The 57,671-nt window shown below is 72.1% G+C and carries 46 protein-coding genes and 1 tRNA gene (2 of these 47 cut by a window edge); 40 read left to right on the forward strand and 7 right to left on the reverse strand.

Annotated features, from left to right (window positions below; genetic code table 11):
* On the reverse strand, nucleotides 1-888 hold the 5' portion of the coding sequence (gene radA, locus Q9250_RS02335; protein ID WP_306232967.1) for a DNA repair protein RadA. 471 nt of this gene lie to the left of the window's left edge; the window shows 888 of its 1,359 coding nt (coding positions 1-888); the start codon lies at nucleotides 886-888; its stop codon lies beyond the left edge, outside the window.
* A 122-nt stretch (nucleotides 889-1,010) separates the two neighbouring features.
* Here radA and Q9250_RS02340 point away from each other — a divergent pair, with 122 nt between their 5' ends.
* The 3 genes from Q9250_RS02340 (at nucleotide 1,011) to Q9250_RS02350 (ending at nucleotide 2,020) form a co-directional block, all read left to right on the forward strand.
* On the forward strand, nucleotides 1,011-1,379 hold the full coding sequence (locus Q9250_RS02340; protein ID WP_306232968.1) for a VOC family protein: 369 nt from the start codon (nucleotides 1,011-1,013) through the stop codon (nucleotides 1,377-1,379).
* Nucleotides 1,376-1,918: a GNAT family N-acetyltransferase gene (locus Q9250_RS02345; RefSeq protein ID WP_306232969.1), complete on the forward strand. Its 543-nt coding sequence runs from the start codon at nucleotides 1,376-1,378 to the stop codon at nucleotides 1,916-1,918. Before Q9250_RS02340 ends, Q9250_RS02345 begins: the two co-directional genes overlap by 4 nt.
* A gap of 11 nt (nucleotides 1,919-1,929) precedes the next feature.
* A tRNA-Ser gene (locus tag Q9250_RS02350) sits at nucleotides 1,930-2,020 on the forward strand.
* A 98-nt stretch (nucleotides 2,021-2,118) separates the two neighbouring features.
* Here the strand turns inward: Q9250_RS02350 and Q9250_RS02355 are convergent.
* Together Q9250_RS02355 and Q9250_RS02360 are read right to left on the reverse strand one after the other, a co-directional pair.
* Complete coding sequence (locus Q9250_RS02355; protein ID WP_306232970.1) at nucleotides 2,119-2,805, reverse strand: LysR family transcriptional regulator substrate-binding protein; 687 nt, start codon at nucleotides 2,803-2,805, stop codon at nucleotides 2,119-2,121.
* A complete protein-coding gene (locus Q9250_RS02360; protein WP_306232971.1) occupies nucleotides 2,806-3,435 on the reverse strand; it encodes an alpha/beta hydrolase in 630 nt (209 codons plus the stop codon).
* Between the two features lie 78 nt (nucleotides 3,436-3,513).
* Between Q9250_RS02360 and Q9250_RS02365 the strand changes: the two genes are divergently transcribed.
* The 5 genes from Q9250_RS02365 to Q9250_RS02385 all read left to right on the forward strand — a co-directional run bounded on the left by Q9250_RS02365 (nucleotide 3,514) and on the right by Q9250_RS02385 (nucleotide 8,521).
* Nucleotides 3,514-4,761 (forward strand): hypothetical protein, encoded by a 1,248-nt coding sequence (locus Q9250_RS02365; protein ID WP_306232972.1) that lies wholly within the window; start codon nucleotides 3,514-3,516, stop codon nucleotides 4,759-4,761.
* A gap of 82 nt (nucleotides 4,762-4,843) precedes the next feature.
* The gene (locus Q9250_RS02370) at nucleotides 4,844-5,383 is read left to right on the forward strand and encodes an NUDIX hydrolase family protein (protein WP_306232973.1); all 540 of its coding nucleotides are present in this window, start codon (nucleotides 4,844-4,846) and stop codon (nucleotides 5,381-5,383) included.
* Between the two features lie 76 nt (nucleotides 5,384-5,459).
* Nucleotides 5,460-5,915, forward strand: coding sequence for a hypothetical protein (locus tag Q9250_RS02375; RefSeq protein ID WP_306232974.1), 456 nt, complete (start codon nucleotides 5,460-5,462; stop codon nucleotides 5,913-5,915).
* Nucleotides 5,912-6,970, forward strand: coding sequence for an L-glyceraldehyde 3-phosphate reductase (gene mgrA / locus Q9250_RS02380; RefSeq protein WP_306232975.1), 1,059 nt, complete (start codon nucleotides 5,912-5,914; stop codon nucleotides 6,968-6,970). The genes Q9250_RS02375 and mgrA overlap by 4 nt, the downstream gene beginning before the upstream one ends.
* 66 nt (nucleotides 6,971-7,036) lie before the next feature.
* Nucleotides 7,037-8,521, forward strand: a complete 1,485-nt coding sequence (locus tag Q9250_RS02385) for an MFS transporter (protein ID WP_306232976.1) — start codon at nucleotides 7,037-7,039, stop codon at nucleotides 8,519-8,521.
* Between the two features lie 58 nt (nucleotides 8,522-8,579).
* Here Q9250_RS02385 and Q9250_RS02390 read toward each other — a convergent pair whose 3' ends face one another.
* A complete protein-coding gene (locus tag Q9250_RS02390) occupies nucleotides 8,580-9,038 on the reverse strand; it encodes a SprT-like domain-containing protein (protein ID WP_306232977.1) in 459 nt (152 codons plus the stop codon).
* Between the two features lie 95 nt (nucleotides 9,039-9,133).
* A complete protein-coding gene (locus tag Q9250_RS02395; RefSeq protein WP_306232978.1) occupies nucleotides 9,134-9,706 on the reverse strand; it encodes a hypothetical protein in 573 nt (190 codons plus the stop codon).
* Between the two features lie 163 nt (nucleotides 9,707-9,869).
* On the opposite strand from Q9250_RS02395, the gene Q9250_RS02400 reads away from it, so the two are divergent.
* Nucleotides 9,870-10,037 (forward strand): hypothetical protein, encoded by a 168-nt coding sequence (locus Q9250_RS02400; protein ID WP_306232979.1) that lies wholly within the window; start codon nucleotides 9,870-9,872, stop codon nucleotides 10,035-10,037.
* Between the two features lie 30 nt (nucleotides 10,038-10,067).
* On the opposite strand, the gene Q9250_RS02405 is transcribed toward Q9250_RS02400, so the two are convergent.
* Complete coding sequence (locus Q9250_RS02405) at nucleotides 10,068-10,907, reverse strand: spermidine synthase (RefSeq protein WP_422665064.1); 840 nt, start codon at nucleotides 10,905-10,907, stop codon at nucleotides 10,068-10,070.
* A 269-nt stretch (nucleotides 10,908-11,176) separates the two neighbouring features.
* Between Q9250_RS02405 and rpoB the strand changes: the two genes are divergently transcribed.
* From rpoB to Q9250_RS02550, 29 genes are all read left to right on the forward strand, one after another.
* Nucleotides 11,177-14,647 carry a DNA-directed RNA polymerase subunit beta gene (rpoB, locus tag Q9250_RS02410; protein WP_306232981.1) on the forward strand — a complete coding sequence of 1,157 codons (3,471 nt, stop codon included), beginning with the start codon at nucleotides 11,177-11,179 and terminating at the stop codon, nucleotides 14,645-14,647.
* Between the two features lie 43 nt (nucleotides 14,648-14,690).
* Entirely contained in the window at nucleotides 14,691-18,575 is a 3,885-nt protein-coding gene (gene rpoC, locus Q9250_RS02415; protein WP_306232982.1) for a DNA-directed RNA polymerase subunit beta', read from the forward strand.
* Between the two features lie 157 nt (nucleotides 18,576-18,732).
* Nucleotides 18,733-20,250 (forward strand): SLC5/6 family protein, encoded by a 1,518-nt coding sequence (locus Q9250_RS02420; RefSeq protein ID WP_306232983.1) that lies wholly within the window; start codon nucleotides 18,733-18,735, stop codon nucleotides 20,248-20,250.
* A gap of 164 nt (nucleotides 20,251-20,414) precedes the next feature.
* Nucleotides 20,415-26,540, forward strand: coding sequence for an Ig-like domain-containing protein (locus Q9250_RS02425; RefSeq protein WP_306232984.1), 6,126 nt, complete (start codon nucleotides 20,415-20,417; stop codon nucleotides 26,538-26,540).
* Nucleotides 26,541-26,553: 13 nt separating this feature from the next.
* The gene (locus Q9250_RS02430; RefSeq protein WP_306232985.1) at nucleotides 26,554-27,534 is read left to right on the forward strand and encodes an AAA family ATPase; all 981 of its coding nucleotides are present in this window, start codon (nucleotides 26,554-26,556) and stop codon (nucleotides 27,532-27,534) included.
* Nucleotides 27,531-28,913, forward strand: a complete 1,383-nt coding sequence (locus Q9250_RS02435) for a DUF58 domain-containing protein (protein WP_306232986.1) — start codon at nucleotides 27,531-27,533, stop codon at nucleotides 28,911-28,913. The genes Q9250_RS02430 and Q9250_RS02435 overlap by 4 nt, the downstream gene beginning before the upstream one ends.
* Nucleotides 28,910-31,219, forward strand: coding sequence for a transglutaminase TgpA family protein (locus Q9250_RS02440; RefSeq protein WP_306232987.1), 2,310 nt, complete (start codon nucleotides 28,910-28,912; stop codon nucleotides 31,217-31,219). The genes Q9250_RS02435 and Q9250_RS02440 overlap by 4 nt, the downstream gene beginning before the upstream one ends.
* Nucleotides 31,216-32,799 (forward strand): RDD family protein, encoded by a 1,584-nt coding sequence (locus Q9250_RS02445; protein ID WP_306232988.1) that lies wholly within the window; start codon nucleotides 31,216-31,218, stop codon nucleotides 32,797-32,799. Before Q9250_RS02440 ends, Q9250_RS02445 begins: the two co-directional genes overlap by 4 nt.
* Nucleotides 32,796-33,623 carry a PP2C family protein-serine/threonine phosphatase gene (locus Q9250_RS02450; RefSeq protein WP_306232989.1) on the forward strand — a complete coding sequence of 276 codons (828 nt, stop codon included), beginning with the start codon at nucleotides 32,796-32,798 and terminating at the stop codon, nucleotides 33,621-33,623. The genes Q9250_RS02445 and Q9250_RS02450 overlap by 4 nt, the downstream gene beginning before the upstream one ends.
* On the forward strand, nucleotides 33,620-35,032 hold the full coding sequence (locus Q9250_RS02455; protein WP_306232990.1) for an FHA domain-containing protein: 1,413 nt from the start codon (nucleotides 33,620-33,622) through the stop codon (nucleotides 35,030-35,032). The genes Q9250_RS02450 and Q9250_RS02455 overlap by 4 nt, the downstream gene beginning before the upstream one ends.
* Nucleotides 35,029-36,522 carry a serine/threonine-protein kinase gene (locus Q9250_RS02460; RefSeq protein WP_306232991.1) on the forward strand — a complete coding sequence of 498 codons (1,494 nt, stop codon included), beginning with the start codon at nucleotides 35,029-35,031 and terminating at the stop codon, nucleotides 36,520-36,522. Before Q9250_RS02455 ends, Q9250_RS02460 begins: the two co-directional genes overlap by 4 nt.
* 4 nt (nucleotides 36,523-36,526) lie before the next feature.
* Nucleotides 36,527-37,246, forward strand: coding sequence for an FHA domain-containing protein (locus Q9250_RS02465; RefSeq protein WP_306233883.1), 720 nt, complete (start codon nucleotides 36,527-36,529; stop codon nucleotides 37,244-37,246).
* Nucleotides 37,247-37,264: 18 nt separating this feature from the next.
* Nucleotides 37,265-41,884, forward strand: coding sequence for an FtsK/SpoIIIE domain-containing protein (locus Q9250_RS02470; protein WP_306232992.1), 4,620 nt, complete (start codon nucleotides 37,265-37,267; stop codon nucleotides 41,882-41,884).
* Complete coding sequence (locus Q9250_RS02475; RefSeq protein ID WP_306232993.1) at nucleotides 41,881-42,642, forward strand: hypothetical protein; 762 nt, start codon at nucleotides 41,881-41,883, stop codon at nucleotides 42,640-42,642. The genes Q9250_RS02470 and Q9250_RS02475 overlap by 4 nt, the downstream gene beginning before the upstream one ends.
* A gap of 127 nt (nucleotides 42,643-42,769) precedes the next feature.
* On the forward strand, nucleotides 42,770-43,057 hold the full coding sequence (locus Q9250_RS02480; RefSeq protein ID WP_306232994.1) for a WXG100 family type VII secretion target: 288 nt from the start codon (nucleotides 42,770-42,772) through the stop codon (nucleotides 43,055-43,057).
* A 181-nt stretch (nucleotides 43,058-43,238) separates the two neighbouring features.
* Nucleotides 43,239-43,547 carry a hypothetical protein gene (locus tag Q9250_RS02485; protein WP_306232995.1) on the forward strand — a complete coding sequence of 103 codons (309 nt, stop codon included), beginning with the start codon at nucleotides 43,239-43,241 and terminating at the stop codon, nucleotides 43,545-43,547.
* A 25-nt stretch (nucleotides 43,548-43,572) separates the two neighbouring features.
* Nucleotides 43,573-44,790, forward strand: a complete 1,218-nt coding sequence (locus tag Q9250_RS02490) for a hypothetical protein (RefSeq protein WP_306232996.1) — start codon at nucleotides 43,573-43,575, stop codon at nucleotides 44,788-44,790.
* Nucleotides 44,791-44,828: 38 nt separating this feature from the next.
* Entirely contained in the window at nucleotides 44,829-45,494 is a 666-nt protein-coding gene (locus Q9250_RS02495; protein ID WP_306232997.1) for a hypothetical protein, read from the forward strand.
* Complete coding sequence (locus Q9250_RS02500) at nucleotides 45,491-46,117, forward strand: hypothetical protein (RefSeq protein ID WP_306232998.1); 627 nt, start codon at nucleotides 45,491-45,493, stop codon at nucleotides 46,115-46,117. Before Q9250_RS02495 ends, Q9250_RS02500 begins: the two co-directional genes overlap by 4 nt.
* Before the next feature lie 281 nt (nucleotides 46,118-46,398).
* Nucleotides 46,399-46,773: a 30S ribosomal protein S12 gene (rpsL, locus tag Q9250_RS02505; protein WP_021010916.1), complete on the forward strand. Its 375-nt coding sequence runs from the start codon at nucleotides 46,399-46,401 to the stop codon at nucleotides 46,771-46,773.
* On the forward strand, nucleotides 46,773-47,243 hold the full coding sequence (gene rpsG, locus Q9250_RS02510; RefSeq protein ID WP_306232999.1) for a 30S ribosomal protein S7: 471 nt from the start codon (nucleotides 46,773-46,775) through the stop codon (nucleotides 47,241-47,243). Before rpsL ends, rpsG begins: the two co-directional genes overlap by 1 nt.
* Before the next feature lie 84 nt (nucleotides 47,244-47,327).
* On the forward strand, nucleotides 47,328-49,442 hold the full coding sequence (fusA, locus tag Q9250_RS02515; RefSeq protein WP_306233000.1) for an elongation factor G: 2,115 nt from the start codon (nucleotides 47,328-47,330) through the stop codon (nucleotides 49,440-49,442).
* 146 nt (nucleotides 49,443-49,588) lie between these two features.
* Complete coding sequence (tuf, locus tag Q9250_RS02520; RefSeq protein WP_306233001.1) at nucleotides 49,589-50,782, forward strand: elongation factor Tu; 1,194 nt, start codon at nucleotides 49,589-49,591, stop codon at nucleotides 50,780-50,782.
* Nucleotides 50,783-50,895: 113 nt separating this feature from the next.
* Complete coding sequence (locus tag Q9250_RS02525) at nucleotides 50,896-51,663, forward strand: hypothetical protein (protein ID WP_306233002.1); 768 nt, start codon at nucleotides 50,896-50,898, stop codon at nucleotides 51,661-51,663.
* A 38-nt stretch (nucleotides 51,664-51,701) separates the two neighbouring features.
* Nucleotides 51,702-52,133 carry a DUF1801 domain-containing protein gene (locus tag Q9250_RS02530; protein ID WP_306233003.1) on the forward strand — a complete coding sequence of 144 codons (432 nt, stop codon included), beginning with the start codon at nucleotides 51,702-51,704 and terminating at the stop codon, nucleotides 52,131-52,133.
* A complete protein-coding gene (locus Q9250_RS02535; protein WP_306233004.1) occupies nucleotides 52,126-52,356 on the forward strand; it encodes an SCO4848 family membrane protein in 231 nt (76 codons plus the stop codon). Before Q9250_RS02530 ends, Q9250_RS02535 begins: the two co-directional genes overlap by 8 nt.
* A 118-nt stretch (nucleotides 52,357-52,474) precedes the next feature.
* Complete coding sequence (locus tag Q9250_RS02540; RefSeq protein ID WP_306233005.1) at nucleotides 52,475-53,038, forward strand: hypothetical protein; 564 nt, start codon at nucleotides 52,475-52,477, stop codon at nucleotides 53,036-53,038.
* 130 nt (nucleotides 53,039-53,168) lie between these two features.
* On the forward strand, nucleotides 53,169-53,708 hold the full coding sequence (locus Q9250_RS02545) for an OsmC family protein (RefSeq protein ID WP_306233006.1): 540 nt from the start codon (nucleotides 53,169-53,171) through the stop codon (nucleotides 53,706-53,708).
* Between the two features lie 86 nt (nucleotides 53,709-53,794).
* A complete protein-coding gene (locus Q9250_RS02550) occupies nucleotides 53,795-54,151 on the forward strand; it encodes a hypothetical protein (RefSeq protein WP_306233007.1) in 357 nt (118 codons plus the stop codon).
* A gap of 3 nt (nucleotides 54,152-54,154) precedes the next feature.
* Here the strand turns inward: Q9250_RS02550 and Q9250_RS02555 are convergent, their stop codons facing one another.
* Nucleotides 54,155-54,916, reverse strand: a complete 762-nt coding sequence (locus Q9250_RS02555; protein ID WP_306233008.1) for an IclR family transcriptional regulator — start codon at nucleotides 54,914-54,916, stop codon at nucleotides 54,155-54,157.
* Between the two features lie 88 nt (nucleotides 54,917-55,004).
* Between Q9250_RS02555 and hutH the strand changes: the two genes are divergently transcribed.
* A complete protein-coding gene (gene hutH / locus Q9250_RS02560) occupies nucleotides 55,005-56,603 on the forward strand; it encodes a histidine ammonia-lyase (protein ID WP_306233009.1) in 1,599 nt (532 codons plus the stop codon).
* 141 nt (nucleotides 56,604-56,744) lie between these two features.
* Nucleotides 56,745-57,671: the 5' portion of a urocanate hydratase gene (gene hutU, locus Q9250_RS02565; RefSeq protein WP_306233010.1), read on the forward strand. 732 nt of this gene lie beyond the right edge of the window; the window shows 927 of its 1,659 coding nt (coding positions 1-927); the start codon lies at nucleotides 56,745-56,747; its stop codon lies off the right edge, out of view.

A 57,671-nucleotide genomic window follows, 5' to 3' on the forward strand; every position in this document is an offset into this window, starting at 1 on the left:
CTCGAGCGCGACCGTCACGCAGGTGCCCGCGAGCGGGGTGGGCGAGCGCGACAGGAACAGCCCTGACGGGTCGGGCACCTCGAGGATGCCGTCGCCGGTCATCTCGAAGCAGCCCACCTCGTCGGTCGGCCCGAAGCGGTTCTTCGAGGTGCGCACGAAGCGCAGCGCCGTCTGGCGGTCGCCGTCGAAGTGCGCGACCACGTCGACGAGGTGCTCGAGCACGCGCGGCCCCGCGACCGAGCCGTCCTTCGTGACGTGCCCGACCAGCAGCAGCGGCACATCCGCCTCCTTCGCCGCGCGCGTGAGCGCCGACGCGACGTCGCGCACCTGGCTCGGTCCGCCGGCGAGCGACTCGTTCTCGGCATTCGCGACGGTCTGCACCGAGTCGACGATCACGAGCTCGGGCTGGGTGTCGCGCATCTGGCCGAGGATCGTCGCGAGGTCGGTCTCGCTCGCGAGGTACAGCTGCGGCTCGAGCGCGTTCGTGCGCTCGGCGCGCAGCCGCACCTGCGCGAGCGACTCCTCGCCCGAGACGTAGAGCACGCGCCGGCCGGCGGCCGCTGCCCGAGCGGCCACCGCCAGCAGCAGCGTCGACTTGCCGACGCCGGGCTCGCCCGAGCAGAGCACCACGGCGCCGGGCACGATGCCGCCGCCCAGCACCCGGTCGAACTCGCCGATGCCGGTCGGCCAGCGGGGCGCGTCGGCCGTCTGCAGCTCGGTGATGGGGCGGGCGCCGCGACCGGCGGGCACCGCGGCGGGCGCCACGCGCCGCGGGGCGACTCCGGCCTCCCCGACCGTGCCCCACTGCTGGCACTCGCCGCAGCGGCCGACCCACTTCAGGGTGGTCCACCCGCACTCGGAGCAGCGGAAGGCGGGAGTCTTGGGCATGCGATCGACGCTACCGCCCGCCGCCCACGCGGCCGGGGCGGCGCTCCACAGCGGGCAGCCGCTGAGCGGTTCCTGACCCGGATTCCGAGCCGGACGTCGGCGGCACCGGTTACGCTCCGATCATGCTCACCGTCGGCTCCGTCGTGATCCGCTGCTCCGACCTCGAGCGCCAGCTGCTGTTCTGGAGCGCTGCGCTCGACTACGAGCCGCGCCTGCCGCTCGATGACGACTTCGCGCTGCTGCGCCCGCGCTCCGGCGCCGGGCCCAACGTGTCGCTCGATGCCGTGCCCTCCGAGCGGGTGCTGCCGCCACGCATCCACCTCGACCTCTACGCCGACGACCAGCCGGCAGAGGTCGACCGCCTCGAGTCGCTCGGCGCGCAGCGCGTGCACTGGCCGAAGCGCCCGGCCGACGCCGACTACGTGATCATGGAGGACCCGGAGGGCAACCGCTTCTGCGTGATCGACGCCGCCCCGGGGGAGGCCGCATGACCGCGCACATCCGAGACGCGCGCATCGACGACGCCGCCGGCATCGCGCGCGTGCGGGTCGAGACGTGGCGCGCCGCCTACGCCGGCCTCGTGCCGCAGGAGGTGCTCGACCGCCTCGACGTCGAGCGCGAGACGGCGCACCGGATGGAGCGGTGGGACGAGTACCACGCGGATGCCGGCAGTCACGATCTGGTCGCGGTGGCCGACGGCGAGGTGGTCGGCTGGGCGTTCGCGGGCAGGGCGCGCGACCGGCTCGAGGGCGTGACGGGCGAGCTCTACGCCATCTACGCGCACGCCGAGCGGTGGTCGCGCGGCGTCGGCAACGCGATGCTGACCGAGGTCGAGCGGCGACTGGCCGGAGACGGGCACGCGCGCGCCTACCTCTGGGTGCTCGCGGGCAATGCGCGCGCCGCGGCCTTCTACGAGACCCACGGCTGGCACCTCGACGGCGGCGAGAAGGTCGAGGAGGGCCTCCACGAGCTGCGGCGCGTCAGGCACCTCGACGGGCCGCGCGTTGCTCACGGTCGAGCGGATGTGTAAGATATCCCCTTGGTGACGTGTCCGAGCGGCCGAAGGTGCGACTCTCGAAAAGTCGTGTGGAGTAACCCTCCACCGTGGGTTCAAATCCCACCGTCACCGCCACATCGCCGAAGCCCCGCCTCCTCGAGAGCGCGGGGCTTCTGCGTGCCCGGGGGATGCGCCGCCCGGGCCTCCGTGGCCCCCTCGCGCGAGCCCGCGGCTCAGCGCCGCTTGCCGGGCCCGGGCCTGCCGGAGCGGCCAGGCCCGCCGGGGCGGCGCGGACGGTTCGGGGTGGGCTTCGGCTTCGGCTTCGAAGGGCGCGGCTTGGCGCCGGTCGCCGCGTTGCCGGGCTCGACGCGATGCTCGCGGTCGCCGCGCGACGAATCGGCGCGCCGGCCGCGGGCGATGCCCACCAGCTCCTGGTGCAGGGCCGAGTCGGCCGTCTCGAGCCAGACGAGCGCGATCGTGGTCGGCGGCAGGTCGGTGACCACCCGGTGCCGGGTCTCCGGGCCGCCCAATGCCCGCGCGACCGCCATCGGCACGATCGCGAGGCCCGCGCCGGTCGCGACGGTCTCGAGCAGCTGCGCGCTCGTCATGTCGCCGCGCTCGAGCATCGGCTCGCCCGCGAGATCGGCGAGCGTGACCGTCTCGAACGCGACGATCGGGTGCCCCTTGGCCGAGACCACCACCGGCAGCTCCTCGTAGAGCGCCACCGTGTGCAGCCCCGCGTCGTCGATGGGGAGGCGAGCCAGGACGGCGTCGACGCGTCCCTCACGAAGCGCACCCGACGCATCCGCCTCGTCGATCGCGACCAGCGAGATCGGCACCTCGGGCAGCCGCTGCGCCCACACGCGCAGCCACTTGGCGGGCGTGACGCCGGGCACGCCGCCGAGCCGGAAGGGCTCCACCTAGACGCGCTCGAGGAACGCGACGATGTCGGCCAGCTCCTCGGCCACGATCGAGTGGGCGCGGTGATAGGTGCGCCGGTCGACGGCGAAGTGCTCGTCGAGCCAGGGCGCCGAGCGCTCGATCTTGTCGGGGTTGATGACCTCGTCGAGGTCGCCGATGGTCGTCAGCATCGGCAGCCGGGGCTGCCGCGCGGCCAGGGTCGCATCGCCGGCGAGCTCGCCGTTGTAGGCGAACGACGCGATGTGCACGACCGAGGCGAAGCGCTCGGGCGCGATGCGTGCCAGCTGCACCGCCATCGCGCCGCCCTGCGAGAAGCCGAGCAGGTGCACGCGGTCGAAGTCGTGCTCGAGCCCGTCGAGCCACGCGAGGATCGCCGCGGCGGACTCGTCGATCTGCGTGTGGTCGTCGCTGTCGCCCGGCATGAAGTCGAACCACGCGAAGCCGCCGCCGAAGGGGATGGGGCCGCGCAGCGAGGCGACGGTCATCGCGGGCGGCAGGTGCGGCGCGAGCCCGAACAGGTCGCCCTCGTGCGAGCCGATGCCGTGCATGACGACGAGCAGGTCGTCGGACCCGCCCTGGTCGGGTGTGCCGGGGCGCCAGAGCACCGCATCCGCGTCGATCTCGAGCATGCGAGCACCTCTCTGCGAGCGCCTCCGGGCGAGCGCTGTCACTGGATCACCGTAGCCTTGGAGCATGGGGTGCGACAGGTGACGAGCACGTCTGCGACCACGAAGATCGTGCCGCGCGCAGGGGCGACCCGCGCCTGGGCCGGCGGCTCGGCACCGCGCCGCCGGCCCAGCCGCGGCAAGCCCATCGGCCGCGTCGTCTCGCTCGACGCCGCGCGCGGGCTGCTCGTGCTCGCGACCGTCGCCTGGCTCGCCGCGCCGCGCCGACCCATCCCGGCCTCCGAGCCCTGGGGCGCCATCGGCATCGACGCGTTCGCCATGCCCGCGTTCGCGCTCATCGCGGGCTGCGCGTTCGCCATGGCGCAGCACCGCTCCTGGACGAGCGGCGGCCGCGTCGCCGCCCGCACCCTGCTGCTGCTCGCCCTCGGGCTGCTGCTCGCGGCCCTCGTCGCGCTCATCGTCGGGGCCGCCGTCGGCATCCCGTTCGACCCCGCCGCCGGCACGTTCGGTGGGCTCGAGCGGCTGCGGGTCGCGGGCCCCCTGCTGCAGCTCGCGGTGGCGATCGCGGTGCTCGGCTTCCTCGGGCTGCTCGCGGGCAGCTTCGCCGGCTGGGCCTTCGCGGTCGCGCTCGCGACGCTGCTCGGCTCGGCGGTGCTGTGGATGTCGGCCGCGTCGTGCGGCTCGCTGAGCGACGTGTGCAGCCCGGCGACCTTCGTCGTCGGCGGGGTGGCGGATGCCCTGGGCCAGCCCGCAGACCCCCTCGTCGTGCAGGCGGTCACGACCGTCGTCGCCGGCTTCGGCCTGGCGCTGCCCGCAGCCGCCGGCGCGGCGCTCGTGCACGCCTTCCTGCGTGCCCGCAGCGTGACCGGCCACCAGCGCGGCCGCGTGATCGGCTTCGGCCTGCTCGCCGCCGCCGTGTTCGGGCTGCTCGGCGTGATCGCCTACTTCACGCCGACGATGTGGGGGCAGCCGGCGCTCGAGCCGACGACGGCGCTGTGGACGCCGCCGCTCACCCTCGCGGTCGCGACGCTCGCCAGCCTGCTCGCGACCGTGATGCATCCGGTCATCGACACCGACCTGCGCGGCGGCACCTCGGCCGTGGGGGCGCTCGCCCAGCCGTTCGCCGCGGTCGGGCGCATCAGCCTGCTCGCCGTCGCGACCACGCTCGCCGTGCGCACCCTGCTCGAGGCGATGCCCGACCAGGATCCGGTCGGCTGGTTCGCCGCGCTCGGCGACATCCCCTCGGTGGTGCTCGGGCTGCTGGTGGTCGCGGCCTGGCTCGCGCTCGCGCTGTGGGCCGAGCGGCGCGGTCGGCGCCTGCGCCCCTAGCGCCTGCCTGTCGATGGCGGACCGATGCGGGGCGCCACGCGGTCGTCGGCGAATGCCAGGTCGAGGCGGCACAATGGGCCCCATGGCCGTGCGCACTCCCGATCCCAACCCAGGCTGGCTGAGCGACGACGATCTGCAGCACGCTCGCGAACGGCTGCCGATCCTCTACGTCGAGGCGATCCCCGTGCGGCTCGACGGCATGGGCCAGGTCACCGAGGTCGGCCTGCTGCTGCGCATGAACGAGCAGTCCGAGATCACCCGCACCGTCGTCTCGGGCCGCGTGATGCGCGGCGAGCGGGTGCGCGACGCCCTCTACCGGCACCTCGAGAAGGATCTCGGGCCGATGGCCTTCCCCCAGCTGCCGGCGAGCCCCGCGCCGTTCCACATCGCCGAGTACTTCCCGCTCATCGGCGACGGCCTCTACTCCGACGACCGGCAGCACGCGGTCTCGCTCTGCTACATCGTGCCGGTCACCGGCACCTGCGACCCGCGGCAGGACGCCCTCGAGCTCACCTGGCTCTCGCCCGAGTCGGCCGCGTCCGAGTTCATCGCCAGCGAAATGGAGGGCGGCCGCGGCTCCCTGCTGCGCGCTGCCCTCGCCCACTGCGGCGCGCTGCGCTGAGCCGGCGGCCGCGGTGCGTGCGGGGCGGCTCGGCGCGCGAGCGGATGCGCTCGGTCGCCATCCGTAGGCTGGTGGCATGAGCGCTCAGTACCAGGTGACCCTCGAGTGGGGCGTCGCGGGCCTGCAGGCCTCCGCCGCCGACGTGATCGTGCTGGCCGACGCCGACCGCGGCCCGGAGTCGGCCGAGCTGCAAGATTGTGCCCCGCGCACGACGCTTGTGCTCGACGCGACGCTCGCCAACGCATCCGACATCGCCCGTGCGGCGCTCGACGAGCAGGTGCGCCTGGGCGTGCGCGCGTCGATCGCGATCGTCGCCGCCGGCGACCGCTGGGGCGACGGGACGCTGCGCCCGAACGCCGCCGACCTGCTCGTCGCCGGTCGCGTGGTCGACGAGCTGGCCGAGCTCGGCATCGACTTCCACAGCCCCGCGTGCGCCGCGGCCTGCGCGGCATCGGTCGCGCTGCGGGGCGCCACCACCACCCTCGTCGCCGCGGAGTCCGCGGTGCGGCAGCAGACAGGAGCATCCCGATGAGCTGGAGCGCAGACCCCGCCCGCTACGACAGCGCGCGACCCGACGCCATGCAGTACCGCCGCGCCGGCCGATCGGGCCTGCGGCTGCCGGCGCTGACGCTGGGCCTGTGGCACAACTTCGGCGACGACGTGCCGCTCGACCGCCAGCGGAGCCTGCTGACGACCGCGTTCGACCGCGGCATCACGCACTTCGACCTGGCCAACAACTACGGTCCGCCGTTCGGCGCCGCCGAGCAGAACTTCGGCCGGGTGATGGCGAGCGACCTGCGCGCGCACCGCGACGAGATCCTCGTCTCGACCAAGGCCGGCTGGGACATGTGGCCCGGCCCCTACGGCTTCGGCGGCAGCCGCAAGTACCTGGTCGCGAGCCTCGACCAGTCGCTCGAGCGGATGGGCCTCGACTACGTCGACATCTTCTACCACCACCGTCCCGACCCCGACACGCCGCTCGAGGAGACCATGGGCGCCCTCGACCACATCGTGCGCACCGGCCGCGCGCTGTACGTGGGCGTCTCGAGCTACACCGCCGACGAGGCGCGGCAGGCCCACGCGATCCTCGCGTCGCTCGGCACGCCGCTGACGATCCACCAGCCGTCGTACTCGATGCTCAACCGCTGGATCGAGACGGATGGGCTGCTCGACGCCGCGGGCGAGCTCGGCTTCGGGGTCATCGGGTTCACGGCGCTGGCGCAGGGGCTGCTGACCGGCAAGTACCTCGACGGGGTGCCGGCCGACTCGCGCGCCGGTCGCGGCAGCGAGCGCAAGCCGCTCGACCCCCGCGTCTCGTCCGAGGCGGCCGAGCGCATCCGCGGCCTCGCCGCGATCGCCGAGCAGCGCGGGCAGACGCTCGCGCAGCTGGCGCTCGCGTGGGCGCTGCGCGACGAGCGGGTCACGTCGCTCACGATCGGCGCCTCGCGCGTCGAGCAGCTCGAGCAGAACCTCGGCGCGCTCGCGGGGCTGCGCTTCGGCGACGACGAGCTGGCCGCGATCGACGAGCTCGCCCGCGACGAGCCCGGCGTCGACCTGTGGGCGGAGGCGCGCGACTCGCGCGGCTGACGCTCCCCGCGCGCGCGGCGCGACTCGCCCCTCGCGCGTGCGGGCGGCCGCGATTACCGTGGGCGCATGGTCGCGACGCCGCAGCGCACCGGCAAGACGCAGCGCACCGCCACGGAGCGCACGTTCCTGCACGTGCTCGCGAACACGGCGCTGGCCAACCTCACGACCGCCTTCGTCTGGTTCGCGCTCACCTTCTGGGTCTACCTCGAGACGAAGAGCGTGCTCGCCACCGGCGTGGTCGGCGGCGCCTACATGCTGTTCGTCGCGTTCGGCAGCATGCTCTTCGGCTCGATCGTCGACCACCACCGCAAGCTGCGGGTGATGCTGCTGTCGGGCACGGTCACGCTCATCGCCTTCGCCGTCGCGGGCGTCATGTACCTGCTGCTGCCCGAGCCGGTGCTGCTCGACCTGACGGCGCCGTGGCTGTGGCTGTTCATGGCGATCATCCTCGGCGGCTCGGTCGTCGAGCACATGCGCAACATCGCGCTGTCGACGACGGTGACGATCCTCGTGCCCGACGAGCGGCATGCGAACGCCAACGGCATGGTCGGCACGGTGCAGGGCATCGCGATGATCGTGACGAGCGTCTTCTCCGGCCTCTCGATCGGCTTCCTCGGCATGGGCTGGACGATCGCGATCGGCATCGTCTTCCTCGCCCTCAGCCTCGCCCACCTGATGACGCTGCGCATCCCGGAGGACGTGGTGGTCGTCGACCCCGACGACACCGCCCGCGGCATCGACCTGCGCGGCTCGATCCGCGCGGTGCTGGCGATCGGCGGCCTGTTCGCGCTGATCATCTTCTCGACCTTCAACAACCTCATCGGCGGCGTCTACATGGCGCTGATGGATCCCTACGGCCTCGAGCTGTTCTCGGTGCAGATGTGGGGCGTCGTCTTCGGCGTCGCCTCGATCGGCTTCATCATCGGCGGCCTCGTCATCGCCCGGTTCGGCCTCGGCCGGCGCCCGATCCGCACCCTGCTGCTGGTCGTGATCGCGATGGGCGTGCTCGGGGCGCTGTTCACCATCCGCGAGTCGTGGCTGCTGTACGCGGCCGGCATCTTCCTGTACATGGCGATCATCCCGGCAGCGGAGGCGGCCGAGCAGACGATCATCCAGCGCGTCGTGCCGCTGCCGCGGCAGGGCCGGGTGTTCGGCTTCGCGATGGCGTTCGAGTCGGCGGCCGCGCCCATCACGGCGTTCCTCATCGCGCCGATCGCCGAGTTCGTCATCATCCCGTGGTCGCGCTCGCCCGAGGGCGGGGCGGCGCTCGAGCCGCTGCTCGGCACCGGCGTCGCCCGCGGCATCGCGCTCGTCTTCCTGATCTCGGGCATCGTCATGGTGATCGCCGGGGCGCTCGCGTTCCTGACGAAGTCGTACCACCGCATCAGCGACTCCTATGAGGCGTCGGCCCCGCAGGGCGAGGGCTCGCCGAGCAGCGCTCCCACCCCGGCGGTGCGAGGCGGCATGGCGGATGCGTCTGCTCCGGCCCCGGCGGATCAGTTGTCGAGGGGCGCGGTGAGCGAGGGCGGCAGCGCGGCCGACCCCAGGTAGGCCGATCGCATCGCGGCCGGCGCCGCGCCGCCTGCCGCCGCTGCGCCGCGTGCTGCGGTCACGCCGCCTGCTGCCGCCGCTGCCAGCGGATCTCGACGACGCGACGGGTCGACCGGGTGCACGGCTTGCACGCGTAGCGCCCGCGCGGGGCGCGGAACCGCACGTGCTCGTGCCCGCCGGGGCACAGCCCCACCCAGCCGGCCCGCTCGGCGGCGATCTCGCCCTGGTGCGTGCGCCCGCCGACGTAGCCCAGCTCGCGCGCGGTGCGCCGCCACTCGGGCCCGTGCCCCGCGGCGGCGCCGGCCATCGCGTGCGCGACCTCGTGCAGCAGCGTCTGGTGCACCTCGTCGTCGTCCCAGCGGGCGGCGAGGTGCTTCGAGACCGTGATGCGCCGCGTCGTGTAGTTCGTCAGGCCCGCGCGCTTCGCGGCTCGGTCGAAGCCGAAGCTCCAGGTGTCGTCGAGGTGCAGCCTGATGAGGGCCTCGGCCCACACCCGCACCCGTTCCAGCTCAGCCACCTGTCACCTCCACGACGGGAGCGAGCATGCCAGCAGCGGGCGGCGCGACGCGAACCGGCGGCGACGGCCTGTGGAGAGCATCGGCGCGCAGCGCGTCAGCGCCCGCCCCAGATGGGGTGCTGGGCGCGCGGCAGGTCCTGCTCGGCCCGCACCGCCTCGGTCTGGGCGCGGTCGGTGGCGACGAGCAGCGCGATCTCGGCCGCCTCGAGCTGCTCGGCGGGCAGGGTCGCCTCGCGGCACAGCTCGACCGCGACGGTGAAGTCGACGCATGCCTCATGCCAGTGCGCGAGCGCGAAGTGCACGGTGCCGCGCTGCTGCAGCGCGTGCGCCCACAGCTCGACCCAGTCGTTCGAGCGCGCCTCGGCGATGATCGCGGTGCACTCGCGCAGCGCCGTCTGCAGGTCGCCGCGCGTCTGCACGACCGCCGCGCGCAGCAGCCGCGCCTCGGCCACCCGGTCGCGGGAGCCCGAGGTGCGGGCCATCGCCACGGCCTCGCCGGCGACGGCCAGCGCCTCGTCGAGGCGGCCGATGCTCTCGAGCAGCCAGGCACGCTCCGAGACGGCGGCGAGCGAGCGCTCCTTGCCGAGCTCGCGCAGCCTGCGGGCCGCCGCCGCGACGTCGACGGCGTTGCGCAGCGCGGTCTGGTCGTAGCCGATCGACTCGCTCATCCACCCATGGTGGCGCACGTCGGCGCGTTCAGCGGGAGCACGCGCCGAGCCTGTGCACGAAGAGCGCCCTCGACCGGCCGCGGCGAGCCCCGCCGTCGATCCCGTCCACCAAATCCGACCCGGTGCACCGGGTCGGATTCGGTGCAAGGGGTCCGGTCACTGCGTGCGCCGTGTCGCCTTCGTGGAGCAGCGGGCAGGGTTCGGCCCCGGCACGCGCGCGAAAGCCGCCGGGCCGCCCGTCAGCGCCGACACCCGCATGGGCGCCGTCGAGCTGCTCGCCGACCCGTGGGGCACCGTCGTCGAGCTGCGCGTGGGCGCACCCGTGCAGTAGGCCGGCCGTCGGCCGGCGCGGAGGCCAGCGCTACCCGAACACGCCCTTGCCGGGCGCGGGGCTCGGCGTCGCGTCGGCGTCGCGGGCGGGCGAGGCGCCGCCCAGGAATCGCCGCAGCTCGGCGCCCGCCACCACCTTGCCCGGCAGCGGGTCTCGTCGCAGCGCGCGACCCAGCTCTTCGAGGTCGGGCAGCGCAGCGCCCGCGATCGCCACGACGTTGCCGAAGCGGCGGCCCTTCAGCATGCCGGGGTCGGCCAGTGCGGCGGCCTCGGCGTGCACCTCGAGCAGGGCGGCGAGCTGCCGTTTCGCGAAGGCGAGCGTGCGGTCGTCGGCGATGTTCACGACGACCACGCCCGTCGGGGCGAGCAGCTCGCGCACGAGCGCGTGGAACTCCACCGTCGTCACGTGCGCCGGCGTCTGGGAGCCGGAGAACACATCCACGATCACCACGTCGACGCGGCCGCGAAGGCCCGCCGGCAGGCGCGAGAGCTGCTCCCGGGCGTCGCCGTAGCGCACGCGCACGCTCGCACCGCGGGGGAGCGGCGCCACCTCGCGCACCAGCTCGACCAGCAGCGGCTCGAGCTCGATCACCTGCTGGCGCGACCCCGGCCGCGTGCGGTCGACGTAGCGGGGGAGCGTGAGCGCGCCGGCGCCGAGGTGCACCGCGGTCAGCGGCCCCGGCGGCAGCGCGTCGACGACGTGGCCGATCTGCTGCACGTACTCGTAGACGAGCAGCTCGGGGCGGTCGGGGTCGACGTGCGACTGCGGCGTGCCGTCGACCACCAGCTGCCACCCGCCGGACCCTGAGAAGCGCATCTCGGCATGCAGGCCGCTGGAGAGGCGGCGGCTGGGGGTGGTCACGCCGGACATTCTCCCGCGCGCCGGTCGGGGGATGGTGCACGATGGGCGCCCGCTACCATCCGGTCCCGAGCGGAGTCCAGGCGACACGCCGAATCGACTGGACACGGGGTGATCTGCACCGTAGTGTTGGTCCTTGCGCTCAAAGACATCCCCTCTGCCTTCATATTGCGGTCGGCGCGCGCCCGTTCAACCGGGCGCATCAGGGTGTTGACGAGTCTCTCACCGACGACACGATCCCGGGAAGACCCGCAACCTCTCCCGGCACGGAGGTATCTGCCTTGGCTGAACTGAGCCCCAAGACCGGTCGGAACGCAAGCCGACTGAGCTTCGCGCGAATCTCGGACACCCTGACCGTCCCCGACCTGCTGGCACTGCAGACCGAGAGCTTCGAATGGCTCATCGGTGACGATGCCTGGAAGGCGCGCCTCGAGCTCGCCACCGCCGAGGGGCGCGACGACGTCCCCGCGCACTCGGGCCTCGAGGAGATCTTCGAGGAGATCTCCCCCATCGAGGACCTGGGCGAGAAGATGCAGCTCTCCTTCTCGGAGCCGGTGCTCGACGTGCCGAAGTACACGATCGACGAGTGCAAGGAGCGTGGCAAGACCTACGCCGCGCCGCTGTACGTCTCGGCCGAGTTCATGAACCACGAGACGGGCGAGATCAAGTCGCAGACCGTCTTCATGGGCGACTTCCCGCTCATGACCCAGAAGGGCACGTTCATCGTGAACGGCACCGAGCGCGTCGTCGTCTCGCAGCTCGTGCGCAGCCCCGGTGTCTACTTCGAGCGCACTCCCGAGAAGAACTCCGACAAGGACGTCTTCTCGGCTCGTGTCATCCCCAGCCGCGGTGCATGGCTCGAGTTCGAGATCGACAAGCGCGACGCCGTCGGCGTGCGCATCGACCGCAAGCGCAAGCAGTCGGTCACCGTCTTCCTGAAGGCGCTCGGCCTGACGGCAGAGGACATCGCCAAGGAGTTCGCCGGCTACGAGTCGATCCTCGCGACGCTCGAGAAGGACGCGCCCCTGTCGAAGGAGGACGCCCTCCGCGACATCTACCGCAAGCTGCGTCCGGGCGAGCAGGTGGCCGCCGAGGCCGCCCGTGCGCTGCTCGACAACTTCTACTTCAACCCGAAGCGCTACGACCTCGCCAAGGTCGGCCGCTACAAGATCAACCGCAAGCTGGGCATCGACGCCGGCATGCGCGACTCCGTGCTGTCGGTCGACGACATCGTGGCGACGATCAAGTACCTGGTCGCGCTGCACGCCGGCGAGGCGACCCTGCCGGGCGTCCGCAAGGGCGAGCCGGTCGACATCCGCCTCGACACCGACGACATCGACCACTTCGGCAACCGTCGCATCCGCGCCGTCGGCGAGCTCATCCAGAACCAGGTCCGCACGGGCCTGGCCCGCATGGAGCGCGTCGTCCGCGAGCGCATGTCGACGCAGGACATCGAGGCGATCACGCCCCAGACGCTCATCAACGTGCGTCCGGTCTCCGCTGCGATCAAGGAGTTCTTCGGCACCTCGCAGCTGTCGCAGTTCATGGATCAGAACAACCCGCTCGCGGGCCTGACCCACAAGCGCCGCCTGTCGGCGCTGGGCCCGGGTGGTCTGAGCCGCGAGCGCGCCGGCGTCGAGGTCCGCGACGTCCACCCCTCGCACTACGGCCGCATGTGCCCGATCGAGACCCCTGAGGGCCCGAACATCGGCCTGATCGGCTCGCTCGCGACCTTCGCGCGCATCAACTCGTTCGGCTTCATCGAGACGCCGTACCGCCGCGTCGTCGACGGCCTCGTCACCGAGCGCGTCGACTACCTCACCGCGTCGGAGGAGGACGAGTTCGTCGTCGCCTACGCGAACAACCGCCTCGACGCGAAGCAGCACTTCGTCGAGGAGCGCGTCGTCGCCCGTCGCAAGGGCGAGGAGGTCGAGCTCGTCGACCGCAACATCGTCGACTACATGGACATCTCGCCGCGCCAGATGGTCTCGGTCGCGACCAGCCTCATCCCGTTCCTCGAGCACGACGACGCCAACCGCGCCCTCATGGGTGCGAACATGCAGCGTCAGGCCGTGCCGCTGGTGCGCTCCGAGGCGCCCTACGTCGGCACCGGCATGGAGGGCTTCGCCGCCATCGACTCCGGCGACGTCATCACCGCCACCGACGCGGGCGTCATCACCGAGGTCTCCGCAGACATGGTCTCGGTGCAGCTCGACGCCGGCGGCACGCAGCAGTACTTCCTGCGCAAGTTCGACCGCTCCAACCAGGGCACGTCGTACAACCACCGCGTGATCGTCTCCGCAGGCGACCGCGTCGAGGTCGGCGAGGTCATCGCCGACGGCCCCGCGACCGACCAGGGCGAGCTCGCGCTCGGCAAGAACCTGCTCGTCGCGTTCATGCCGTGGGAGGGCCACAACTACGAGGACGCCATGATCCTCAGCCAGAACCTCGTGAAGGACGACGTGCTCTCGTCGATCCACATCGAGGAGTACGAGGTCGACGCCCGCGACACGAAGCTCGGCAAGGAGGAGATCACCCGTGACCTCCCCAACGTCGGCCCCGACCTGCTGGCCGACCTCGACGAGCGCGGCATCATCCGCATCGGCGCCGAGGTCGTGCCCGGCGACATCCTCGTCGGCAAGGTCACGCCGAAGGGCGAGACCGAGCTGAGCGCCGAGGAGCGCCTGCTGCGCGCGATCTTCAACGAGAAGAGCCGCGAGGTGCGCGACACGTCGCTCAAGGTGCCTCACGGCGAGCAGGGCACGGTCATCTCCGTCAAGCAGTTCCGTGCTGAGGACGGCGACGACGAGCTCGGCTCGGGCGTGCACGAGAAGGTCGTGGTCTACATCGCGCAGAAGCGCAAGATCACCGAGGGCGACAAGCTCGCCGGCCGTCACGGCAACAAGGGCGTCATCGCGAAGATCCTGCCCGAGGAGGACATGCCCTTCCTCGAGGACGGCACCCCGGTCGACATCGTGCTGAACCCGCTCGGCATCCCGAAGCGCATGAACTTCGGCCAGGTGCTCGAGACGCACCTCGGCTGGATCGCGAAGACGGGCTGGAAGGTCGAGGGCAACCCCGAGTGGGCGGTCGACCTCGACGCGCGCACGCTCGAGGCGCCCGCGAACACCAAGGTGGCGACGCCGGTGTTCGACGGCGCGACCGAGGAGTCGATCATCGGCCTCCTCGACGCGACGCTCCCGACGCGCGACGGCAAGCGACTGGTCGACGGCTCGGGCAAGGCCTCGCTGTTCGACGGCCGCTCCGGCGAGCCGTACCCGTACCCGATCTCGGTCGGCTACATGTACATCCTCAAGCTGCACCACCTGGTCGACGACAAGATCCACGCGCGCTCGACCGGGCCGTACTCGATGATCACGCAGCAGCCCCTGGGCGGCAAGGCCCAGTTCGGCGGCCAGCGGTTCGGCGAGATGGAGGTCTGGGCGCTCGAGGCGTACGGCGCCGCCTACACGCTGCAGGAGCTCCTCACCATCAAGTCCGACGACATCGTCGGTCGCGTGAAGGTCTACGAGGCGATCGTCAAGGGCGAGAACATCCAGGAGCCCGGCATCCCCGAGTCCTTCAAGGTGCTCATGAAGGAGATGCAGTCGCTCTGCCTGAACGTCGAGGTGCTGAACGCAGCCGGCGACGTCGTCACGCTGCGCGATGACGAGGACGAGGCTCTCCGCACCGCCGAGGAGCTCGGCATCAACATCTCCCGGCCGGAGATGTCGTCGATCGACGACATCTGATCCAGCAGCCGCAGACAGAACTTCGAAACAAGAGGGAAATGCATTGATCGACGCAACCACGTTCGATGAGCTGCGGATCGGCCTGGCAACGGCCGACGACATCCGGGGCTGGTCCTATGGCGAAGTGAAGAAGCCGGAGACCATCAACTACCGCACGCTCAAGCCGGAGAAGGACGGCCTGTTCGGCGAGCAGATCTTCGGCCCGAGCCGCGACTGGGAGTGCGCCTGCGGCAAGTACAAGCGCGTGCGCTTCAAGGGCATCGTCTGCGAGCGCTGCGGTGTCGAGGTCACGAAGTCGTCGGTGCGCCGTGAGCGCATGGGCCACATCGAGCTCGCCGCCCCCGTCACGCACATCTGGTACTTCAAGGGCGTGCCCAGCCGTCTCGGCTACCTGCTCGACATGGCGCCGAAGGACCTCGAGAAGGTCATCTACTTCGCCGCATACATGATCATCCGGGTCGACACCGACGCCCGTCACGAGCGCCTGCCCCAGCTGGAGCAGGAGCTGCGCCTCAAGGTCAACGAGATCGAGAAGCGCCGCGACGCCGACATCGCCGAGCGCCTCGCGCAGCTGGAGACCGACGTCGCCCAGCTCGAGGAGGAGGGCGCGAAGGCCGACCAGAAGCGCAAGGTCCGCGACGCGGGCGAGCGCGAGATGGCGCAGCTGCGCAAGATCGCCGACGACCAGATCGCCCAGATGGAGCGGGTCTTCGACGACTTCCGCACGCTCAAGGTCGGCGACCTGAAGGCTGAGGACGCCGCGTACCACGACCTCGTCGACCTGTACGGCGAGTTCTTCGACGGCCACATGGGTGCCGAGGCCATCAAGCTGCGCCTGCTCGCCTTCGACCTCGTCACCGAGGCGGCCGACCTGCACCAGCAGATCGCCGAGGGCAAGGGCCAGCGCAAGATCCGTGCGATCAAGCGCCTGAAGGTCGTCAACTCCTTCCTGCAGACGGGCAACAGCCCGGCCGCGATGGTGCTCGACGTGGTGCCGGTCATCCCGCCGGAGCTGCGCCCGATGGTGCAGCTCGACGGTGGCCGCTTCGCGACCAGCGACCTGAACGACCTCTACCGCCGCGTCATCAACCGCAACAACCGACTCCGCCGCCTGCTCGACCTCGGTGCTCCCGAGATCATCGTGAACAACGAGAAGCGCATGCTGCAGGAGGCGGTCGACGCCCTGTTCGACAACGGCCGTCGTGGCCGTCCCGTCACGGGCACCGGCAACCGCGCGCTGAAGTCGCTCTCCGACATGCTGAAGGGCAAGCAGGGCCGGTTCCGCCAGAACCTGCTCGGCAAGCGCGTCGACTACTCGGGCCGCTCGGTCATCGTGGTCGGCCCGCAGCTGCAGCTGCACCAGTGCGGCCTGCCGAAGCAGATGGCGCTCGAGCTGTTCAAGCCGTTCGTCATCAAGCGCCTGATCGACCTGGGCCACTCGCAGAACATCAAGCACGCCAAGCGCATGGTCGAGCGCTCGAAGCCCCAGGTGTGGGACGTCCTCGAAGAGGTCATCCGCGAGCGCCCGGTGCTGCTCAACCGAGCGCCCACGCTGCACCGCCTCGGCATCCAGGCCTTCGAGCCGCTGCTCGTCGAGGGCAAGGCCATCCAGCTGCACCCGCTCGTCTGCTCGGCGTTCAACGCCGACTTCGACGGCGACCAGATGGCTGTGCACCTGCCGCTCTCGGTCGAGGCGCAGGCCGAGGCCCGCGTGCTGATGCTCGCGTCGAACAACATCCTGAAGCCGTCCGACGGCCGCCCGGTGACGCTCCCGACGCACGAGATCGTCTCCGGCCTGCACCACCTCACCACGGTGAAGCAGGACGCGCTGGGCCACGGTCGCACGTTCTCCTCGGTCGCCGAGGCGATCATGGCGATGGACCAGGGCTCGCTCGACCTCAACGCCGTCGTGCGCATCCGCCTGACGGGCCTGGTCTTCCGCGACCAGGACCGCCCGGAGGGCTACGTCGACGGTGAGCCGTTCGTGCTCGAGACGACGCTGGGCCGTGCGCTCTTCAACGAGCTGCTGCCCGACGACTTCCCGTTCGTCACCGAGGTCGCGGCCAAGCCGGTCATCTCGCTCATCGTGAACGCGCTCGCCGAGCGCTACTCGAAGACCGTGGTGGCGGCGACGCTCGACAAGATCAAGGACGCGGGCTTCTACTGGGCGACGCGCTCCGGCATCTCGGTCGCGCTCTCCGACGTCATCACGCCCGCCCGCAAGGGCGAGATCGTGGCCGGCGCCGAAGCAGTGGCACGCAAGGTGCAGGACAAGTTCGAGAAGGGCCTCATCACCGACTCGGAGCGTCGCACCGACCTCACCGAGCTCTGGACCAAGGCCACGAACGAGGTGCAGAAGGCCACGCAGGAGGCGTTCGACGAGAACAACTCCATCTACCGCATGGTCACGGCAGGCGCCAACGGCAACTGGATCCAGGTTCGCAACATCACCGGCATGCGCGGTCTGGTGACCAACCCGAAGGGTGAGGTCATCCCGCGCCCGATCATCTCGTCGTACCGCGAGGGCCTGACCGTGGCGGAGTACTTCATCGCCACCCACGGTGCCCGCAAGGGCTCGGCCGACACGGCGCTCCGCACGGCCGACTCGGGCTACCTGACGCGTCGTCTCGTCGACGTGTCGCAGGACGTCATCATCCGTGAGGACGACTGCGGCACCGAGCGCGGCCTGGACTTCCCGATCGCCGAGACGATCGACGGCCAGGTCATGCTGCACGAGCTCGCCGAGTCGTCGGTCTACGCCCGCAACGTCGCGACCGACGTGGTGGCGGAGGACGGCACAGTCCTCGCCGTCGGCGGTCAGGATGTCGGCGATCGCGAGATCCGCGCGTTCCTCGCGGCCGGCGTCACCACGGTCAAGGTGCGCTCCGTGCTCACCTGCGAGTCCGCGGTCGGCGTCTGCGCGCACTGCTACGGCCGCTCGCTGGCCACCGGCAAGCTCGTCGACATCGGCGAGGCGGTCGGCATCATCGCCGCCCAGTCGATCGGTGAGCCCGGCACGCAGCTGACGATGCGAACCTTCCACACGGGTGGTTCGGTCGGCGCGAGCGACATCACGCAGGGTCTGCCCCGCGTGACCGAGCTCTTCGAGGCACGCACGCCGAAGAACTCCTCGCCGATCGCCGAGGCCGCCGGCCGCGTGCGCATCGAGGAGGACGAGAAGTCGAAGCGCATCGTGCTCACGCCCGACAACGGCGACGAGGAGTTCACCTACCAGGTGCTCCGCCGCGCGACCCTCGAGGTCGGCGACGGCGATCGCGTCGAGCAGGGCCAGCAGCTCCAGGTCGGCTCGGTCGACCCCAAGGAGGTGCTGCGCGTGCGCGGCGTCCGCGAGGTGCAGAAGCACCTGGTCTCGGGCGTCCAGGACGTGTACCGCTCGCAGGGTGTGCCGATCCACGACAAGCACATCGAGGTCATCGTTCGGCAGATGCTCCGCAAGGTCACCGTCGTCGACCACGGCGAGACCGGCCTGCTGCCCGGTGAGCTCGTCGACCGCTCGCGGTACAACGAGCTGAACCGTGCCGCGCTGACCGACGGCAAGAAGACCGCCTCGGCCCGCCAGGAGGTCATGGGCATCACGAAGGCGTCGCTCGCGACGGAGTCGTGGCTCTCGGCCGCCTCCTTCCAGGAGACGACCAAGGTGCTCACCGAGGCCGCCCTGGCCGGCAAGCGCGACCCGCTGCTCGGCCTCAAGGAGAACGTCATCATCGGCAAGCTCATCCCGGCCGGCACCGGCCTGGCGCGCTACCGCGACGTCTCGGTCGAGGCCACCGAGGAGGCGAAGGCGGAGCGCTACCCGAACCGCCTGTTCGCCGACGCGGGCAGCGTCGACGAGGCCGACCTGTCGTACCTCGACTTCGACGCCTTCACGGGCGGCGAGCTCGGTGAGGAGCCGGGTCAGTACGTCTGATCGGTGACTGACGCGAGGGGCCGCATCCACACGGATGCGGCCCCTCCGTCGTCCCCGCGGATCAGTCGCCCGGCGGTGCGCCGCAGGGCCCGTGCGGCGCGCCGTGCCTAGAATCGCTCCGACGATGCGGCACCGTGCCGTCTCAGGAGGTTTCACCATGAGCGACGAGCAGCCCACTTCGTGGCGCGACCGGTTCTTCGGCGGCCCCGGCCGAGAGCCGGAGCCCGAGGCGAACGTCACCCAGCCCGGCGCGGAGTCCGAGGTCGACCCGCGCGAGCAGCACTCGGCAGAGCTCGCTCCTGACTCGACCGAGGCTGCGGCGACCTCGGTGACCGAGCACGACGAGCACCAGCCGCTCGTCGAGCACGAGGGCGAGGCCGACACGGCGGTGCTCGACACGCACGAGACCGCAGGTCTGGAGCGCGACCGCGGGGACGCATCCGACGACCGTGCGAGCGACAGCCCGATCGAGCCGACGGTGATCGCCCCGTCGACGCTGCGCGGCCCGTCGCACTCCGCGGCGCACCCCGACGACACGGAGCGGCTCGACACCGTCGGCGCCGACACCGCGCGCCCCGACGCCGACCGCGCGCACGGCGAGGCGGCGACCAGCTCGCTCGAGCAGGTGCCGGAGTCGAGCACGGACCCGACGAGCACCGACCCGACGAGCACCGACTCGACGAGCACCGACGGGCCCCCCGCGCTCGTCGAGCCCCGCCGCCCGGCATTCGGCCTGCGCCGGCACTCCGACGACGCCGCCGCTGACGGCCACGGCGCGGGCGCCGCGGCGGCCGGCGCAGCAGTCGGCGCCACCGCGGCGGGGGGCACCGCGCTGGGCGCGGCAGCCGCCGGCTCGAGCGCCGACCGCACCTTCGTCGAGCCCGAGCCGACCCAGGCGCTCGACGCGCAGCGCGGCGACGACGAGGCGACCCGGGCCCTGCCGACGCAGGAGGCCGACGGGGCCACCCAGGTGCTCCCGGCGCAGCCCGCCGCAGACGAGCCGACACGGCGCTTCGGCATCATCCGCGACGAGGTGCCGGCGTCGTCGATCCCGGTCGACGACGAGACGGCGCGCGCGGCCGCCGGCGGCACGCCCATCGTGCTCGTCGAGGAGCCGATGCCGCCGCGGCGCAAGGGCGCGCGCGGCGTGGGCTTCGCGGTCGCGCTGCTCGCGACGGTGGTGTTCGGCCTCGTCTTCGCGGCCGCGTTCTTCGCCGTCGGCTACCTGTTCGACCGCGGCTTCGACGCCCTGGAGACCCTCGAGACGCTCTGGCTGCGCCCCTCGTACCTGCTGCCGGTGGTGGTCTTCTTCGTCGCCTACTGGATCCTCACGCTGCTCGTGAACCGCGCCGGGTGGTGGGCGCACGTGCTCGGCGCCTTCATCGTCGCGCTGCTCGTCTACGCAGCCCACATGGCCGGCGCCTACATGGAGTCGCTCGACGGCTGGGAGAGCTACACCGAGGTGCTCGGCATCGACGCCGGCGACCTGGGCGAGCTGCTCCTCGCACCGCTCTCGGTGCTCGCGTTCGTGATCGCCCGCGAGGTGCCCGTCTGGGTCGGCGGCATCGTCTCGCGCCGCGGTCGCAAGGCGCGCGAGTACAACCGGCAGGCGCTCGACGACTTCAACGCCGAGAACGCCGAACGGCTCGCCGCCTACGAGCGCGCACGGGGCTAGACGCAGCCCACCATCCGCTGAGGAACGGGTCCTGTCGAGGCAGGGCCCCGTTCCTCACGCCCAGGTTTCGTTTTCCTCAGGTCTGGCACAATGGGAAGTGGCCTTGCCCCTGTCCACGGGGCGAGGCCCTGCTGAGTCTGGCGACGCGGATGGGGGGTGCCGGCTTGCTGAGGTGGGTCACGCGCCATCGGAAGTCCACGGCAGCCGGGGCGCTCGTCACGGCGGTCTCCGTCGCGCTCGGGATCGTCGCCTTCACGCACGAGGGCTTCACCACCACCGACGTCGACCTCAACGACGGCGGCGTCTGGGTCACCAAGGAGCAGACGCAGCAGCTCGGCCGCATCAACGTGCAGGCCGAGGAGCTCGACGCGGGCCTCACGTCGCCCACCGCGAACTTCGACGTGCTGCAGGACGGCGACAACGTCATCCTCCACAACGAGGAGGCGTCGGCCGCGATCCTCGTCGACCCCCTCCAGGTGATCACCGGCACCAGCGTGCAGCTGCCCCCGCAGGCCGTGATCGCACTGGGCGGCGGCATCGTCGCGATCGTCGACCCCGCCGACGGCTTCCTCTGGGCCATGCCCTTCGGCGAGGTCGGCGGCTTCTCGGCCGAGACCTCCGACCCCATCGCCGAGCTTGGCGCTGGCGCGGCGGTGACCGTGGGCCGCGACGGCACCGTGCACGCGGTCTCGCTGACCGAGTCGCAGCAGGTCACGATCCCGCTGGTCGAGGGCGTGCTCGGCGAGCCGACACTGCGCGGCAGGGCCGAGCTGGGCGCGATGGAGGCGCCGGTCGTCACGAGCGTCGGCGACGACGCGGTCGTGCACGACCCGGGCACCAGCACCCTGCTCCTGCCCGGCGGCTCCGTCGAGGTGCCGGAGGGGGCTGCCGTGCAGCTCGACGGCGACGCCTCCGATCGGGTGATCCTCGCCACCGGCACGCAGCTGCTGCGCCAGCCGCTGGGCGGGGGCAGCCCCGAGGTCGAGGAGATCGAGGGCGGTGGGGATGCGGTGCGTCCCGTGCAGCTCGACGGCTGCGTCTTCGGCGTGTGGCCGGGGAGCGCGCAGTTCGTGCGCGACTGCCAGGACGACGCGGGCGACCTGCGCCAGCAGGTGCCCGAGATGGACGGCTCGCCCGTCGTCTTCCGTGTGAACCGCGACGACGTCGTCGTCAACCAGTACGTGCAGGGCGCCTCGTGGCTGCTCGCCGACACGCTCATCCTGGTCGACAACTGGGAAGACCTGGTGCCGCCGCAGGACGACAGCCAGACCGACGAGGAGGACAGCGAGTCCACCCAGGACCTGCTGACCAACCAGCCGCCGCCCATCAACGAGGAGAACACGCCTCCGACGGCGAACGACGACCAGTTCGGCGCTCGCCCGGGCCGCTCGACGATCCTGCCCGTGCTCTGGAACGACGTCGACGCCGACGGCGACGTGCTCACCGCCAGGCCGATCGGCGACCTGCCGACCGGCGTGACGGTCGCACCGGTCGCGAACGACTCGCGCCTGCAGGTCGAGCTGCCCGAGGATCAGGCCGCGGGCACCTTCCGCTTCGAGTACGAGATCGCCGACGGCCGCGGGCCCACCGACCAGGCGGTCGTCACGCTCACCGTGCGCGGCGAGGGCGAGAACGGCCTCCCCGAGCAGCTGCGCGCACAGGCGTTCGCGATCGAGCAGGGCGGAGAGTACGAGTACCAGGTGCTCGCCGACTGGATCGACCCCGACGGCGACGACCTCTATCTCGCCAGCGCGACCAGTGACTCCGGCGACACCATCCAGACCGACCCGTCGGGCCGGCTCGTCTACACCGCCACCGGCGACGTGGGCATCCAGAAGATCAGCATCACCGTCTCCGACGGCCGCGCCGAGACGACGGGCGACGTGACCGTCGACGTGCGCGAGCGCGGCAACGCCAACCCGCTCGCGAACGCCGACTTCGTCACCATGGTCGAGGGTCGCGAGGCGACGATCCGCCCGATGCTCAACGACTTCTCCCCATCGGGCCGGCCGCTGCGCCTGGCGAACGTCGACCCGGCGCCCGGCCTGCAGATGACCTGGGACGCCCCGACCGGCACCGTGAAGATCACCGGCGGGCCGGTGGGCACGCACTACTTCACCTACATGATCGCCGACGGACCGCTGCCGAGCGTCGGCCGCGTGCGCGTCGACATCCGCACCGCTGACGAGGAGGCCCGGCCCGTGGCGGTGCGCGACATCGCGCTCGTGCCGCAGCAGGGCACCACCGTCGTCGACGTGCTCGCCAACGACGTCGATCCGGCCGGCGGCGTGCTGGTCGTGCAGCAGGTGACGATCGAGAACGGCGCACCGATCAGCGTCGAGCTGCGCGATCGCAGGATCGTCAGCATCGTCGACAACCGTGGCCTCGAGCAGCCGTTCCAGTTCACCTACACCGTGTCGAACGGCCGCTACTCCGAGACGGGCACCGTCGAGGTCATCCCCGTCGTGCCGCCCGAGCAGCCGCGCGCGCCGAAGGCCGTCGACGACGCGATGACCGTGCGCGCCGGCGACTTCGGCACGCTCGACGTCGACCGCAACGACTTCTCGCCCGACGGCACGCCGTTCGAGGTCACGGGGCAGGTGATCTCATCGAGCTTCGCCTCGGAGGCCGAGGGCATCGCCTTCGTCTCGGACGGCAAGCTGCGCGTGCACGCGCTCGAGGGCGGTCCGACGCGGGCGAGCGTCGTGTACGAGATCGTCGACGCGTTCGGCAACCGCGACTCCGCGACGGTGGCCATCACGATCGTGCCGCGCGAGGCCGAGCAGAACTCGCCGCCCGCCCCCGAGACGGTGACGTCGCGCGTGCTGGCCGGCTCCTCCGTGCGCATCCCGATCCCGCTCGACGGCATCGATCCCGACGGCGACGGGGTCGAGCTGGTCGGCTACGACGACGCGCCCGAGGGCGGCCGCATCCTGCGCGAGGTCGGCCCCGACTACTTCGACTTCGAGGCGTTCCCGGACAGCTCGGGCACGGTCGAGTTCACCTACCGCGTGCGCGACCGCTGGGGCGCCGCCGGCACGGCGACCGCGATCATCGGCATCGCGCAGGCGGCCGACGTGAACCAGACGCCGTTCGCCCAGCCCGACCAGATCACCGTGCGGCCCGACCGCCAGGTCGCGATCCCGGTGCTCGAGAACGACTCCGACCCCGACCAGAACCCGCTGTCGCTGCCCGTCGACGGGCTCACGCTGCTGCCCGAGGCGCTCGCCGACGCCGAGGTGAACACCGAGCGAGACACCATCGATGTGCGCTCGCCGTCGGAGCCGGGCGTCTACCAGTTCAGCTACACGGTGCGGGATTCGCTCGGCGCCTCCACAACCGGCAGCGTCACGCTGACGGTCGCCGAGGATGCCGAGCTGGTGCCGCCGATGGCGCGCGACGACCCGCTCGCCCGCGACCAGGTCGTGCTCGGCCAGGCCTTCGACGTGCCGGTGCTCGTCAACGACCTCGATCTCGACGGCGACCCGAGCGAGCTCGCGCTCTCCATCGTCACCGGCGCCGGCGAGGTCGTCGCCGACAAGGTGCAGGTGATCCCGACCGAGCTGTTCCAGGTCGTCACCTATCGGGTGACGGATGTCGACGGCCAGACCGCGGAGGCGTTCGTCGCCGTGCCGCCGGTGCAGGATCGCCCGCCCTTCATCACCACCACCGAGCCGGTGCAGGTGCCTTCGGGCGTGCAGAGCGAGATCCCGCTCTCGGAGCACGTCGGCACCGCGGACGGCGCCGCGGTGCGCATCACCTCCGGCGACACCGTGACGGCCGTGAACGGCGACGGCAGCGGCTACATCAAGGACGAGCGGACCCTGCTCTTCCGGTCGCCGCTCGGCTACGTCGGCCCCGCATCCATCACCTTCGAGGTCACCGACGGCACCGGCCCCGATGACCCCAACGGCAATGTGGCGATGCTGACGATCCCCATCGAGGTGCTGCCCTCGAGCGCGGTCGCGCCCACGTTCGCCGGCGCCATCCTGCGCCCGGAGGCAGGCGAGGGCGAGGCGGTCTTCGACCTGCGCGACGCCACGCGCGACCCCGACCCGGGCGACCTCGAGGAGATGGACTACGAGCTCGTCGGCGGCTCGATGGCCGGCGTCACCCACTCGCTGCAGGGGTCGATCTTCACCGCCACCGCCGACGTGACGACGCCGCCGGGAGCGAGCGGCGCCTTCCAGATCGTGGCGATCGACAAGTTCGGCAACCGGGCCCCGGGCACCGTGCTGGTCGAGGTGATCGCCACCTCGCGGTCGCTCGCGATCGCGAACCCGAACACGGGCGAGGCGACCGCCGCCGTGCCGATCACGGTCGACGTCGTGCAGGACGACGTCAACCCGTTCGCCGACCGCGGCGAGCCGCTGCGCGTGGTCGCGGCCGAGCGCATCGCGGGCGACGGCGAGGTGTCCAGCACCGATCGCGAGGTGACGGTCACGCCGGCCGCCGACTTCAGCGGTGTGCTGACCGTGCGCTACACGATCGAGGACGCCACCGAGCGCACCGACCGCCAGGTCACCGGCACGCTGACGCTCAACGTGAAGGCCAGGCCCGACGCGCCGCTGCGCCCGAACGTCGACGCGACAGGCGACTCGCAGGTCACGCTCACCTGGGGCGCTCCGCCCTCGAACGGCGCCCCGATCACCGGCTACGTCGTGCGGTCGAGCGACGGCTCGGTCGGCTTCCCGTGCACGTCGACGACGTGCGTGATCACGGGCCTGCAGAACAACACCACCTACCAGTTCCAGGTCGTGGCGCAGAACGAGGTCGGCGACTCCGACCCGTCGCCGTCGTCGAACGACGCCCGCCCCGACGTGCGCCCCGAGCAGCCGGCCCCGCCGGCGGTCGCCGACGGCGACACGCAGATCGGGCTGACCTGGCAGCCGCCGGTGAACCGCGGATCGCCGATCCAGCACTACATGATCGAGATCTCGCCGCCCGCGCCCGGAGGCGTCGTGCAGCAGCAGGCGACCGGCACGAGCTTCACCTGGACCGGGCTCACGAACGGCACGTCCTACACGTTCCGCATCCAGGCGGTGAACCTCGCCGATGAGCCGGGCGACTTCTCGGCCTACTCGCAGGCGATCACGCCCGCGGGCCCTCCGTTCCCCGTGACCGACGTGCGGGCGTCGCCCGATCGGTCGATCCCCGGTGAGGTGCAGGTGCAGGTGAGCTGGACCGCGCCCGCCGACAACGGCGCGCAGATCCAGGCCTACACGGTGACCCCGTCGGGCGTGCCCGGCGCCGTCGCGCAGACGGTCACCGGCACCACGGCGAACTTCCGCTTCGACGCGGCCGACCACGCGGCGACCTTCACGGTCACCGCGACCAACCGGGCCGGCACGAGCCAGCCGTCGACCCCATCCGCCCCCGTGCGCACCTACACCGCACCCGATGCGCCGAGCGGCGTCTCGGCGACCGACGGCGACGGCGACTCGGTCGTGACCTGGACGGCGGGCAACCCGAACGGCCTGCGCGAGAACGAGGTGCGCTTCGAGGTGCGCGGCGGAGGCGCCGGCGCGCAGTCGTTCGGCCCCGGCGGCACGTACACGGGCATGAACAACAACGGCGGGCCGTACACCTTCGAGGTGCGGGCGGTCGCGGTCGTCGACGGCACGCAGTACGCGAGCGCCTGGACCGCGGCGGGCAACCAGGCGCGCCCCTACGGCCCCATCGGCGCTCCTGCAGCCACCGCGAACTCCGCCGTCGAGCAGGTCAACTTCAGCTGGTCGTCGCCGGCCCCGAACGGCCGGCCCGTCTCGACCCGCATCCGGATCGGCAACGGCGGCTGGGAGAGCGTGGCACTGAGCGGCAACCGCTCGGTGCAGGCCAACGGCGGGCAGACGGTGCAGATCACCGTGGAGTCGTCGACCGGTGAGGCCGAGCCGGGGCACGGCGCGCAGACGACGACGGCGACCGCGCAGGCGACCGCGGACGAGCGACTGAGGCCGTCGGTCAGCCTCTCGAAGGGCGGCATCGCGCACGCGGGCTCCTGCCAGGGCAACAACGGCGAAGACTGCCAGTGGTACCAGCTCAACTGGACCGACTTCCAGCCCGGCGTCTACAGCTTCACCTGCCACAACACCGGCTCCGCGAACGGCGCCAACAACCCGTTCGAGACCGGCCGAGTGAACATCACCAGCCGCAACGGCAGCACGATCGCCGAGTACCAGGGCGAGGCCGGCGACAGCAACACCTGCTTCTCCGGCTACGCCGGACAGGCGTGGATGCGTGTCTGGGGCAACGGCATCGACCTCGACACACCCAGAGTGAATTGGCCATGACGATAGGAACACCATGAGCGCATCGATGACCCGCGAGCAGGCGACCTGGTTCGCAGAGACGTTCCAGCGTCTGGTCGACAACGTCGGCACGGTCGTGCTGGGCAAGGAGGATGTCATCCGGCTCGCGTTCACCGCGATGCTGTCGGAGGGCCACCTGCTGCTCGAGGACGCCCCCGGCACCGGCAAGACGCAGCTGGCCAAGTCGATGGGCGCGACGGTGCAGGGCACGAACCACCGCATCCAGTTCACGCCCGACCTGCTGCCCTCCGACGTCACGGGCGTGACGGTCTACGACCAGAAGACGGGCGAGTTCGAGTTCCACAAGGGACCGATCTTCGCCTCGATCGTGCTCGCCGACGAGATCAACCGCGCCAGCCCGAAGACGCAGTCGGCGCTGCTCGAGGTGATGGAGGAGGGTCGCGTCACTGTCGACGGCACCCCCTACTCGGTCGGCCGCCCGTTCATGGTCATCGCGACGCAGAACCCGATCGAGCAGGCGGGCACCTACCGCCTGCCCGAGGCGCAGCTCGACCGCTTCCTGATGAAGACGTCGATCGGCTACCCCGGCCGGGAGCAGACCGTGCGGATCCTCGCCGGCGCCTCGAACCGCAACGCCTCGGCGGGGGTCCAGCCCGTCATCACCACCAGCGCGGTGGCCGAGATGATCGACCTCGCGGCGACCGTGCACGTCGACGACGCGGTGCTCGACTACGTCGCGCAGCTCTCGGAGCACACCCGCGACTCGAAGGACACCCGCCTGGGCGTCTCGGTGCGCGGCGCGATGGCGCTCGTGCGCGCCGTGAAGGTGTGGGCGGCGGCGAAGGGCCGCGCGTTCGTGCTGCCCGACGACGTGAAGCACCTGGCGCAGCCCGTCTGGGCGCACCGCATCGTGATCGACCCCGAGGCCGAGTTCTCGGGCGTCTCGGGCGACCGCATCATCGATCGGGCGCTCGCCGACATCGCGGCGCCGCAGGACCGTCAGCAAGCTGCATGACGACGGCGCCCGAGCGGGCGACGTCGACTCCCGCACCTGACATCGACACCGGCACCGCCGTGCGCAGCGCGACCGGCGGCGCTTCGGAGACCACCCGGCTCCGGCGCGCCGTCGAGCGCGAGCGCACGCCGCTGCAGCGCGTGGTCGGCGGGGTCGCGGGCGAGGACTCGGTGGTCGTCGAGTGGTGGCGCGTCTCCCTCGGCTGGCTGCGGGCGCACGTCTGGCCGGCGATCGAGCCGATCACGGGCTTCGGCTGGGCCGTGCTCGTGGGCACGCTGCTGGCGCTGACGCTCGGCATCGCGCTCGGCTGGAAGGAGCTGATCGTCATCGGCATCGCCGGCGCGCTGCTGCTGCTGGCCGCCGTCGCGTTCGTCATCGGCCGCAACCGCTACCGGATCGTGCTCGACCTCGCCTACACGCGCGTCGTGGTGGGGGAGCGCGCCCTCGGCCGGATCGAGATCCATGCCGCATCGACGAAGCCGCTGCTGCCGGCCACCATCGAGGTGCCGGTGGGCAAGGCGCTCGCCTCCTTCCACCTGCCGCGCATGCAGCCCGGCGGCGTGCACGAGGACGTCTTCGCCATCCCCACCAGCCGCCGCACGATCCTGCAGGTCGGGCCCGTGCGCTCGGTGCGCGGCGACCCCGTCGGCCTCCTGCGCCGGCAGGTGAAGTGGACCGATCCGGTCGAGCTGTTCGTGCACCCCAAGACGGTGCAGCTCGACGAGACCGCGCCCGGCCTCATCCGCGACCTCGAGGGCATCACGACCCGCGACCTCACCAACCGCGACATCGCGTTCCCCGCGCTGCGCGACTACGTCGCCGGCGACGACCGCCGCTACATCCACTGGAAGTCGACGGCCCGCACCGGCAAGCTCATGGTGCGGCAGTTCGAGCAGACGCGTCGCAGCGTGCTCGCGCTGGGCCTGTCGACCTCGCCCGACGACTACGCCGATCCGCTCGAGTTCGAGACGGCCATCTCGATCCTGGGCTCGCTGGGCCTGCAGGCGATCCGGGACGAGATGGATGTGGTGGTGCAGACCTCCCGCTCCACCGTTCCGGCGACCACCGGCAAGCGGCTCCTCGACGGGCTCTCGGGCGTCGAGTGGTCGCCCCGCGACGACCGCTTCCTCGACCTCGCCGCGACGATGGCGCGGCAGCACGGCGGCGCATCCGTCGTCATGCTGCACGCCGGCGCCACCGTCGATCCGGCGCTGGTGCGCCGGGCGCGCACGCTGCTGCCCGGTCAGGCGCGCGTCATCGCCTTCACGGTCGTGCAGGGCGCGAAGCCCAAGCTGCAGCCGATCGGCGACACCTTCCTGGCCACGCTCGGCAGCGTCAGCGACCTGCCCCGGATCATGCGAGGAGTGGCGCTCCAGTGAAGCAGGATCAGCTGCTGCCGCGACCGCTGCGGCACGCCGCCATCGACTGCGCGGCGATCTTCGTCGTGCTGCTGGCGGCGACGCTCTCGTTCGGCCCCGTGTTCGGCGGCACCGCCTACCTCGCAGCCGGCATCGGCGGCACGCTGCTCGGCATCGCGGTCGGCGTCGTCACCTCGCTGAAGCCCCTGCGCGGCTGGCTCATGACCGCGGCCGGCTTCGTGCTCGCGCTCGTGCTCTTCGGCCCGGCGCTCGCCGTGCCCCGCACCACGATCGCGGGCTTCATCCCCACGCTCGAGGGCTGGCGCGAGCTGCTGCTCGGCGTCGTCTTCTCGTGGAAGGGCCTGCTGACGGCGGAGCCGCCCGCGGAGGGCTTCCCGAGCCTGCTGGTGGTGCCCTTCCTCACCACGCTGCTGTGCGCCACGCTCGCGACGGTGCTGGCGCTGCGGCTGCGGCGCGGCGCGCCCTTCGCGATGCTGCCGGCCGTCGTCGCGCTGATCGTCGGCATCAGCTTCGGCACCAAGATCGCGTTCTGGCCGACCGTGCTCGGCGCGGTCGTGGCGGGCGCGATCCTGGCCTGGTGCGCGTGGCGCCGCGCGACGTGGCGCACCGACCTGAACGACGAGGTCGAGGTGACCAACGACACGCGGCTCCGCGCACGGGCGCGCAAGCAGCGCTCGCGCGGCGCGGTCGCGATGATCGCCGGGGCGATGATCGTCGCCGCCCTGATCAGCATCCCGGTGCAGCCCCAGAGCCGGGCCGTGCTGCGCGACACGGTCGAGCCGCCGATCGAGCTGGCCGAGTACCCGAGCCCCCTGGCCGGCTACCGCAACTGGCCCAAGAACTTCGACGACTCGACGCTGCTGACCGTCAGCGGCATGCCCGCCGACGGCCGGCTCCGGCTCGCGACCTTCGACTACTACGACGGCACCGTGTTCGCGGTCGCCGGCTCGCAGGAGACGAGCGGCTCGGGCTCGTTCGCGCGCATCGGCGACGAGGTGCTCGTGCAGCAGTCGGGCGCCCCGGCGACCGTGCGCGTCGAGGTGCAGGACTACTCGGGCATCTGGGTGCCCGACGTCGGCTACATGCAGTCGCTGCGCTTCGAGGGCGACCGGGCCGGCGACCTCCAGGGGTCGCTGCACTACAACGGCCAGACCGGCACGGCGATCGCGCTCGACGGGCTGGGCGCGGGCGATGCCTACGAGCTGCAGGCGATCGTGCCCGCGCAGCCCGCCCAGGAGGAGCTCGAGGGCGTGCCGATCACCAGGGTCTCGGTGCCCGCGCCGGCGCTCGTGCCCGATCTGCTGCAGGCCTGGGTGTCCGAGCACGGCGCCAACGGCCAGAACAGCTTCGAGAACCTCGAGGCGATGCTGCGGCTGATGAACAACGGCAGCTTCAGCCACGGCCTCGAGGACGACACGATCCCCTCGCTCGCCGGCCACGGCGCCTCGCGCATCCAGGGCATGTTCGAGCAGGAGGTGCTGGTCGGCGACGACGAGCAGTACGCCACCGCGTTCGCGCTCGCGCTCTCGCGCATCAACGTGCCCTCGCGCGTCGTGATGGGCATGTACCCGGACGACGGCTTCACCGGCGGAGGCGAGCCCGTCGAGCTCACCGGCGGCGACATGCACGCCTGGGTCGAGGTGCCGTTCGAGGGCTACGGCTGGGTGCGCTTCGACCCCGCGCCGCCGGAGGACAACGACCAGATCCAGCCCGAGCCCGAACCGCAGCCCGAGCCGAAGCCGCAGGTGCTCCAGCCGCCGCAGCCGCCGGAGGAGCCGGCGGAGATGTCGCCCGACACCGTCGCCGACGAGGGCCAGGAGGAGGACGACGAGGAGCCCGCCGACACCTCGTGGATGCTCTGGCTGTGGATCGGCGGCGGCACGCTGCTGCTGCTCTTCCTGCTGCTGCTGCCGTTCCTGGTGGTGGGCGCCCTGAAGGCCGCGCGTCGCCGCAAGCGCCAGCGCGCGGAGCGCGGCAGCGACCGCCTCTCCGGCGGCTGGCACGAGGTGGTCGACGAGGCCGTCGACCTCGGCCTGCCGGTGCCGGCGGGCGTCACCCGGCGCGAGGTCGCCCGGGTGGTGGAGGATCGCTACCCTCGGTCGAGAGCCACCGAGATCGGCGACTACGTCGACGAGGGCGTGTTCGGTCCGGGCGAGCCGGACGCGGCTGACGTCGACGCGTTCTGGCTCGATGTCGAGCAGAGCGTCAAGGGGATGCGCTCGGAGGCCACCGGGCGCCGGCGCCTGCTGGGCAGGCTGTCGATGAGATCGTTCGCCAGGCGGCGGCAGGAGCGGAGGCGACGATGATCTGGGAGATCGATGAGGGCCGGAAGGTCGTCGAGGGCCTCGACGACCACGGCCGTCCGGATCCCGCCTACGCCGCGGCGCTCGGCCTGCGGCCCGCGCCGCTCGGCCGCCGCGCGCTCGCGTCGCTGATCGAGTTCGCCTTCTGGGCGCTGCTGCAGGTGCCGTACTGGCTGCTCGCGCTGCCCACGCTGCTGAAGGCGGCGACCGGAGCCATCCAGCCCTACGGCCTCGTCACGCATCCCGACTTCGTCTGGATCGTCGTGGGCACCGCCGTCTCCGGCGTGCTGTCGCTCGCGTTCGTGATCGTGCAGCTCGTGCTCCACGGCCGCAAGGGCGTGACGCTCGGCAAGGCGTTCACCGGCATCCGCTCGATCCACGTCGCGACGCTCGAGCGGCCCGGCATCGGCAAGGCGCTGCTGCGCGGCGTGCTGCTGCACCTGGGCTTCCTCGTGCCGGTGGTCGGTCCGGCGCTGCTGTTCTCGTCGGTCTTCTTCGACGGCGAGCAGCGCGGCCGCGGCTGGCTCGACAAGGCGGCGGGGACGTGGTTCGTCGACGTGCGCACCGGCCTGGATCCGTATCACGAGAAGAAGATGCGGATCGCGCGCAAGACGGTGCAGGCCGAGCCCGAGGGCTCGAAGTCGCAGCTGCCGTCGCTGGCCACGCCGGCCGACAGCCAGGCGCTCGGCTACCGTCCCGGCGCGCGCATCAGCTCGGGCGTCGTGGGCGCTGCGCGACCGCAGCAGCCCGCCCCGGGGCAGGTCGGTCTCGAGACGCACCAGCCCGACCCTGCTCCCTCGCACACGGTTCCCGGCATGCCCGCCGGGGGTGCGCGACTGGGCGGCTACCGACCCGGGCAGCTGAGCGGCCTGGTCGACAGCGTGCCCGGCCGTGAGCGCCCAGCAGCGCCGGCCGAGCCGCAGCCGGCCGAGGAGCGCCCGGCCCACGATCGCCCGACCCAGCACGGCTGGCAGCAGGCGCCGCCACCGCTGTCGTCGGCGCCGACGTATGCCCCGCCGCCGTCGCCGCCGCGCTACGCCGCTGCGCAGGCGAGCCCAGTCGACGAGCACACGATCGTGGAGCCCGACGGCGACGACTTCGCCCCGGCGGACGTCGCCCCCAGTGCTGCGACGGCGCTGCCGCCCGCGCCGCAGGCCGGGCCGGCCGAGGAGGTCGACGACAGCACCGTGCGCCGCGTCGAGGTCGCCGGGCTCGACGACGACCTCGAGGCGACGCGGGCGCGACCGGGCTCGCGACGGGTCGTTGCGACGCTGGCCTTCGACACCGGCGACCGCTTCGCGATCACCGGCGCGGCGCTGATCGGCCGCAACCCCTCGCCCAGCGCCGGCGAGGTGATCGAGCACCTGCTGCCGATCGCCGACGACACCCGCTCGATCTCGAAGACGCACCTGCTGCTCACCGCCGACCCGCTCGCCGCCATCGACCGGGCGTCCACGAACGGCTCGAGCGTCGTGCGCGCCGGCGCCGAGTCGCGGCTGGCGCCCGGCACGCCGTTCGCGCTGCAGCCCGGCGACCTCGTGCGCTTCGGCGACCGCTCGTTCCAGGTCGAGGAGGCCTCGTGAGCACCGTCGGCGAGTTCCGCTTCAGCCATCCGTCGATCTCGCTCCGCTGGGCGGGCACGACCCATACCGGCATGCGCCGCACGGTGAACGAGGATTCCGTCTTCGCCTCGTTCCCGGTGTTCGTCGTCGCCGACGGCATGGGCGGCCACGCCTCGGGCGACGTCGCGAGCGCGCTCGCGGTCGAGGCGTTCCGCAGCCTCAAGGGCCGCACGCTCGCCGACGTCGAATGCGTCGAGAGCGCGATCGAGCACGCCTTCGCGAGCGTGCAGGAGCGCTCGCTCGGCGAGCCGATCGGCGGCACGACGCTCTCGGGGGCGGTGCTGGTCGACGTCGCGGGGGTCGCGCACTGGCTGATCCTGAACATCGGCGACTCCCGCACCTACCTCTACGACGCGGGCAGCCTCGAGCAGATCACGGTCGACCACTCGGTGGTGCAGGAGATGGTCGAGGCCGGCGCGCTCCGCCGAGCCGACGCGCGCCGTCACCCGCATCGCAACGTCATCACGCGCGCCCTCGGCCCCGGCGAGCGCCAGCCGGCAGACGTCTGGCTGCGGCCCGCCGAGCGCGGGCAGCGCCTGATCGTCTGCTCCGACGGGCTGACGGGCGAGGTCGACGACCACGAGATCGGCGAGATCCTCGGCGACGTCTCGTCGCCGGCCGCGGTCGCCGCGCTGCTGCTGCGCCGCGCGCTCGACGCGGGCGCGCCCGACAACGTCACGGTCGTCGTCGTCGACGTCGACGCTGTGGCACTCTCCGACGAGGAGCTGTTCGACACGCACGTGCACAGCCTCGACGACACGATCCCGAGGGAGGCGCTGCCATGAGCGCACGCATCGAGTACGCACCGGGCGAGGCCTGGTGCGTCGCCGCCGGCCGCACGGTGCTCGTGTGCGAGCGCGATCTGACGCCCGCCCGCGCTCGCGCGCTGCACGCGACCATCGCCGCGGTCGCGTCGACCGACGCGCTGCGCGAGGTGCTCGACGGCGAGCCCTCGGCGCTCATCGGCCTCGTCGACCTGAGCGACGGCCGGGTGCTGCTGCGCCGGCACGGCGTGCCCGCGACCGCCGACGGCTCCGGCCTCCCTGACCGCTTCGGCGCCGACTGGTCGCTCGACGAGATCTCGGCCGACGGCTCGGTCGCCGCGGGCGGCCTCGGCTCGCTCGACGGCGAGACGCTGCCGTTCGAGGGCGGCGTGGTGCGGGTGTCGGCCGTGCGCGTGGCACCCGGCAGGGCGGATGCGTCGACGCCGTCGCCCGCACCGGTCCCCGTCTCCGAGATGCCCGCGGAGGAGCCGCGCTTCGGCACCTTCGGGCAGACGCTGCCGCCCGCCGCGGCCGCGGATGCCCGCGCGGCGGCATCGGCCCCCGGCGCGGACGTGTCCCCCGAGCTCGTCCCCACCGTGCCGGAGCCGGAGCCGGTCGCGGTGACACGCCCCGTCGCGGTCGAGCGTGCGCTCGAGTCGACGCCTGGCGTCAGCGACACCGGCAGCCCGATCGGCGGTCTCATCGACTCGGTGCCCGGCTTCATCAAGCCGGCGGCCGACGTGCGCGAGCTGCAGCCCGAGGCGCCGGTCGCGCCCGCGGCGTCGCCGCCGGCGCCCGAGCCCGCGCCCGCCGCAGGCGACTTCGGCGACCACGACGGCCTGACCATCACCGCCGAGCAGGCACGGCGGCTGCACGCGGAGCGGGCACAGCGGGCCGGCGCCCAGCCGCCCGAGGAGCAGGACGCAGCGCCGACCGCAGCAGCGCCGACCGCAGCAGCGCCGGCTACGGGCCCGCTGGTGCTCTCGACGCTGTGCCCTAACGGCCACGTCAACGCGCCCGGCACGACGACCTGCATCCGCTGCGGCTCCGCGATCGACGAGGGCTCCGCCGCGCAGCGCCGCCGCCCAGAGGTCGCGGTCGCCGTGCTCGTCTCCGGCGAGCGCATCCCGCTCGGCCGCGGCGTCGTGATCGGCCGCCGCCCCCGCTCGCGCCGCGTCGAGGACGGCCGCGTGCCGCGCCTCATCACCGTCGACAGCCCGGGCGAGGACATCTCGCGCAGCCACCTCGAGCTGCGCGTCGACGACTGGAACCTGGTGGCCGTCGACCTCAGCTCGACCAACGGCACGCTGCTGCTGCGCGAGGGCTCGGCACCGCAGCGGCTGCGCCCCGAGGCGTCGACGATCCTGCAGCTCGGCGACCGCCTCGACCTCGGCGACGGCCAGGTCGTCACGATCGAGTCGGCGCCGTGAGCCCGAAGCGCGCCCCGTCCGCCCCGCCCGAGCTGCCCGGTTACGACTACGTCTCGCTGCTGGGCTCGGGCGGCTTCGCCGACGTCTTCCTCTACGAGCAGCTGCTGCCCGCGCGCAGGGTCGCGATCAAGGTGCTGCTGCCCGATGCCGTCAACCGCGAGCTGATCGAGAACTTCCGGCACGAGGCCAACGTGATGGCGCAGCTGACGACGCATCCGTCGATCGTCACGATCTACGGCGCCGCGGTCGCGCCCGACGGCCGCCCCTACCTCGCCATGGAGTACTGCTCCAAGCCCAACCTCGGCGTGCGCTACCGGCGCGAGCGCTTCGCGGTGCCCGAGGTGCTCTCGCTCGGCGTGCAGATCGCCGGCGCGGTCGAGACCGCCCACCGCGCGGGCATCCTGCACCGCGACATCAAGCCGGCCAACATCCTCGTCACCGCCTACAACCGTCCGGCGCTCACCGACTTCGGCATCGCCACCTCCTCCGGCGGCAGCGACGACTCGAGCGGCATGTCGATCCCGTGGTCACCGCCCGAGGCGTTCGAGACGCCGCCCAGGTCGAGCCCCGCATCCGACGTCTTCTCGCTCGGGGCGACCCTGTTCACGCTGCTCGCCGGCCGCACGCCGTTCGAGCTGCCGGGCGGCAGCAACACGAGCGTCGACCTCATCGACCGCATCGGCCGCGGCGACATCGCGCCGCTCGCCAGGCACGACGTGCCCGCGCGGCTCGAGTCGGTGCTCGCGTCCGCGATGGATCCCGACCCCTCCCGCCGCTACCCGAGCGCGATGGCGTTCGGCCGCGCGCTGCAGCAGGTCGAGGCCGAGATGGCGCTGCCCGTCACACCGCTCGACGTGCTCGACGACTCGGTCGAGGCCGGGGCCGTCGACGAGGAGGACGGCGGCGCGACCCGCATCCGCGGCGTCGTCTCGATCGACCCGCACGCCGGCGAGCAGCCGCGCTTCGCGCCGATGCCCGGCATGGCGGGCGCCGCGCCCGACGCCACGATCCGCCGTGCCCGGCCGGGTGAGACGGCGGATGCGTCGGCACCGGTGGCCGCGCCCGTCGCGGTCGCGCCGGCCTCCCGGAGGCGTTCCTGGGCGACCGCGGTCGGCGCGGGGCTCGTGGTGCTGGTGGGCGGCGGCATCGTCTGGATGGCGCTGTCGACCGCGCAGCCGCAGCAGGCCGCGAACCCCTCCCAGACGATCGCCGCGCCGGCAGCGCCGCAGCGGCCGCCCGCGCCCATCAACGTGGTCGGCACGGTGACGGGCGACTCGGTCGAGTTCACCTGGGTGAACGCGCAGCCGCAGGAGGGCGACCAGTTCCAGTACCGGTACGAGCGCAGCGACGGCGACCCGATGATCTCGACGGTGCCGCTCGAGTCGGTGGTCGTGCCGCGCGACGCCGACGGCGAGTCGTGCGTGCTGGTGACGCTCGTGCGCTCCGACGGGCGCTCCTCGAACGACACCCGGGGGTGCGTCAGTGGCTGATCGGATCCCGCGCCTGCAGATCGAGTTCTCGGGGGAGTGGTTCACGCTCGACCCGGCGGCCGCCTTCGTCATCGGGCGAGAGGGCGATCTGACGGTCGACGACAACCAGTACCTGCACCGCGCGTTCCTCGAGATCCGCCACCAGGACGGCCTGTGGTGGCTCGCGAACGTCGGCTCGCGGCTCTCCGCGACCGTGTCGAGCGCCGGCGGAGCGGTGCAGTCGTGGCTCTCGCCCGGCGCGCGCCTGCCGATCGTCTTCGCCGACGCATCCATCGTCTTCACCGCCGGCCCGACCACCTACGAGCTGGGCGTGCACTGCGACGACGCCTCGTTCTCGCTCTCCCCGGAGGCGCAGCGCCGCTCGTCGGGCGAGACCACGGTCATGCCGGTCGGCCTCACCCAGCTGCAGAAGCTGCTGATCGTCGCGCTCGCCGAGCCGATGCTGCGCCGCGACGGGGTGGGCGTGAGCGAGCTGCCCTCGTCGGGCGCCGCCGCCGAGCGGCTCGGCTGGACCATGAGCCGCTTCAACCGCAAGCTCGACAACGTCTGCGACAAGCTCGACCGGATGGGCGTGCAGGGCCTGCGCGGCGGCGTCGGCAAGCTCGCGAGCAACCGCCGCGCCCGCCTCGTCGAGTACGCCGTCTCGTCGCAGCTCGTCACCCGCGCCGACCTGGGGCTGCTCGACGACCCCGCGCTGCGCGACGCCGACGACAGCCAGGACTGATCGGGAGATCACCGCACCATGAAGGTCAAGCTCACCCTGCACCGGCCGACGGCCGAGCCCACCGACGTCGTCATCACGGCCGACTCGACGGCCTCCGTCGAGGACGTCGCGCGGCAGATCGCGCTCGCCGACCCCGACCGCTCGATCGCGTTCGGCGACGGCGACACCCTCTCGCTCGCGGTCGCGCCGCCCACCGAGCAGCAGCTGGTGCAGCTGCAGCCCGACGCGCTCATCGCCGAGGCGCCCATCGGCTCCGGCTTCCACACGCAGGTCGTGAACCTCGGGGCCGGCGGCTCGCGCAGGGGCGGGCCGGCGGGCAGCGCGCTCGAGGCGATCGCGGTGCTGCGCGTCGTCGGCGGGCCGCTGCGCGGCCAGGAGTTCCAGCTCGGGCGGGGCCACGCCTCGATCGGCCGCGACGCGAAGAACGACATCGTGCTCGCCGACCAGCTGGTCTCGAAGCGCCACGCGCGCATCGAGGTGGGCACGCACATCGAGGTCGTCGACCTGAACTCCGCCAACGGCGTCGTCGTCGACGGCGGCCTCGTCTCGCGCCTGCGCGTGGTGCCGGGCGCGGTCTTCACCCTCGGGGACACGGCACTGACGGTCGACCTCGTCGGCGTCTTTGACGCATCCGGCCCCGATCCGGTGCTCGAGCGCGGCGGGGCCCTCATGTTCAACCGCTCGCCCCGCGTCGAGGCCCGCTACCCGGGCACCGACCACAAGGGCCCGCGGATGCCGAAGGAGATCATCCAGCGGCTCTTCCCCTGGCCGATGCTCGTCACGCCGATCCTGCTCGCAGGCGCGATGTTCGCGCTGACGAACAACCCGCGCTCGATCCTCATCGCGCTCATGACGCCGCTCATGCTGCTGGGCAACTTCATCAACATGAAGACCCAGAACGGCCAGAAGCAGAAGTTCGAGGTCGAGATGTTCGAGGGGCGGTACGAGGAGCTCGAGGAGATCCTCTACCGCGAGAAGCCCAAGGAGGAGGCGGTCCGCAACCTCGAGGTGCCGCCGGTCGCCGAGGTCTTCGAGCACGCGATGCGGCTCGGCCCGATGCTCTGGACCCGCAGGCCCGAGCACTGGAACTTCCTGTCGGTGCGCCTCGGCACGTGCCGTGCGGAGTCGCGCAACACCATCAAGGAGGACGAGGTCCAGGACGGCCTGGCCGAGTACCTCGAGCGCGTCGAGCGGCTGCGCGAGCGCTACCGCTACGTCGACGACGTGCCGATCGTCGAGTCGTTCTCGTCGGCGGGCTCGATCGGCATCGCCGGCCCCAAGTCGCTGGCGGCGGATGCGCTGCGCGGCATGGCCGTGCAGCTCTACGGGCTGCACGCCCCCAACGAGGTCGTGACGGTCGCCATCTGCGACCCGGAGTGGACCGGCGAGCTCGAGTGGATGAAGTGGCTGCCCCACACCACCAGCGAGACCAGCCCCTTCAAGGACATGCCGCTCGCCGACTCGGCGACCGCCGGCACAGCCCTGCTGAACGCGCTCGAGGAGCTCGTGCTGGGCCGCTCGAAGCAGGCCTCGCCCGACCGCAAGACGCCGTTCGACGAGGACTGGGACCCGATGCGGTACGGCTCCGACGTCGAGCGGGCCGCGAAGGACACCGTCACCCCGATCCAGACGTCGGTGGTGCTGATCGTCACGAACGACGCGCCGGTCGACCGGCCCAGGCTCACGCAGATCCTCGAGCGCGGCTCGGCCGTGGGCGTCTACGGCGTGTTCGTCGCCCCCGCCGTCGAGTCGCTGCCGGCGGTCTGCCGCAGCTTCATCGACGTCACCGCCGGGCTCGAGTCGGCGCGGGTCGGCACCGTGCGCTCCGGCGTCGACTACGACGACGTCAAGGTCGAGGGCGTCTCCGGCGAGTACATGCAGATGCTCGCGAAGCGCCTCGCCCCCGTCGTCGACGCGAGCATCGTGATCAACGACTCCTCCGACATCCCCGACTCCGTCATGTTCCTGTCGCTCGTCGGCGCAGAGCTCGCGGACGACTCGAACGCGGTGATCGAGCGCTGGCGTCAGAACAACACCATCCTCGACCGCTCCGGCGGCCCCAAGCCGCGTCTCAAGAAGGCCGGCAACCTGCGCGCGATCATGGGTCAGGGCGCCACCGACGCGATGACCCTCGACCTGCGCACGCAGGGCCCGCACGCGCTCGTCGGCGGCACGACCGGCGCCGGCAAGTCGGAGTTCCTGCAGGCGTGGGTGCTGGGCATGGCGACCGCGCACAGCCCCGACCGCGTCACCTTCCTGTTCGTCGACTACAAGGGCGGATCGGCCTTCGCCGACTGCGTCGAGCTGCCGCATTGCGTGGGCCTCGTCACCGACCTCAGCCCGCACCTGGTGCGCCGGGCGCTGACGAGCCTGCGCGCCGAGCTGCACCACCGCGAGCACCTGCTCAACCGCAAGAAGGCGAAGGACCTGCTCGAGCTCGAGAAGCGGCAGGATCCCGAGACCCCGCCGGCGCTCGTGCTCGTGATCGACGAGTTCGCGGCGCTCGCGGGCGAGGTGCCCGAGTTCGTCGACGGCGTCGTCGACATCGCGCAGCGCGGCCGCTCGCTCGGCATCCACCTGATCATGGCCACGCAGCGCCCGGCCGGCGTGATCAAGGACAACCTGCGCGCCAACACGAACCTGCGTGTGGCGCTGCGCATGGCCGACGAGTCCGACTCGAAGGACGTCGTCGACGACCCGGTGGCGGCGTCGTTCCCGGCCTCGATCCCCGGCCGCGGCATCGCCAAGACCGGCCCCGGCCGACTGGTGCCCTTCCAGTCGGCCTACGCCGGCGGCTGGACCACCGACGAGGTGCAGGCCGCCGACGTGAAGGTGGCCGAGCTGCGCTTCGGCTCGGTGCAGCGCTGGGAGCCCGAGTCGGCGCCCGAGTCCGACGCGCACGACGAGGATCTCGGCCCCACCGACCAGAAGCGCATCGTGCGCACGCTCATCGCGGCGACCAGGCAGGCGCGCATCCCGGCGCCGCGGCGGCCCTGGCTCGACGACCTCGAGACGACCGTCGACCTGCGCGACCTGGCGCTCGACGGCGACGGCCGCATCGTGCTGGGCAAGGCCGACGTGCCGGAGCGGCAGCGGCAGGACGCCGTCCACTTCCACCCCGACCGCGACGGCTCGATGCTCGTCTACGGCACCTCGGGCTCCGGCAAGTCGACGCTGCTGAAGACCATCGGCATCGCCGCCGGCATGCGCCCCGAGCTCAGCCACGCCGAGATCTACGGCCTCGACTTCGCCTCCGGCGCCCTCAAGTCGCTCGAGATCCTGCCGCACGTCGGCTCGATCATCGCCGGCGACGACGCCGAGCGCGTGCAGCGCCTGCTGCGCTCGCTCGGGCGCGAGCTCGACCGCCGCGGCAAGGCGTTCGCGGCGGCGAGCGCGGCCAGCCTCACCGAGTACCGCGAGCTGGTCGACCCGAAGGCGAGCCGCATCTTCCTGCTGCTCGACAACTTCCCGCAGTTCAAGGCCGAGTGGGAGGTCACGAGCGCCCGCTCGCCGTTCTACCAGGTGTTCATGCGCATCCTCGGCGAAGGCCGGCCGCTCGGCATCCACGCGGTCGTGACCGCCGACCGCTCGGGCGCCGTGCCGACCGCGGTGAGCTCGAACATCTCGCGCCGCGTGGTGCTGCGGCTCTCGGACGAGTCGGGCTACATGCTCGTCGGTGCGCCGAAGGACATCCTCGACGACCAGTCGGCGCCCGGCCGCGGCATCGTCGACGGCCTCGAGATGCAGGTCGCCACCCTTGGCGGCACGCCCAACGTGGCCGAGCAGACGAAGCTCATGGGCCAGCTGGCGGATGCGCTGCGCACGCAGGGCGCGCAGGACGTCGAGGAGATCGGCGCGCTGCCGACGCGCCTGGCGCTCACGCAGCTGCCCGACCGCGTCGACGACTTCCCGGTGCTCGGCGTCGCCGAGGACACCCTGGCCGCGCGCGACTTCGACCCCGTCGGCACGTTCATCGTCGCCGGGCCGCCCGCGTCGGGCAAGACGAACGCGCTGAAGGCCATGATCATCGCGGTCGAGCGCTTCGACCCGGATGTGAAGCTGTTCCACTTCGCCGGCCGCCGCTCGGTGCTGCACGACTTCCGCCCCTGGGTGCGCAGCGTCACCCGGCCCGACGCCGCGAAGGAGCTCGCGACCGAGCTCACCGAGATCGTCGGCGACGAGTCGATCCCCGGCCGCATCATGATCGTGATCGAGAACGTGCCGCAGTTCGCCGACTCCGATGCCGAGCGGGCGCTGAAGGGCCTGTTCCAGGCGATCAACCGCAGCGACCACCTGCTCGTCGGCGACGCCGACATCACGCAGGTCACCGGCGGCTACGGGTTCATCGGCGACTTCAAGGCCGGGCGCAAGGGCATCGTGCTGAAGCCGGATGCGTACGACGGCGACTCGGTCTTCAAGGTGCCGTTCCCGAAGGTCAAGCGCGCCGACTTCCCCGAGGGCCGCGGCATCTTCGTGCAGCAGGGACGCGCGGTCACCGTGCAGCTGCCGCTGGTGCCGGAAGACGCGGCACGGCCGCCCGCCCAGGCGCCCGTCGCCCCGCCCGCGACCGAGGGCGCGCAGAGCGCGCCGTCCCCGGTCGCCGTGGGCAGCACATCAACCGAAGGAGGCACCGCATGAGCCTGCGGCACGAGACCGCCACTGCATGGGCAGACGACCTGTCTGCCGCCGTCGAGCCACGGCTCGGCATCCTCGAGGCCTACGCGCTCCAGCGGCATCCGGATGCGCTGCAGCACATGGGGGAGGACGGCGCCGGCCTCGCGCGCGTCGCCGCCGCGAAGGGCAGCGGGATGGCGGGGCTGTGGCTGGTCCTGCCCGCGCTGCTGGCGATCGTCGCCCCGGTGATCGGCTTCGCCGCCGTCGTGGGCGACCCGGCGGGCTTCCACCGCATGGAGGCGTCGACCTCGGTGCCGATCGCCGGGGTGTGCTTCGCGATCGCCGCGGTCGTGCAGCTGGTCGCCGCGATCTGGTGGCTGCGCTCGGGCAGGGCACGCCACTACATGCTCTTCATCCTCGCCTTCGGCACCGCCGTGCTCGGCGCCGCGACGTGGTGGGTGATGGGCGCCGCGTCGTCGTTCGACGGGTTCGACGGGGCCGCGGCATGGCGCGTGCCGGTGCTGATCGCGAGCGTGCTCGGCGCGGCATACGGCGTGCTCATGCTCGCGCTCGGCAGGCCCGCGGGCGTCGACGAGGCAGCGGCCCCCGCCGGCGGCGACGGGCTGCACGCGGCGCTGGCCGCGATCCCGGGCGACGAGCTGCGGGAGATCCGCGCCGACCGCGACGCCGCGCTCGCGCGGCTCGTCGAGCGCGGGAAGCTCAGCGCCGAGGTCGCCGGGCGCGCGGCGCGCGCCGAGCTGGGCACCCTGCACCGCCTGTAGCGGCGGCTGCGCGGGCGCGCATCGGCATGGGCACCTCTCCCCATCGCGCTCCCGAGCGGCCCCGCTTACGTTGGTTCCGAGGTGGTCCGGTCGGGCCGCGTGAACTCGATTCGATGAGGAGACGGCTATGAGCGATTTCGGAGCATCCTACGCCGAGATGGAGTCGGTGGCGGGCAAGCTCGACACGGGCAGGGAGGACATCTCGGGTGTCCTGAAGGACCTGAAGAGCCAGGTCGACACCCTGCTGGGCGAGGACTTCAAGACGCAGCACGCGTCGGGCAAGTTCGGTGAGGGCTACGAGGAGCTGACGACGGGCCTCGAGCAGGCCATCGAGGGCATCTCCGACATGGGCGAGGCGCTGCGCGGCATGATGCAGGCGATCCAGTCGCTCGACGAGCAGCTCGCCGGCAGCTGACCGACACGCATGCTGCAGGGGGTCGACCGGGCGGTCGGCCCCCTGCCTGCGTGATGGGCGACGACGCAGCGGATGCGTGGGCGCACCCGGGTGGGCAGTCCTCCCCATCGCGCTCCATGCATCCGCCCGCATACGTTTGGCTCGACGCCGCGCGACCGCCGCGCAGACCCAAGGGGAGACCATGACCGATGTGCTCATCACGTTCTCGGAGCTGCTCGCGCTCCGGGAGCAGCTCGACGAGATCATCACCGAGCTCGAGGGCGCCGGCGACCGGTCGAACGAGCTCGAGAGCGCGATCGGCAGCCCCTTCGGCCGCGGCGAGCTGCGCAGCAGGGCCGGCGACTTCGAGGGGCGCTGGAACGACAAGCGCGTCGATCTCGTGCGCGACATGACCAAGGTCCGCGACCACGTGCAGGGCGTGCTCGAGGGCTTCGCGGAGTTCGACGAGGAAGCCGCGCGCGAGCTCGAAGCCGCCGCTGCGGCCGCCTGACCACCGGATCACGAGGAGCACGACCATGGGGAACCCCGGACCGCAGTCGCCCAAGGGCCGCTGGATCGACGAGGTCGCCGGCGATGCCGGGCACATCGTCGAGCGCGGCAACGACATCCGGCGCCTCGGTGAGGCGATGATCTCGAGCGCGACGCTGCTCGAGCAGGTGAAGAGCGGCGCCGACGGCCAGCAGGGCCTCGCGGTCGACAAGCTGCGCGAGGTCGTCGGCGAGACCTACGGCCTGCTGCGCCAGGGCGGCGAGCTCTACAAGCCGACCGGCCCCGTGCTCGCCGCCTACGGCGAGGTGCTCGCCGACGTGCAGCCGAGGATCAAGGGCCACGTCGATGCCTGCGAGACGCTCTGGGCGACCTTCCAGTCGCTGCCCGGCTCGGTCGAGCCGCGCGGCACCGGCGGCTGGTTCCAGCCCGACGCCGACAGTCCCGAGGCCGAGCAGCAGGCCGACGAGGATGCCGCGAAGCTCGCCGCCTACAACGCCTGGGAGGCCGAGGCCGGCTACTGGGACAACGACTACGACACCTGGGAGGACGCGTTCGACCAGGCGGTGAACGACATCGGCGGCGTGCTCGAGGGCAAGGTCGAGGACGGCTTCTGGGACAACGTCGACGGCTTCGTCGCCAGCCTGCAGAAGGTGCTCAGCTGGGCTGGCCTGGTCGTCGGCATCCTGGCGCTCATCTTCGCCGGGCCGATCCTGGCGCTCATCGGCGGCATCATCGGCCTGATCGCGCTGGGGCTGACGATCTACCAGTTCCTCCGCGCCGACGCGGGGGTCTTCCAGCTGGTGATGGCCGTCGTCGGGGTGATCCCCTTCGGCAAGCTGAGCAAGATCGTCGGCGGCGAGTTCCGCTTCGTCGACGACATGTTCGGGGGCGCGTTCGGCGGCAAGGCCTGGTCCGAGGCCGGTTCGCAGGTGAGCGAGCTCGGCTACGCCTACCTCTTCCACGGCCGCGGCGCCTCGGGCGCGCTCGGCTCGCTGCGGCAGTTCGCCACGGGCAACAACCCCAACGGCTTCGCCGACATCATGACGCGCGTCATCACCGGCAAGGACGTCGCCGCCTACAGCGCCTACGGCAGCATCGCGACGACCGGCCAGGGCCTCGCCGCGGCCTGGGATGTCATGCACAGCCTGATGGGCGTGCCGCTCAAGTACGACGGCTGGATCTCGCTCTTCACCGGTCATGAGACGATCAAGAAGAAGGTTCCCGCGTTCGACGTCCTCTGGTGATCGGTCGCGACGGGATGAGCGGAGCGGGGACGCCGGAGATGACGATCGATCAGTGGCGCAGCACCGCATCGACCGATCGCCCGGGCTGGCTCGCGATGCCGCGGCTCGGCGACGAGGCAGCCGATGCCGCCTGGCTCGCCGATCGCATCGCAGGCGCGCGCGTCGCCTTCGGCGAGCGCTGGAGCGACCAGCACGAGCAGCTGGTGCCAGAGCTGCTGCGCGCGGGCCTCGACCGGCGCGAGCAGGGCGACCTCTTCGCCTGGCAGGTCTGGCCGCTGGCGCTGCCGATCTTCGCGACCGTGCAGGCGCGCATCATGCCGAGCGGCCTGGTGCCCCGGTGGAGTGAGCACGACGGCAGCCTGCAGCCGATCTCGAGCGCGGGCCTCGGCGAGGGCGTGCAGCTGCTCGCCACGGCACCGCTGCCGGGCTACGAGCGGGCAGTGCTGGGCTCGACCGCGTTCGTGTTCGACGACGGCGACTCCGCGGTGATGATCGCGCTGGCGCCGACGCCGCAGGAGCTGATGGCGCTGGCCGCGTCGGGCCTCCGGCAGGTCGTCGACCGCATGGAGGTCACGCGCCCCGACGGCTCGCGCTTCATCGGTCTCCCATCGGAGCGGTTCGTCGTCGAGGCCGACGGCTGGCACGCGCAGAGCGGCCCCTCGGGGCCGCGAAGCACGACGGAAGGCACGACGGAGGCACGATGAGCGACCTGGCCAACGACCTGCGGGCGGCGCTCGGCGCCACCCCCGACCCCGAGTTCACGATGGAGCTGCCGCCCGGCTGGGCACGGCACGCGCCCGACCAGGCCACGCAGCAGCAGATGCTGGCGGGCATCAAGACCCGCATGATGCAGGCGCACCGCCCCGACCTGTTCGCGCAGGCGCAGTCGATGCTCAAGGACTCGTTCGAGAGCATGCGCCGCGGCGACGTCGTCGCGTTCTTCTCGGCCACCGAGCAGGGCGACGACACGCTCTGGCTGCCCGCGTCGATCCTCGCGTCGGTGCGCAGGGCGCAGACCGACGTGACCCTCGACGAGGTGGTGCGCCACGCCATCCTCGAGTACGACGCGACCGCCCTCGACGACGCCAAGCGCATCGTGCGCTTCGAGCGCGACGCGCTCGAGACGGTGCAGGACGAGCAGGTGCGCGTGCTGACCGTCGTCTACCTGACGCCGATCCCCGGCACCCAGCGCCGACGCGCGCTGCAGCTGACGGCGACGATCAGCCGGCCCGTCGACATGGAGGCCGACGACCCGGCCATCGACGCGCAGCGGCTGCTGTTCGACGCGTGCGTCTCGACGTTGCGCTGGCTGCGCCCCGCGCGCTGAGCGGTCCGCGCTCGCAGCGCTCTCCCGGCCGCGGGGCCCTGCTTGACCGTGCATGGGGAGTGGCCCTATTCTTGATCGGGTGTGCGCGCGAGCGCGCCTTGCGTCATGCGCGGGGCGAAGGAGCAGAAGCACTCGGGCGGAGGCGCCAAGTCCTCCAGCCCCCACGGCCTATCCACCATCTGCGAAGAGCGCGCGAGAGCGTGCGCGGTGGATCACCGATGGAGCCGGCGAAGCCGGCGAACCAATCGAACCGCTGTCACCGTGCAGCAGGAAGAAGCAACGTGCCCACCATTCAGCAGCTGGTCCGCAAGGGTCGGTCGCCCAAGGTCTCGAAGACCAAGGCGCCCGCCCTGAAGGCGAACCCCCAGCAGCGCGGCGTCTGCACCCGCGTCTACACCACCACCCCCAAGAAGCCGAACTCGGCGCTCCGCAAGGTCGCCCGCGTGAAGCTCTCGAACGGCACCGAGGTCACGGCCTACATCCCCGGTGAGGGCCACAACCTCCAGGAGCACTCGATGGTGCTCGTCCGCGGCGGTCGTGTGAAGGACCTCCCCGGCGTGCGCTACAAGATCGTGCGCGGCGCGCTCGACACCCAGGCAGTCAAGAACCGCAAGCAGGCTCGCAGCCGCTACGGCGCGAAGATGGAGAAGAAGTAATGCCTCGCAAGGGACCCGCACCCAAGCGCCCGGTCGTTGCTGACCCCGTCTACGGCGCACCGATCGTCTCGCAGCTCGTCAACAAGATCCTGCTCGACGGCAAGAAGGGCCTGGCCGAGCGCATCGTCTACGGCGCGCTCGCCGGCGTCGGCACCAAGTCGGGCCAGGATGCCGTCGTCGTGCTCAAGAAGGCGCTCGACAACATCCGCCCCACCCTCGAGGTGAAGTCGCGCCGCGTCGGTGGCTCGACCTACCAGGTGCCGATCGAGGTCAAGCCGCACCGTGCGAACACCCTCGCGCTGCGCTGGCTCGTCTCGTACGCCAAGGCTCGTCGCGAGAAGACGATGACCGAGCGTCTGCAGAACGAGATCCTCGACGCCTCCAACGGCCTCGGCGCCGCTGTGAAGCGCCGCGAGGACACGCACAAGATGGCCGAGTCGAACAAGGCCTTCGCGCACTACCGCTGGTGATCGAGTGAGGGTCCCGGCGCTCCGCCGGGACCCTCCTCCCAGCACCCCCAAGATTTCCGCTCCATCCACAATCGGAGGAACCCTGTGGCACAGGAAGCACTCACCGACCTGAGCAAGGTCCGCAACATCGGCATCATGGCCCACATCGATGCCGGCAAGACCACGACGACCGAGCGCATCCTGTTCTACACGGGCGTCAACCACAAGATCGGCGAGACCCACGACGGCGCCTCGACGACCGACTGGATGGAGCAGGAGCAGGAGCGCGGCATCACGATCACGTCGGCCGCCGTGACCTGCTTCTGGGACAACAACCAGATCAACATCATCGACACCCCCGGCCACGTCGACTTCACGGTCGAGGTCGAGCGCTCGCTCCGCGTGCTCGACGGCGCGGTCGCCGTCTTCGACGGCAAGGAGGGCGTCGAGCCCCAGTCCGAGACCGTCTGGCGCCAGGCCGACAAGTACGACGTGCCGCGCATCTGCTTCGTCAACAAGATGGACAAGATGGGCGCCGACTTCTACTACACGGTCGACACCATCATCAACCGCCTCGGCGCTCGCCCGCTGGTCATCCAGCTGCCGATCGGCTTCGAGTCGGGCTTCGAGGGCATCGTCGACCTGGTCGAGATGAACGCGAAGACCTGGCGCGGCGACTCCAAGGGTGACGTCAAGATGGGCGCCGAGTACGCCATCGAGGAGATCCCCGAGGACCTCAAGGAGAAGGCCGCCGAGTACCGCGCGGCCCTGCTCGAGACCGTCGCCGAGACCGACGACGCCCTCATGGAGAAGTACTTCGAGGGCGAGGAGCTGACGGTCGCCGAGATCAAGGCCGCCATCCGCAAGATGACGGTGAACTCCGAGATCTACCCCGTGCTCTGCGGCTCGGCGTTCAAGAACCGCGGCGTGCAGCCGATGCTCGACGCGGTCGTGGACTACCTGCCCACGCCGCTCGACGTGCCGGCCATCCCCGGCCACGACGTGCGCGACGAAGAGGTCATCATCGAGCGCCACGCCGACCGCGACGAGCCGTTCGCGGCGCTCGCGTTCAAGGTCGCGGTGCACCCCTTCTTCGGTCGTCTGACCTACGTCCGCGTCTACTCGGGCCACGTGCCCTCGGGCGCAGCGGTCGCGAACTCGACCAAGGGCAAGAAGGAGCGCATCGGCAAGATCTTCCAGATGCACGCCAACAAGGAGATCCCGGTCGACTCGATGACCGCGGGCCACATCTACGCGGTGATCGGCCTCAAGGACACGACGACCGGCGACACGCTGAGCGACCCGGCCAACCAGGTCGTCCTCGAGTCGATGACCTTCCCCGAGCCCGTCATCGAGGTCGCCATCGAGCCGAAGACGAAGGCCGACCAGGAGAAGCTCGGCACGGCCATCCAGAAGCTGGCCGAGGAGGACCCGACCTTCCGCACCGAGAACAACCCCGAGACCGGTCAGACGGTCATCAAGGGCATGGGCGAGCTGCACCTCGACATCCTCGTCGACCGCATGAAGCGCGAGTTCAAGGTCGAGGCCAACGTCGGCAAGCCGCAGGTCGCGTACCGCGAGACCATCAAGGGCACCGTCGAGAAGTACGACTACACGCACAAGAAGCAGACGGGTGGCTCCGGCCAGTTCGCCAAGGTGCAGATCAAGCTCGAGCCGATGGAGGTCACGGCGGAGACGACCTACGAGTTCGTCAACGCGACGAGCGGCGGCCGCGTGCCCCGCGAGTACATCCCCTCGGTCGATGCGGGCATGCAGGACGCGATGCAGGTCGGCGTGCTCGCCGGCTTCCCGACGGTGGGCGTCAAGGCGACGCTCCTCGACGGTGCTGCGCACGACGTCGACTCCTCGGAGATGGCGTTCAAGATCGCCGGCAGCATGGCCTACAAGGAGGCTGCCCGCAAGGCTCAGCCGGTGCTCCTCGAGCCGCTCATGGCGGTCGAGGTGCGCACGCCGGAGGAGTACATGGGCGACGTCATCGGCGACCTGAACTCGCGTCGCGGGCAGATCCAGTCGATGGAGGACGCTCAGGGCGTGAAGGTCGTCAAGGCCCTCGTGCCGCTGTCGGAGATGTTCGGCTACGTCGGCGACCTGCGGTCGAAGACCTCGGGCCGGGCCGTCTACTCGATGGAGTTCTCGAGCTACGCCGAGGTTCCGAAGGTCGTCTCGGACGAGATCGTCCAGAAGAGCAAGGGCGAGTGATCGTCGGGGCGGCGAGAGCCGCCCCGACCTCCCGCCACGCCTCGGTTTTTCCTGAACCCGTGGTCGAAGTACCATAGATCAACACCACCCGAACGCTCTGCCGCGACGCGGCGGTGCACTCATGAGAACAGTCCTAGGAGGACACAGTGGCTAAGGCCAAGTTCGAGCGGACCAAGCCGCACGTCAACATCGGAACGATCGGTCACGTCGACCACGGCAAGACCACGCTGTCGGCGGCGATCTCGAAGGTCCTGGCTGACAAGTACCCGTCGGCGACCAACGTGCAGCGCGACTTCGCGTCGATCGACTCCGCTCCCGAGGAGCGCCAGCGCGGCATCACGATCAACATCTCGCACATCGAGTACGAGACGCCGAAGCGCCACTACGCGCACGTCGACGCTCCTGGTCACGCCGACTACATCAAGAACATGATCACGGGTGCGGCCCAGATGGACGGCGCGATCCTCGTGGTCGCCGCCACCGACGGCCCCATGGCGCAGACCCGCGAGCACGTGCTGCTCGCCAAGCAGGTCGGCGTGCCGTACCTGATGGTCGCGCTGAACAAGTCCGACATGGTCGACGACGAGGAGATCCTGGAGCTCGTCGAGCTCGAGGTCCGCGAGCTGCTCTCGAGCCAGGGCTTCCCCGGCGACGACGCTCCCGTCGTGCGCGTCTCGGCGCTCAAGGCCCTCGAGGGCGACGAGGCCTGGACCCAGGCCATCGTCGACCTGATGGACGCCGCTGACGAGAACATCCCGGACCCGGTCCGTGACCGCGACAAGCCGTTCCTCATGCCGATCGAGGACGTCTTCACGATCACCGGCCGTGGCACCGTCGTGACGGGTCGCGCCGAGCGCGGCACGCTCGCGATCAACTCCGAGGTCGAGATCGTCGGCATCCGCCCGACGCAGAAGACCACGGTCACGGGCATCGAGATGTTCCACAAGCAGCTCGACGAGGCATGGGCCGGCGAGAACTGCGGTCTGCTGCTCCGCGGCACCAAGCGCGAGGACGTCGAGCGCGGCCAGGTCGTCGTGAAGCCGGGCTCGGTCACGCCGCACACGAACTTCGAGGGCACCGCGTACATCCTCGCCAAGGACGAGGGTGGCCGTCACAACCCGTTCTTCACGAACTACCGCCCGCAGTTCTACTTCCGCACCACCGACGTCACCGGCGTCATCTCGCTGCCCGAGGGCACCGAGATGGTCATGCCCGGCGACACCACCGACATGACGGTCGAGCTGATCCAGCCGATCGCCATGGAGGAGGGCCTCGGCTTCGCCATCCGCGAGGGTGGCCGCACCGTCGGCGCCGGCACGGTCACGAAGATCATCAAGTAGTTCTTCTGCAGTGCAGGAAGGGCCCCGCTCCGGCGGGGCCCTTCCGCGTTGCCGGGCGGGCTCCGGCCGTACCATGCGGGCACCGTTCGATGCGGGCACCGTACGATGCGACCATGCAGCGCGGCGACCACGACGACCTGACCGCGGCGCTCGTCGGCTGGGCCGAGACGGCCGATGGCGTGCTGGGCCTCGTGCTGCTCGGCAGCACCGCAGCCACGTCGCACCTGCCCGACGACTGGAGCGATCACGACTTCTTCGTGATCGCGGCGCCGGCGGCGGCTGAGCGGCTCCGCGACAGCACGGCCTGGCTGCCGCGGCGGCGCTCCGCACTGGCCCTCCACGAGCGCGACACCGCGCACGGCGCCTGGGCGGTCTACGACGACGGGCATCTGCTCGAGTACGCCGTCTTCACGCCCGACGAGCTGTCGCTCAGCCGCAGCGACGCCCATCGCGTCGCCGTCGACCGCCTCGGCGACCTGGCCGAACGCATCCGCCCCACCCTCGCGCCGCCGGAGCGCGAGCCTCGCACGATCGCGACGGGGCTCCACCGGGCACTGCTGGTCGGCGGGGGTCGAGCCGCGCGCGGCGAGCGGCTGGTCGCGCACCGCCACCTGCTCGACGCCGCCGGGAGCCTGCTCGTGCTCGCGCACCTGCTGGAGCCCGCGGCGGTGCCGGTCGCCGACGCGCAGGATCCGTGGCGCAGAGCAGAGCAGACGCATCCGGCGCTCGCCGCCGCACTCGAGCGGATCCTCGCGCGCGGCGGCATCTCGAGCGCGATCGAGCTGGCAGAGCTCGCCGAGCGCGTCGCCGGCGCGCAGCCCTGGTGGCCGAGCCGGCTTGCGGCCGCGGTGCGCGCACGGCTCGCGCGCGCTGATCGCTGACGGTGGACGCCCCCTGGCCGCTGCGGGAGGATGGGCGCATGGCAGAGCAGAAGACCCAGCCCACCGATGCGAGCGTCACCGGCTTCCTCGACGCCGCCCAGCCCGCGCGCCGCGTCGAGGAGGGTCACCGCCTGCTCGAGATCCTGCGCGAGGAGACCGGGGCCGAGCCCGTCATGTGGGGACCGTCGATGGTCGGCTTCGGCAGCTACCACTACGTCTCCCCGTCGAAGACCTCGCGCACCGAGGGCGACTGGCCGAAGCTCGGCTTCTCGCCGCGCAAGGCCGCGCTCACGCTCTACGGGCTGAAGGACCTGCCCGAGGGCGCCGCGCTGCTGCCGGAGCTCGGCGGCTACACCGAGGGCGCGGGCTGCGTCTACGTGAAGCGGCTCGAGCAGGTCGACGAGGCGGTGCTGCGGCAGCTCGTGCGCATCGCCTGGAGCCGCCAGGACGACGGGCCGCGCGATGCCTGAGGGCGTCGGCACGTTCGGCGCCGTGCTGCTGCTGGTGGGTGCGGCGTTCAGCATCGTCGTCTGGCCGACGTTCCTGCGCAGGGTCGCGAACGATGACCGTGCGAAGGATGCGCAGGGTCGCCCCACCCGGTTCCTGACGGTGCACGTCACCCTCGTCGCGATCGCCGGGGTGATCGCGATCGCGCAGGCGGTCGCCGGGGTCTGGTGGTTCCTGGTCGCCTGAGGCGGCGCGGCTGAGGTCGAGGCCGGCCCGCCCGCGTCGAGGCCACGCCCAGCCGCCGGTGGTTGGGTGGGCGCCTGTCGGCGCACCCGGCGCCGGCCCGACCACGAGAGGTGCGAGCATGGCAGACAGCCCCATCCGCGACGGGGGCGACCAGCCCCTCGACGACGAGCCCGACCTGCCCGGAGGCGACCGGCCGCTCGACTCGGCGTCCGACTCGGTGCCCGAGCGCCGAGGCTCCCAGCTGCCGCCCGACGACGAGCAGCAGCTGCCCGCCGGCGGCGAGCCCCCGCTGCCCTACGCCAACGCCGCGCGCGACGGTCAGGCCGACTTCGCCGCGGACGCGACCGGCGAGCGCTACACGCAGATCGTCGATGCCGGACTCGAGCGGATCGACGAGATCCGCGCCCACATCGACGAGCTCGAGGCCGAGCAGCCGGGTGCGCCCGACGGGTCCTCCGGCCAGCGGCTGGAACCCGGGCCCGGCGCGCCCGACGTGCCCGGCGGCCCGGTCGGCAGCGGCACGCCCGGCGTCGCCGAGCCCGAGTCGGGTAGCCCCGTGCCCGCGCCGCCCGGCACCGCGACGGCGCCGCAGGGCGCTGGCGCGCTCGACCCGACCGCGCCCGTCGGCGACCCCGCGGGCGACGCCAGCGCGCTCGACGACATCGATCGGGCGCAGCCCTGAGCGCCCTCGGATGACGCGCCGCGTCGCCCCATGACGCGGTGTGACGCGCGGTGACGAACGGTGACGCGGCGGGCTTCCACGCCCGCCGCGTCGCTGCATAGCGTGTGGACTCCCGACCCGAGGAGATCCCATGAGCATCACCACCGCATCCGTCATCGACGTCACCGCCGACGAGCGCGACGCGCGCCTCGACGGCGCCGAGCGCGCCTGGGGCGACCGCCTCGCGGCCGACGTCGCGAACGCCCGCCTCGTCTTCGCCGCCGACGGCACCGCCGCGGGCGCGGTCGCGACGGTCGTGCGCGCCGGCCGCCACGAGCTGCTCGTCGACGAGCCCGCGGGCCTGGCCGGCGACGACGCTGGCGCGAGCCCCGTCGAGTTCGCGCTGGCCGCGCTGCTCGGCTGCCAGACCGTCGTCTACCGCCTGTACGCGAAGCGGCTGGGCCTCGCGATCGACCGGCTGGAGCTGCGCGCCGAGGGCGACCTCGACGTACGCGGGCTCTTCGGTGCCGACGACGTGCGCCCCGGCTTCGCGGGGATCCGCGTCGTGGTCGACATCGACGGCCCCGAGTCGCGCGAGCGCTACGACGAGCTGCGGCAGATCGTCGACGCGCACTGCCCGGTGCACGACCTGTTCTCGAACCCGACCCCGATCGAGACGCGCCTGGCCTGAAGTGGCCCGTTGCCGCCGCCGGGCGCGCGTGCTGTGCTTGACGCAGCCGGCGCACCGGCGGCGGCACGAACGGGAGGTGCGAGATGGTGCCCGAGCAGCCCGAGGCGCAGTGGCCGGAGACGGCGCCCGACGAGGATCGACCCGGCGACGATCGACCCGGTGACGATCGGCCCGGTGACGATCGAACTGATGACCTGATGTTCGAGGATCTGCGGCGCGACGACGAGGTGCTGACCGACCCGAACGACGTCGAGGACGACGGCCTCGACGCGCCCTCCGACGCGAGCGGGCGATCCGACGCCGAGCTCTCCGACCGCGCCCACGCCGTCATCGGCCTCGAGCACGACATCGCGAGCCCCGAGCTGCAGCCCGACGACGCGTCGGCCGCCGTGCAGGCGCTCACCGAGCGCCGGGGGCCCGATGCCGATGATCGCCCGGTCTGAGGCTCAGGAGCCGCCGAGCCTGCGCGTGAGCTCGGCGGCGGCGCCCGAGCAGAGCGCGCCCATCGCCGCCCACCCGCCCTCGTCGACGTCGAGGAGCCGGAAGGTGAGGCCCACGGCGGCGGCCGGGTAGCCCGCCGCGTCGCGCGCGGCTGCCGCCACCGAGCCGTAGGCGGCGTCGACCTCGCCGTCCTCGCGCGCCCACCCGCGCCGTCGCACGGCCGCCAGCATGGCGGTGAGCGCGGCGCGGGTCGCCGGCCGCTCGCCCGTCAGGTCGCGGTCGTGGGGCAGCAGCGCCCGCACCTGGTCGTCGCCGAGCGCCGCCAGCATCGCCCGTCCGGTCGCGGTGCGCACCGCCGGCAGCCGCACCCCGACCCGCGAGACCGTCAGCGGCGAGCGGCGCCCCTCGCCGCGGCCGGCGTAGGCCACGTCGCTGCCGGCGAGCACCGCCAGGTGGCTGGTCGCCGGCACGCTGGCGCGCTGCACGAGCCCGTCGAGGATCGGCTGCGCGAGCCGCTCGAGCCGGGTGGCCGCGGCGACCCTCGAGCCGAGCTGCTGCACGCGGGCGCTCGGGCCCCAGGCGCCGAGCTCGGGGTAGTGCACCAGGAAGCCCTCGTCGTGCATCACCTGCAGCAGCTGGTACGCGCTCGACCGGGGCAGGCCGAGCTCGCGCGCGATCGTCGCGGCGCGCACGGGCCCCGCCTGCTCGGCCAGCAGCGACAGCACCCGCAGCGCACTGCGCGCCGCGGGCATCCGAGGCATCGCCATCGCGGCCTCCCGCCTCGAGTCTGAGATCTCAGACAGCAGTATGGGGCACGCGGATGCGTCGGGTCGCCTCCGCGGGTGGAATGGCTGCATGGCAGTGGTCATCGGAGACGCCCCCCTCACCCGGCACCAGGTGGTGCAGGTCGCTCGCTTCGACGCGCCCGTGGCGCTCAGCCCCGTGGCGCTCGAGCGCATCGACGCGGCGCGCGAGGTGATCGACGGCCTCGCCGCCGATGCGAGCCCGCACTACGGCATCTCGACCGGCTTCGGGGCGCTGGCCAACACGTCGATCGCGCCCGCCGACCGCACTCGGCTGCAGCAGTCGCTGATCCGCTCGCACGCCGCCTCGAGCGGCGAGGCGGTCGAGCGCGAGGTCGTGCGGGGCCTGATGCTGCTGCGCCTGCAGACGCTGGCGACCGGCCGCACCGGCATCCGCCGGGCGACCGCCGAGCTGTATGCGGCGATGCTGAACGCCGGCGTCGCGCCGGTCGTCGGCGAGTACGGCTCGCTCGGCTGCTCGGGCGACCTCGCGCCGCTCTCGCACGTCGCGCTCGCGGCGATGGGCGAGGGCGTGGTGGAGCTCCGGGGCGAGCTGATGGATGCGTCCACGGCGCTCGAGCGCGCGGGGCTGACACCCGTCGTGCTGGCCGAGAAGGAGGGCCTCGCGCTCGTGAACGGCACCGACGGCATGCTCGCGATGCTGTGCCTCGCGCTCGCCGACCTCGACAAGCTGCTCGACACGGCCGACCTCGCCGCGGCGATGAGCGTCGAGGGGCTCCTCGGCACCGACGCGCCCTTCGCCGCCGAGCTGATGGCGCTGCGCCCGCACCCTGGCCAGGCCGAGAGCGCCGCGAACATCGCCGCGCTGCTCGCCGGCAGCCCGATCGTCGCGAGCCACAAGGGGCCAGAGGACACCCGCGTGCAGGACGCCTACTCGCTGCGCTGCGCCCCGCAGGTGCACGGCACCGCGCGCGACACCGCCGCGCACGCCGCCCGCGTCGCGGAGATCGAGCTGGCCAGCGCGATCGACAACCCGGTGGTGCTGCCCGACGGCCGGGTGGTCTCGAACGGCAACTTCCATGGCGCGCCGGTCGCCGCGGTGCTCGACTTCCTCGCCATCTCGATCGCCGACGTCGCCTCGATGAGCGAGCGGCGCAGCGACCGCTTCCTCGACCCGGCGCGCTCCTACGGCCTGCCGCCGTTCCTCGCCCACGACCCGGGCGTCGACTCGGGCCTCATGATCGCCCAGTACACGCAGGCCGGCATCGTCTCCGAGCTGAAGCGCCTCGCGACGCCCGCCTCGGTCGACTCGATCCCGTCGAGCGCGATGCAGGAGGACCACGTCTCGATGGGCTGGGGCGCGGCCCGCAAGCTGCGCCGCGCGGTCGACGGCCTCGGCCGCGTGCTCGCGATCGAGGTGATGACCGCCGCCCGAGGCATCGAGCTGCGCGACGACCCGGCCGGGCCCCGCACCGGCGCGGTCGTCGAGGGCCTCCGACGTGAAGTGCCCGGGATCGGTCCCGACCGCTTCCTCGCCCGCGACATCGAGGCATCCGTCGCCTTCACCGTCGGCGGCGGCGCGCTCATCGCGGCAGGCCTGCTGCGGCACGCCGAGTCGTGGTCGCCCGCCGCCGACGCCGCCGCCGACGCCGCCGACACCGCCGCCGACGACACCGACACCCGCACCTGACCCGATCCGTTCTGCAGGCGATCGCGGCCTGTCGAGGGAGCATTGCCCTCGCGCCGCCCGGATCACCTGCAGAACGAAAAGCCCACCCCATCGATCGACACCCGACGAACCAGACCCAGCCACCGAGACAGAGGAGCTCCCATGGAAGGCGCACGAGAGGTCCGCGCGCACCGCGGCACGCAGCTGACCGCGAAGGGCTGGCAGCAGGAGGCCGCGCTGCGCATGCTCATGAACAACCTCGACCCCGAGGTCGCCGAGCACCCCGACGAGCTGGTCGTCTACGGCGGCACCGGCAGGGCGGCCCGCGACTGGGCGAGCTACGACGCGATCGTGCGCGAGCTCACCCGGCTCGACGACGACGAGACGCTGCTCGTGCAGTCGGGCCGCCCCGTGGGCGTCATGCGCACGAACCCGTGGGCGCCGCGGGTGCTGATCGCCAACGCCAACCTGGTGGGCGACTGGGCGACCTGGCCCGAGTTCCGCCGGCTCGAGGCGGCGGGCCTCACCATGTACGGCCAGATGACCGCCGGCAGCTGGATCTACATCGGCACCCAGGGCATCCTGCAGGGCACCTACGAGACCTTCGGCGCCGTCGCCCGCGCGCTCGGCCGCGAGAGCCTCGCCGGCACCATCACGCTCACCGCGGGCCTGGGCGGCATGGGCGGCGCGCAGCCGCTCGCCGTCACCATGAACGACGGCGTCGCGATCTGCGTCGAGGTCGACCGCAGCCGCATCCTCCGCCGCATCGAGCACCGCTACCTCGACGTGGAGGCGAAGGACATGGCGGATGCGCTGGCGCGCGCCGTCGAGGCCCGTGACGCCGGGCGCCCCCTCTCGATCGGCCTGCACGCGAACGCCGCCGACGTGGTGCCCGAGCTGCTCGCGAGCGGCGCCCCCATCGACATCGTCACCGACCAGACGAGCGCCCACGACCCGCTCGCCTACCTGCCGAGCGGCGTCGCCTTCGACGACTGGCGCGCCGAGCGCGAGCGCGACCCGGAAGGGTTCACCGAGCGCGCCCGGGCTTCGATGGCGCGCCACGTCGAGGCGATGGTCGGCTTCCAGGCC

Source organism: Agrococcus beijingensis (assembly GCF_030758955.1).
In the GTDB taxonomy this organism is placed as follows: Bacteria; Actinomycetota; Actinomycetes; order Actinomycetales; family Microbacteriaceae; genus Agrococcus; species Agrococcus beijingensis.

Coding starts and splice junctions, on each gene's coding strand:
- Q9250_RS02470 (WP_306232992.1), top strand. CDS start 37,265: ATGAAGGTCAAGCTCACCCTGCACCGGCCGACGGCCGAGCCCACCGAC.
- mgrA (WP_306232975.1), top strand. CDS start 5,912: ATGAGCTGGAGCGCAGACCCCGCCCGCTACGACAGCGCGCGACCCGAC.
- Q9250_RS02375 (WP_306232974.1), top strand. CDS start 5,460: ATGAGCGCTCAGTACCAGGTGACCCTCGAGTGGGGCGTCGCGGGCCTG.
- Q9250_RS02420 (WP_306232983.1), top strand. CDS start 18,733: ATGAGCGACGAGCAGCCCACTTCGTGGCGCGACCGGTTCTTCGGCGGC.
- Q9250_RS02500 (WP_306232998.1), top strand. CDS start 45,491: ATGAGCGACCTGGCCAACGACCTGCGGGCGGCGCTCGGCGCCACCCCC.
- Q9250_RS02435 (WP_306232986.1), top strand. CDS start 27,531: ATGACGACGGCGCCCGAGCGGGCGACGTCGACTCCCGCACCTGACATC.
- Q9250_RS02525 (WP_306233002.1), top strand. CDS start 50,896: ATGCAGCGCGGCGACCACGACGACCTGACCGCGGCGCTCGTCGGCTGG.
- Q9250_RS02475 (WP_306232993.1), top strand. CDS start 41,881: ATGAGCCTGCGGCACGAGACCGCCACTGCATGGGCAGACGACCTGTCT.
- Q9250_RS02545 (WP_306233006.1), top strand. CDS start 53,169: ATGAGCATCACCACCGCATCCGTCATCGACGTCACCGCCGACGAGCGC.
- Q9250_RS02485 (WP_306232995.1), top strand. CDS start 43,239: ATGACCGATGTGCTCATCACGTTCTCGGAGCTGCTCGCGCTCCGGGAG.
- Q9250_RS02540 (WP_306233005.1), top strand. CDS start 52,475: ATGGCAGACAGCCCCATCCGCGACGGGGGCGACCAGCCCCTCGACGAC.
- Q9250_RS02530 (WP_306233003.1), top strand. CDS start 51,702: ATGGCAGAGCAGAAGACCCAGCCCACCGATGCGAGCGTCACCGGCTTC.
- Q9250_RS02405 (WP_422665064.1), bottom strand. CDS start 10,907: ATGTCCGGCGTGACCACCCCCAGCCGCCGCCTCTCCAGCGGCCTGCAT.
- Q9250_RS02385 (WP_306232976.1), top strand. CDS start 7,037: ATGGTCGCGACGCCGCAGCGCACCGGCAAGACGCAGCGCACCGCCACG.
- Q9250_RS02345 (WP_306232969.1), top strand. CDS start 1,376: ATGACCGCGCACATCCGAGACGCGCGCATCGACGACGCCGCCGGCATC.
- Q9250_RS02340 (WP_306232968.1), top strand. CDS start 1,011: ATGCTCACCGTCGGCTCCGTCGTGATCCGCTGCTCCGACCTCGAGCGC.
- Q9250_RS02360 (WP_306232971.1), bottom strand. CDS start 3,435: ATGCTCGAGATCGACGCGGATGCGGTGCTCTGGCGCCCCGGCACACCC.
- Q9250_RS02445 (WP_306232988.1), top strand. CDS start 31,216: ATGATCTGGGAGATCGATGAGGGCCGGAAGGTCGTCGAGGGCCTCGAC.
- Q9250_RS02495 (WP_306232997.1), top strand. CDS start 44,829: ATGACGATCGATCAGTGGCGCAGCACCGCATCGACCGATCGCCCGGGC.
- Q9250_RS02555 (WP_306233008.1), bottom strand. CDS start 54,916: ATGGCGATGCCTCGGATGCCCGCGGCGCGCAGTGCGCTGCGGGTGCTG.
- Q9250_RS02535 (WP_306233004.1), top strand. CDS start 52,126: ATGCCTGAGGGCGTCGGCACGTTCGGCGCCGTGCTGCTGCTGGTGGGT.
- rpsG (WP_306232999.1), top strand. CDS start 46,773: ATGCCTCGCAAGGGACCCGCACCCAAGCGCCCGGTCGTTGCTGACCCC.
- Q9250_RS02455 (WP_306232990.1), top strand. CDS start 33,620: ATGAGCGCACGCATCGAGTACGCACCGGGCGAGGCCTGGTGCGTCGCC.
- hutH (WP_306233009.1), top strand. CDS start 55,005: ATGGCAGTGGTCATCGGAGACGCCCCCCTCACCCGGCACCAGGTGGTG.
- Q9250_RS02480 (WP_306232994.1), top strand. CDS start 42,770: ATGAGCGATTTCGGAGCATCCTACGCCGAGATGGAGTCGGTGGCGGGC.
- Q9250_RS02370 (WP_306232973.1), top strand. CDS start 4,844: ATGGCCGTGCGCACTCCCGATCCCAACCCAGGCTGGCTGAGCGACGAC.
- Q9250_RS02395 (WP_306232978.1), bottom strand. CDS start 9,706: ATGAGCGAGTCGATCGGCTACGACCAGACCGCGCTGCGCAACGCCGTC.
- Q9250_RS02430 (WP_306232985.1), top strand. CDS start 26,554: ATGAGCGCATCGATGACCCGCGAGCAGGCGACCTGGTTCGCAGAGACG.
- Q9250_RS02490 (WP_306232996.1), top strand. CDS start 43,573: ATGGGGAACCCCGGACCGCAGTCGCCCAAGGGCCGCTGGATCGACGAG.